General features: G+C 39.3%; 52 protein-coding genes and 13 pseudogenes (2 of these 65 cut by a window edge). 43 read left to right on the top strand and 22 right to left on the bottom strand.

Annotation, left to right across the window (positions count from 1 at the left end; all coding sequences use genetic code 11):
• From AC01GB_RS17725 to sixA, 5 genes and pseudogenes are all read left to right on the top strand, one after another.
• Positions 1 to 31, top strand: partial view of a hypothetical protein gene (locus AC01GB_RS17725; RefSeq protein ID WP_474452897.1) — the end only. 356 nt of this gene lie to the left of the window's left edge; the window shows 31 of its 387 coding nt (coding positions 357-387); its start codon lies off the left edge, out of view; the stop codon is at positions 29 to 31.
• Positions 32 to 39: 8 nt separating this feature from the next.
• A pseudogene (locus AC01GB_RS17720) lies at positions 40 to 552 on the top strand (3-hydroxyacyl-CoA dehydrogenase NAD-binding domain-containing protein); the annotation flags it as partial.
• Between the two features lie 12 nt (positions 553 to 564).
• The gene (locus AC01GB_RS17715) at positions 565 to 837 is read left to right on the top strand and encodes a 3-hydroxyacyl-CoA dehydrogenase family protein (protein WP_474452943.1); all 273 of its coding nucleotides are present in this window, start codon (positions 565 to 567) and stop codon (positions 835 to 837) included.
• 12 nt (positions 838 to 849) lie between these two features.
• Positions 850 to 1,281, top strand: coding sequence for a 3-hydroxyacyl-CoA dehydrogenase family protein (locus AC01GB_RS17710; protein WP_474452896.1), 432 nt, complete (start codon positions 850 to 852; stop codon positions 1,279 to 1,281).
• Between the two features lie 248 nt (positions 1,282 to 1,529).
• Positions 1,530 to 2,033, top strand: a complete 504-nt coding sequence (gene sixA / locus AC01GB_RS17705; RefSeq protein WP_474452895.1) for a phosphohistidine phosphatase SixA — start codon at positions 1,530 to 1,532, stop codon at positions 2,031 to 2,033.
• A gap of 14 nt (positions 2,034 to 2,047) precedes the next feature.
• Here sixA and smrB read toward each other — a convergent pair whose 3' ends face one another.
• Positions 2,048 to 2,596, bottom strand: coding sequence for an endonuclease SmrB (smrB, locus tag AC01GB_RS17700; protein ID WP_474452894.1), 549 nt, complete (start codon positions 2,594 to 2,596; stop codon positions 2,048 to 2,050).
• A gap of 226 nt (positions 2,597 to 2,822) precedes the next feature.
• Here smrB and prmB point away from each other — a divergent pair, with 226 nt between their 5' ends.
• The 6 genes and pseudogenes from prmB (at position 2,823) to AC01GB_RS17670 (ending at position 6,308) form a co-directional block, all read left to right on the top strand.
• Complete coding sequence (prmB, locus tag AC01GB_RS17695) at positions 2,823 to 3,755, top strand: 50S ribosomal protein L3 N(5)-glutamine methyltransferase (protein WP_474452893.1); 933 nt, start codon at positions 2,823 to 2,825, stop codon at positions 3,753 to 3,755.
• An 85-nt stretch (positions 3,756 to 3,840) separates the two neighbouring features.
• Positions 3,841 to 4,923, top strand: a complete 1,083-nt coding sequence (gene aroC, locus AC01GB_RS17690; protein WP_474452892.1) for a chorismate synthase — start codon at positions 3,841 to 3,843, stop codon at positions 4,921 to 4,923.
• A gap of 16 nt (positions 4,924 to 4,939) precedes the next feature.
• Entirely contained in the window at positions 4,940 to 5,473 is a 534-nt protein-coding gene (locus AC01GB_RS17685) for an elongation factor P hydroxylase (RefSeq protein WP_474452942.1), read from the top strand.
• A gap of 30 nt (positions 5,474 to 5,503) precedes the next feature.
• Positions 5,504 to 5,772: pseudogene (locus AC01GB_RS17680) on the top strand (YfcL family protein).
• 59 nt (positions 5,773 to 5,831) lie between these two features.
• Entirely contained in the window at positions 5,832 to 6,014 is a 183-nt protein-coding gene (locus AC01GB_RS17675) for a hypothetical protein (RefSeq protein WP_474452891.1), read from the top strand.
• Positions 6,015 to 6,026: 12 nt separating this feature from the next.
• Positions 6,027 to 6,308 (top strand): GNAT family N-acetyltransferase, encoded by a 282-nt coding sequence (locus AC01GB_RS17670; RefSeq protein WP_474452941.1) that lies wholly within the window; start codon positions 6,027 to 6,029, stop codon positions 6,306 to 6,308.
• A 293-nt stretch (positions 6,309 to 6,601) separates the two neighbouring features.
• Here the strand turns inward: AC01GB_RS17670 and mnmC1 are convergent.
• From mnmC1 to AC01GB_RS17655, 3 genes and pseudogenes are all read right to left on the bottom strand, one after another.
• Positions 6,602 to 7,216 (bottom strand): annotated as a pseudogene (gene mnmC1 / locus AC01GB_RS17665) (FAD-dependent 5-carboxymethylaminomethyl-2-thiouridine(34) oxidoreductase MnmC1); the annotation flags it as partial.
• A 95-nt stretch (positions 7,217 to 7,311) separates the two neighbouring features.
• A pseudogene (locus AC01GB_RS17660) lies at positions 7,312 to 7,790 on the bottom strand (MnmC family methyltransferase).
• Between the two features lie 5 nt (positions 7,791 to 7,795).
• Positions 7,796 to 8,008 carry a hypothetical protein gene (locus tag AC01GB_RS17655; protein ID WP_474452890.1) on the bottom strand — a complete coding sequence of 71 codons (213 nt, stop codon included), beginning with the start codon at positions 8,006 to 8,008 and terminating at the stop codon, positions 7,796 to 7,798.
• A 206-nt stretch (positions 8,009 to 8,214) separates the two neighbouring features.
• Here AC01GB_RS17655 and fabB point away from each other — a divergent pair, with 206 nt between their 5' ends.
• Entirely contained in the window at positions 8,215 to 9,435 is a 1,221-nt protein-coding gene (gene fabB / locus AC01GB_RS17650; protein WP_474452889.1) for a beta-ketoacyl-ACP synthase I, read from the top strand.
• Positions 9,436 to 9,521: 86 nt separating this feature from the next.
• On the opposite strand, the pseudogene AC01GB_RS17645 reads toward fabB, so the two are convergent.
• Positions 9,522 to 10,397, bottom strand: a pseudogene (locus tag AC01GB_RS17645) (DMT family transporter).
• Between the two features lie 159 nt (positions 10,398 to 10,556).
• Here AC01GB_RS17645 and AC01GB_RS17640 point away from each other — a divergent pair.
• The 11 genes from AC01GB_RS17640 to AC01GB_RS17590 all read left to right on the top strand — a co-directional run bounded on the left by AC01GB_RS17640 (position 10,557) and on the right by AC01GB_RS17590 (position 21,049).
• Complete coding sequence (locus AC01GB_RS17640; RefSeq protein WP_474452888.1) at positions 10,557 to 11,342, top strand: AraC family transcriptional regulator; 786 nt, start codon at positions 10,557 to 10,559, stop codon at positions 11,340 to 11,342.
• Positions 11,343 to 11,453: 111 nt separating this feature from the next.
• Entirely contained in the window at positions 11,454 to 12,584 is a 1,131-nt protein-coding gene (gene pdxB, locus AC01GB_RS17635; protein WP_474452887.1) for a 4-phosphoerythronate dehydrogenase PdxB, read from the top strand.
• A 33-nt stretch (positions 12,585 to 12,617) separates the two neighbouring features.
• The gene (locus AC01GB_RS17630) at positions 12,618 to 13,628 is read left to right on the top strand and encodes an aspartate-semialdehyde dehydrogenase (protein ID WP_474452886.1); all 1,011 of its coding nucleotides are present in this window, start codon (positions 12,618 to 12,620) and stop codon (positions 13,626 to 13,628) included.
• A complete protein-coding gene (gene truA, locus AC01GB_RS17625; RefSeq protein WP_474452885.1) occupies positions 13,628 to 14,443 on the top strand; it encodes a tRNA pseudouridine(38-40) synthase TruA in 816 nt (271 codons plus the stop codon). The genes AC01GB_RS17630 and truA overlap by 1 nt, the downstream gene beginning before the upstream one ends.
• A 58-nt stretch (positions 14,444 to 14,501) precedes the next feature.
• Positions 14,502 to 15,167 carry a DedA family protein gene (locus AC01GB_RS17620; RefSeq protein WP_474452884.1) on the top strand — a complete coding sequence of 222 codons (666 nt, stop codon included), beginning with the start codon at positions 14,502 to 14,504 and terminating at the stop codon, positions 15,165 to 15,167.
• A gap of 126 nt (positions 15,168 to 15,293) precedes the next feature.
• Entirely contained in the window at positions 15,294 to 16,247 is a 954-nt protein-coding gene (accD, locus tag AC01GB_RS17615) for an acetyl-CoA carboxylase, carboxyltransferase subunit beta (RefSeq protein WP_474452883.1), read from the top strand.
• A gap of 4 nt (positions 16,248 to 16,251) precedes the next feature.
• Positions 16,252 to 17,553 carry a bifunctional tetrahydrofolate synthase/dihydrofolate synthase gene (folC, locus tag AC01GB_RS17610; protein ID WP_474452940.1) on the top strand — a complete coding sequence of 434 codons (1,302 nt, stop codon included), beginning with the start codon at positions 16,252 to 16,254 and terminating at the stop codon, positions 17,551 to 17,553.
• Entirely contained in the window at positions 17,543 to 18,160 is a 618-nt protein-coding gene (dedD, locus tag AC01GB_RS17605; protein WP_474452882.1) for a cell division protein DedD, read from the top strand. Before folC ends, dedD begins: the two co-directional genes overlap by 11 nt.
• A gap of 191 nt (positions 18,161 to 18,351) precedes the next feature.
• On the top strand, positions 18,352 to 18,855 hold the full coding sequence (gene cvpA / locus AC01GB_RS17600) for a colicin V production protein (RefSeq protein ID WP_474452881.1): 504 nt from the start codon (positions 18,352 to 18,354) through the stop codon (positions 18,853 to 18,855).
• Between the two features lie 14 nt (positions 18,856 to 18,869).
• Entirely contained in the window at positions 18,870 to 20,381 is a 1,512-nt protein-coding gene (purF, locus tag AC01GB_RS17595) for an amidophosphoribosyltransferase (protein ID WP_474452880.1), read from the top strand.
• Positions 20,382 to 20,476: 95 nt separating this feature from the next.
• A complete protein-coding gene (locus tag AC01GB_RS17590; protein WP_474452939.1) occupies positions 20,477 to 21,049 on the top strand; it encodes a UbiX family flavin prenyltransferase in 573 nt (190 codons plus the stop codon).
• Here AC01GB_RS17590 and AC01GB_RS17585 read toward each other — a convergent pair.
• Positions 21,042 to 21,962, bottom strand: a complete 921-nt coding sequence (locus AC01GB_RS17585; RefSeq protein WP_474452879.1) for a TIGR01777 family oxidoreductase — start codon at positions 21,960 to 21,962, stop codon at positions 21,042 to 21,044. The genes AC01GB_RS17590 and AC01GB_RS17585 overlap by 8 nt on opposite strands.
• 852 nt (positions 21,963 to 22,814) lie before the next feature.
• On the opposite strand from AC01GB_RS17585, the gene yfcD reads away from it, so the two are divergent.
• Entirely contained in the window at positions 22,815 to 23,369 is a 555-nt protein-coding gene (gene yfcD, locus AC01GB_RS17580; RefSeq protein WP_474452878.1) for an NUDIX hydrolase YfcD, read from the top strand.
• A 192-nt stretch (positions 23,370 to 23,561) separates the two neighbouring features.
• Here the strand turns inward: yfcD and AC01GB_RS17575 are convergent.
• The 12 genes and pseudogenes from AC01GB_RS17575 to AC01GB_RS17520 form a co-directional block, all read right to left on the bottom strand.
• A pseudogene (locus AC01GB_RS17575) lies at positions 23,562 to 24,578 on the bottom strand (RHS repeat-associated core domain-containing protein); the annotation flags it as partial.
• A gap of 257 nt (positions 24,579 to 24,835) precedes the next feature.
• Positions 24,836 to 25,018: a Tc toxin subunit A-related protein gene (locus AC01GB_RS17570; RefSeq protein WP_474452877.1), complete on the bottom strand. Its 183-nt coding sequence runs from the start codon at positions 25,016 to 25,018 to the stop codon at positions 24,836 to 24,838.
• Between the two features lie 16 nt (positions 25,019 to 25,034).
• A pseudogene (locus AC01GB_RS17565) lies at positions 25,035 to 25,574 on the bottom strand (Tc toxin subunit A-related protein); the annotation flags it as partial.
• Positions 25,575 to 25,607: 33 nt separating this feature from the next.
• Entirely contained in the window at positions 25,608 to 26,570 is a 963-nt protein-coding gene (locus AC01GB_RS17560; RefSeq protein WP_474452876.1) for a hypothetical protein, read from the bottom strand.
• A 13-nt stretch (positions 26,571 to 26,583) separates the two neighbouring features.
• A complete protein-coding gene (locus AC01GB_RS17555; protein ID WP_474452875.1) occupies positions 26,584 to 26,847 on the bottom strand; it encodes a hypothetical protein in 264 nt (87 codons plus the stop codon).
• Between the two features lie 3 nt (positions 26,848 to 26,850).
• Positions 26,851 to 28,530, bottom strand: coding sequence for a hypothetical protein (locus tag AC01GB_RS17550; RefSeq protein ID WP_474452874.1), 1,680 nt, complete (start codon positions 28,528 to 28,530; stop codon positions 26,851 to 26,853).
• Positions 28,531 to 28,621: 91 nt separating this feature from the next.
• Complete coding sequence (locus AC01GB_RS17545) at positions 28,622 to 28,951, bottom strand: neuraminidase-like domain-containing protein (protein WP_474452873.1); 330 nt, start codon at positions 28,949 to 28,951, stop codon at positions 28,622 to 28,624.
• 60 nt (positions 28,952 to 29,011) lie between these two features.
• Entirely contained in the window at positions 29,012 to 29,527 is a 516-nt protein-coding gene (locus AC01GB_RS17540) for a neuraminidase-like domain-containing protein (RefSeq protein ID WP_474452872.1), read from the bottom strand.
• A 161-nt stretch (positions 29,528 to 29,688) separates the two neighbouring features.
• Positions 29,689 to 31,347 carry a hypothetical protein gene (locus tag AC01GB_RS17535; RefSeq protein WP_474452871.1) on the bottom strand — a complete coding sequence of 553 codons (1,659 nt, stop codon included), beginning with the start codon at positions 31,345 to 31,347 and terminating at the stop codon, positions 29,689 to 29,691.
• 43 nt (positions 31,348 to 31,390) lie between these two features.
• Positions 31,391 to 31,765: a hypothetical protein gene (locus AC01GB_RS17530; RefSeq protein ID WP_474452870.1), complete on the bottom strand. Its 375-nt coding sequence runs from the start codon at positions 31,763 to 31,765 to the stop codon at positions 31,391 to 31,393.
• Positions 31,746 to 31,958, bottom strand: a complete 213-nt coding sequence (locus AC01GB_RS17525) for a Tc toxin subunit A (protein ID WP_474452938.1) — start codon at positions 31,956 to 31,958, stop codon at positions 31,746 to 31,748. The genes AC01GB_RS17530 and AC01GB_RS17525 overlap by 20 nt, the downstream gene beginning before the upstream one ends.
• On the bottom strand, positions 31,922 to 32,323 hold the full coding sequence (locus AC01GB_RS17520) for a hypothetical protein (RefSeq protein ID WP_474452869.1): 402 nt from the start codon (positions 32,321 to 32,323) through the stop codon (positions 31,922 to 31,924). Before AC01GB_RS17520 ends, AC01GB_RS17525 begins: the two co-directional genes overlap by 37 nt.
• Before the next feature lie 443 nt (positions 32,324 to 32,766).
• Between AC01GB_RS17520 and AC01GB_RS17515 the strand changes: the two genes are divergently transcribed.
• From AC01GB_RS17515 to AC01GB_RS17505, 3 genes are read left to right on the top strand one after another with little or no spacing between them, the layout of a single operon-like run.
• On the top strand, positions 32,767 to 33,159 hold the full coding sequence (locus tag AC01GB_RS17515; RefSeq protein ID WP_474452868.1) for a DUF4874 domain-containing protein: 393 nt from the start codon (positions 32,767 to 32,769) through the stop codon (positions 33,157 to 33,159).
• The gene (locus AC01GB_RS17510; RefSeq protein WP_474452867.1) at positions 33,153 to 33,599 is read left to right on the top strand and encodes a hypothetical protein; all 447 of its coding nucleotides are present in this window, start codon (positions 33,153 to 33,155) and stop codon (positions 33,597 to 33,599) included. Before AC01GB_RS17515 ends, AC01GB_RS17510 begins: the two co-directional genes overlap by 7 nt.
• Entirely contained in the window at positions 33,589 to 33,966 is a 378-nt protein-coding gene (locus AC01GB_RS17505; protein ID WP_474452866.1) for a DUF4832 domain-containing protein, read from the top strand. Before AC01GB_RS17510 ends, AC01GB_RS17505 begins: the two co-directional genes overlap by 11 nt.
• Positions 33,967 to 34,130: 164 nt before the next feature.
• On the opposite strand, the gene pta is transcribed toward AC01GB_RS17505, so the two are convergent.
• Both pta and AC01GB_RS17495 read right to left on the bottom strand, forming a co-directional pair.
• Complete coding sequence (gene pta / locus AC01GB_RS17500) at positions 34,131 to 36,287, bottom strand: phosphate acetyltransferase (protein WP_474452865.1); 2,157 nt, start codon at positions 36,285 to 36,287, stop codon at positions 34,131 to 34,133.
• 73 nt (positions 36,288 to 36,360) lie between these two features.
• Complete coding sequence (locus tag AC01GB_RS17495; RefSeq protein WP_474452864.1) at positions 36,361 to 37,563, bottom strand: acetate kinase; 1,203 nt, start codon at positions 37,561 to 37,563, stop codon at positions 36,361 to 36,363.
• Between the two features lie 419 nt (positions 37,564 to 37,982).
• Between AC01GB_RS17495 and yfbV the strand changes: the two genes are divergently transcribed.
• The 4 genes and pseudogenes from yfbV (at position 37,983) to AC01GB_RS17475 (ending at position 41,711) form a co-directional block, all read left to right on the top strand.
• A complete protein-coding gene (gene yfbV / locus AC01GB_RS17490) occupies positions 37,983 to 38,438 on the top strand; it encodes a terminus macrodomain insulation protein YfbV (RefSeq protein ID WP_474452863.1) in 456 nt (151 codons plus the stop codon).
• Positions 38,439 to 38,618: 180 nt separating this feature from the next.
• Positions 38,619 to 39,112: pseudogene (locus tag AC01GB_RS17485) on the top strand (YfbU family protein).
• Positions 39,113 to 39,130: 18 nt separating this feature from the next.
• A pseudogene (locus AC01GB_RS17480) lies at positions 39,131 to 39,792 on the top strand (sugar phosphatase).
• Between the two features lie 95 nt (positions 39,793 to 39,887).
• Positions 39,888 to 41,711, top strand: a pseudogene (locus tag AC01GB_RS17475) (SLC13 family permease).
• 65 nt (positions 41,712 to 41,776) lie between these two features.
• Here the strand turns inward: AC01GB_RS17475 and yfbR are convergent.
• Positions 41,777 to 42,358, bottom strand: a complete 582-nt coding sequence (gene yfbR, locus AC01GB_RS17470; protein ID WP_474452862.1) for a 5'-deoxynucleotidase — start codon at positions 42,356 to 42,358, stop codon at positions 41,777 to 41,779.
• A 116-nt stretch (positions 42,359 to 42,474) separates the two neighbouring features.
• Positions 42,475 to 43,689, bottom strand: a complete 1,215-nt coding sequence (locus AC01GB_RS17465; RefSeq protein WP_474452861.1) for a pyridoxal phosphate-dependent aminotransferase — start codon at positions 43,687 to 43,689, stop codon at positions 42,475 to 42,477.
• Positions 43,690 to 44,433: 744 nt separating this feature from the next.
• Between AC01GB_RS17465 and AC01GB_RS17460 the strand changes: the two genes are divergently transcribed.
• From AC01GB_RS17460 to nuoL, 12 genes and pseudogenes are all read left to right on the top strand, one after another.
• A complete protein-coding gene (locus AC01GB_RS17460; RefSeq protein ID WP_474452860.1) occupies positions 44,434 to 45,324 on the top strand; it encodes a LysR substrate-binding domain-containing protein in 891 nt (296 codons plus the stop codon).
• Between the two features lie 399 nt (positions 45,325 to 45,723).
• Positions 45,724 to 46,164, top strand: coding sequence for an NADH-quinone oxidoreductase subunit A (locus AC01GB_RS17455; RefSeq protein ID WP_474452859.1), 441 nt, complete (start codon positions 45,724 to 45,726; stop codon positions 46,162 to 46,164).
• A 20-nt stretch (positions 46,165 to 46,184) separates the two neighbouring features.
• A pseudogene (locus AC01GB_RS17450) lies at positions 46,185 to 46,860 on the top strand (NuoB/complex I 20 kDa subunit family protein).
• Positions 46,861 to 46,942: 82 nt separating this feature from the next.
• Positions 46,943 to 48,741 (top strand): annotated as a pseudogene (gene nuoC / locus AC01GB_RS17445) (NADH-quinone oxidoreductase subunit C/D).
• 56 nt (positions 48,742 to 48,797) lie between these two features.
• The gene (gene nuoE / locus AC01GB_RS17440; protein WP_474452937.1) at positions 48,798 to 49,292 is read left to right on the top strand and encodes an NADH-quinone oxidoreductase subunit NuoE; all 495 of its coding nucleotides are present in this window, start codon (positions 48,798 to 48,800) and stop codon (positions 49,290 to 49,292) included.
• Complete coding sequence (gene nuoF, locus AC01GB_RS17435; protein WP_474452858.1) at positions 49,289 to 50,644, top strand: NADH-quinone oxidoreductase subunit NuoF; 1,356 nt, start codon at positions 49,289 to 49,291, stop codon at positions 50,642 to 50,644. The genes nuoE and nuoF overlap by 4 nt, the downstream gene beginning before the upstream one ends.
• An 86-nt stretch (positions 50,645 to 50,730) precedes the next feature.
• Positions 50,731 to 53,463 (top strand): NADH-quinone oxidoreductase subunit NuoG, encoded by a 2,733-nt coding sequence (gene nuoG, locus AC01GB_RS17430; RefSeq protein ID WP_474452857.1) that lies wholly within the window; start codon positions 50,731 to 50,733, stop codon positions 53,461 to 53,463.
• Positions 53,463 to 54,437 carry an NADH-quinone oxidoreductase subunit NuoH gene (gene nuoH, locus AC01GB_RS17425; protein ID WP_474452856.1) on the top strand — a complete coding sequence of 325 codons (975 nt, stop codon included), beginning with the start codon at positions 53,463 to 53,465 and terminating at the stop codon, positions 54,435 to 54,437. The genes nuoG and nuoH overlap by 1 nt, the downstream gene beginning before the upstream one ends.
• A 17-nt stretch (positions 54,438 to 54,454) precedes the next feature.
• The gene (gene nuoI, locus AC01GB_RS17420) at positions 54,455 to 54,997 is read left to right on the top strand and encodes an NADH-quinone oxidoreductase subunit NuoI (RefSeq protein WP_474452855.1); all 543 of its coding nucleotides are present in this window, start codon (positions 54,455 to 54,457) and stop codon (positions 54,995 to 54,997) included.
• A 12-nt stretch (positions 54,998 to 55,009) separates the two neighbouring features.
• The gene (gene nuoJ / locus AC01GB_RS17415; protein WP_474452854.1) at positions 55,010 to 55,543 is read left to right on the top strand and encodes an NADH-quinone oxidoreductase subunit J; all 534 of its coding nucleotides are present in this window, start codon (positions 55,010 to 55,012) and stop codon (positions 55,541 to 55,543) included.
• Positions 55,540 to 55,842 (top strand): NADH-quinone oxidoreductase subunit NuoK, encoded by a 303-nt coding sequence (nuoK, locus tag AC01GB_RS17410; RefSeq protein ID WP_474452853.1) that lies wholly within the window; start codon positions 55,540 to 55,542, stop codon positions 55,840 to 55,842. Before nuoJ ends, nuoK begins: the two co-directional genes overlap by 4 nt.
• A pseudogene (nuoL, locus tag AC01GB_RS17405) lies at positions 55,839 to 57,671 on the top strand (NADH-quinone oxidoreductase subunit L); it runs 16 nt beyond the window's last position. The gene nuoK and the pseudogene nuoL overlap by 4 nt, the downstream one beginning before the upstream one ends.

Here is a 57,671-nt window from a genome sequence, read left to right as displayed (position 1 = left end):
ACGAGGTCTTTTTTTGGCTCGACTTCGCTAAAAAGTGAAATGGGTAGTTTTGGAAAATCTGCTACAATTCATCAGGTAGGTGTGTTAGGTGGAGGCCTCATGGGAGGTGGGATTGCCTATGTGACAGCGGCTCGAGGTAAATTACCTGTTCGAGTGAAGGACATTAATAATGGAGGACTTAATCAGCCATTAAAATTTAGTTGGCAGCGCTTAACGGAGCAAGTTAAACGTAAACGCATATCTGTACAAGAGCGCGCTCAACAGATGATGTTAATTTCAGGCACATTAGACAATAAAGGGCTTGAAAAAACGCAAATTATCGTAGAAGCAGTTTTTGAAGATTTAGCATTAAAGCGTAAAATGGCACAGGAAGTGGAGGCAATGACATTAAATTAAGTTGTTTTTGCTTCTAATACATCTTCGTTACCTATCCATAAAATTGCAGAGTTTGCAAAATACCCAGAACGTATAATTGGACTTCATTACTTTAGTCCAGTCGATAAAATGCCATTGGTTGAAGTGATCCCTCATAGTAAAACGAGTGATCAGACAATTGCTACTGCTGTGACATTGGCAAAAAAACAGGGTAAAACTGCAATTATTGTTGGTGACAGTGCAGGTTTTTATGTTAATCGGATACTAGCACCTTATATTGCTGAAGCGACACGTTGTCTGTTAGCTGGTGAATCAATTGAGCATATAGATAATGCTTTAGTTAAATTTGGTTTTCCCATTGGTCCATTGAACTTGTTAGACGAAGTCGGAATTGATGTAGGCACTAAAATTATGCCGGTGCTTGTTGAACAATTTGGCGAACGATTGTTTGTCCCTGCATAACTTAATATTATATTGAAAGATGATAGAAAGGGGCGTAAAAATGGCCGAGGTTTTTATCTTTATAAGAAAAATAAGATTAGTTGGCCGTGGGGTAAAAAACAGCGTCAAGTCGACACAAGCATTTATGAGTTACTTAATATTCAACCCAAAACAATTTTATCTGAGCAGGAAATTGTTCAGCGCTGTATTATGCTGATGCTGAACGAAGCTACTCGTTGTCTTGACGAAGGTGTTATTCGGCATGTAAATGATGGTGAGATTGGTGCAGTGTTTGGAATTGGTTTTCCTTCTTTTACTGGTGGACCATTTAGATGTATGGATCAACAAGGTATATCAAATATTGTTGACATAATGCATCGACTAGCACAGAAATATGGTAACAATTTTGTTCCTTGCGAAAGGCTAATGCAAATGGCTAAATCAAATAAAAAATTCCATCAGTAGTTGATTATTATTAGTAGTATCTTAAACCTTACTAATATCATGTTCTTAGGCGTAATTTCTATTTAACTTGATATAAAATAAACTTTTTTTTCGTTTTTTATGAAAATAAAGCGGTTCTTTTTTTGTGATTTTAGTGCAGAATCTCGGGTTGCCTTGCCCTGCATATTTTCCGACAACAACATTAGCGAGTAATGAGAGGGCTCCTATGTAGGGGGTTAGGTGAAAATATTTTACTCAAATGGTGGATTATGCAAGTTTTTATTATGCGTCATGGTGACGCAACGATGAATACAATAAATGATGAAGCAAGAGAACTTACTCTTAAAGGAATTGAAGAATCTAAATTAATGGCCAATTGGCTAGCACAACAGAATCCAGTGTTCAACCGAGTGTTTACCAGTCCATATGTAAGAGCAGTACAAACTTATCAGGCAATGCAGCCATTATTGCCCTATTCAGGCGAACAAGAAGTCTTAGCAGAACTTATTCCTGATGGCGATCCGCAATCTATTGCTAATTATTTGCAATTACTTGCCGAAGGAGGTGTAAGAACAGCATTGATTATTTCTCATTTGCCATTAGTCGGTTATTTAGTATCAGCCTTATGCCCACAAGAAATCCCTCCTATGTTTGCAACTTCTACGATTGCTTATGTAGAGATAAATACGGAAATGCGGCACGGTGAATATAGATGGCAACGGGGACCTTCTCAAATATTGCATAGTGTTAATAAACTAGCGGCACATTTCTAGTTTTATTTTACGTGTTATCTGCGCTGAATTTCATCAGTTTCGACCAAGATAAGCAACGAGGCGCTACCACCCCAAGCTTTGGGGGCTTGATGAAAAGCAGTGATATTAGGGTGTTGAGCAAGCCAAAGGGGAATCTGTTGTTTTAAAATGTGTTTTCCGTGGCCATGCATAATACAGGCACAATGGATATTATCTCTATAGCAAGCAGCGATTAGAGCTCCAATTTCTTGTTTAGCTTGTCGTTGGGATAAGCCATGTAAATCGAGAAATAGTTCGGGAATATAATCATTCTGACGTAACTTTTTTAATTCATAGGGATTAATATCGGGTCGTAAATATCGAATCGGTCCATCCGCTTCTATCACCGGTTGATACTCATCTGAAAAGTAATAACTAGCATTGACTTGTTCTTGGAGCAAACGTTTTGTCACAAGTTGTGATTTTATTCGATGATGTCGTAGTGGTGGATGACTAACAATGTCATGTAATAAAGGTTTAGTCCCTGCATTCGCCTCTTTAAATAGTTTAATTTCCTCAGCACTCAATTTGAACTTATTTCTCATTGTGATTCTATCAATCAGTTAGTCAACAATTATTCTGTTAAGTTTATCTTAATTTTCCTGCTATTACCTTCCTTATAAGCAGCAAACTTTATAAGCTATTGTTAGTATTCTAATGTCAATTAATGAGATTGCTATAAAATTCCTTAACAATAAGCTGATTTGTTAAGTAGTTCGTGGCAGACTATCGGGATTAAATATATGAACTTTGTATTGGCTAGGAGGCGTTTTGGACAAGATTTTTGTTGATGAAGCGGTTGCGGAACTACATACCATCCAAGATATGTTGCGTTGGGTAATTAGTCGGTTTAATGCAGCAAATATTTATTACGGTCATGGAACAGATAATTGTTGGGATGAAGCTTTACAACTTGTTTTGCCATCACTTTTTTTGCCCTTAGATATCCCTCAACAATTATGGGCTTCTCGTCTGACTTTAAGTGAATGTCATCGTATCGTTGAGCGGGTGTTACGCCGTGTTAATGAACATATCCCTGTTGCTTATTTAACCAATAAAGCCTGGTTTTGCGGACATGAATTTTATGTTGATGAACGCGTTTTGATCCCACGTTCTCCTATAGGAGAACTGATTAATAAGCATTTTGCCGGCATCATTGATTATGAACCTGTAACTATTTTAGATATGTGCACGGGTAGTGGATGTATTGCTATTGCCTGTGCCTATCAATTTCCGCAAGCGCAAATTGATGCGGTTGATATTTCTGCTGATGCATTGGCGGTAGCTGAACAAAATATTGCCGTTCATGGGTTCTCTGAACTGATAGTACCTATTCGTTCAGACTTGTTTTTGAATATGCCTATGATTAAATATGATTTAATGGTTACTAATCCACCGTATGTGGATGCTGAAGATATGTCTGATTTACCAGCTGAATATCTGGTAGAGCCTAAATTAGCCCTTGCAGCGGGCTCTGATGGTTTAAAACTTGTCAGAAGAATTCTAGCTAATGCTCCACGTTTCCTAACGGACAATGGGGTGCTTATTTGTGAAGTTGGTAATAGTATGTTACACCTTATTGAGCAATATCCAGATATTCCTTTTACTTGGTTGAAGTTCGAACAGCGGGGCGATGGTGTATTCATGCTAACGCAGAAACAACTTATTGAACATCAAGAAAAATTTAAATTATTTATCGATTAACGGGTAATGACATTTTTTCATACAATAAAATAATTTATTTATTTATTAATTATTGTAATGAATGAGAAAAAGAGGAAACAAAGGGATGGCAGGAAATTCGATTGGACAGCTTTTTCGTGTTACCACTTTTGGTGAATCGCATTGTCTGGCGTTAGGCTGCATTGTTGATGGCGTTCCGCCTGGTATGGCATTATCAGAAAAAGATCTGCAAACCGACTTAGATCGTCGTCGGCCTGGCACTTCTCGTTATACAACTCAACGGCGTGAACTTGATCAGGTTAAAATTTTATCCGGCGTTTTTAATGGCATAACGACAGGAACACCCATTGGTTTGTTGATTGAAAATCAGGATCAACGGCCGCAGGATTATAGTGAGATCAAAGATATTTTTCGTCCTGGGCATGCAGATTATACCTATCAACAAAAATATGGTTTACGTGACTATCGTGGTGGTGGGCGATCTTCAGCGCGTGAAACGGCGATGAGTGTTGCTGCCGGCGCGATCGCAAAAAAATATTTGCAACAAAAACTAGGTATAACCGTTCGGGCTTACTTAAGTCAAATGGGAGATATTTGTTGTGAATTAAAGGATTGGGATTTGGTTGAACAGAATCCTTTCTTTTGTCCTGATGCAACAAAATTGGAGGCAATTGACGCTTTATTACGTTCATTGAAAAAAGAAGGTAATTCTATTGGTACTAAAGTAACCGTCATTGCTGAACATGTCCCGGCTGGATTAGGTGAACCTGTTTTTGATCGATTGGATGCGGATATTGCCCATGCAATGATGAGTATTAATGCAGTTAAAGGGGTTGAAATTGGTGCAGGTTTTAAGGTGGTTACATTAAAAGGGAGTGAAAATCGGGATGAAATAACCCGTGATGGATTTGTCAGTAATCATGCCGGTGGCATCTTAGGTGGCATAAGTAGTAGTCAACCGATTATAGCCCATTTAGCCTTAAAACCAACTTCGAGTATTAGCATACCGGGTAGAACGATTAATTGGCAAGGTGATGAGGTCGAAGTAGTTACAAAAGGACGTCATGATCCCTGTGTTGGTATCCGAGCGGTACCGATAGCAGAAGCGATGATGGCAATCGTGCTTATCGATCATTTTTTACGTCATCGGGCTCAATGTGGTGAATTAGCTTTTAATCGTATGATATAAATATTAATGAAAGAACATAAATTATAATCATCTAATTAACATTTTTAGTATTTGTTTTGAGAAAGAGTATCGCACACGTTTAATTAAAGGAGATGATGAACCTATCTATCTACCTGCAGATGATAAGATACCGTATCATCGGATTATTTTTGCTCGCGGCTTTTATGCTAGTGCTTTACACGAAATTTCCCACTGGTGTATTGCCGAAGAAACTAGACGTCAACAAATAGATTTTGGTTATTGGTATTATCCAGATGGGCGAAATGAGCAAACACAAAGCGCTTTTGAGAATGTTGAAGTCAAACCGCAAGCACTTGAATGGATGTTTTGTGTGGCGTCAGACTTTCCCTTTAATGTTAGTTGCGATAATTTGGCCGCTAATTTTGAGCCAGGCCGGCATGCTTTTCAGCGTAAAGTCTATCGGCAGGTGCTGAACTACCTTACAAATGGTATTCCAGCCAGAGCTGAGAGATTTATTCAAGCTCTACAGTTGTTTTATAATATGCCTCCCTTGGTGAAGAAAAATTTTATTTACCCCGAAGAGCCGTAAAAAATTTAGTTAGTATAAAGGCACAAAAGCATGCTTGCGGAATTGGAAACACGTATTTTAACGCAAATTGATAATAATGTTGATGATGCTAGTTAAGATGAACTTTTTGCTGGCGGTTATTTACGTGGACATTAGCCATTGCTGAATTAGAAACTGAAAATAAAAATAATATTGAAGCGCTTTCTGAGCGTGTCGAAGCGAGTGTTGACAAAGCAATTAAGGCGGGTGAATTAAGTCCCCCTGATCAACGATTGATATTAAATACTTGGAGGATGTTGTTAGAAAATGCCGCTCGATAAGCAAAAAAGCAAATAAATTTAAACAACGTATTGTTGCACTTTTTTAAAATGGGGTAACGATGTTGATAAGATTGGCAGTATCCGATGAAGCAGAAAAGTTAGTCAATATTGAACGTTCTGCAGCAGCCATATTCCGTCAAATTCCAGCGCTTGCTTGGGTTGCTGATGCACAAAGCAAATCTGTTAACCAACATTTAGAATTTATTGTTGATGATGATTGTTGGGTGGCAGTTGAGCAGTAGCTTCTTGGTTTCATTGAGGTTGAAGTAATGGAACAAGCTTTGCATATTTGGGAATTATCTGTTGATAGCCGATGGCAGAGAAAAGGAATTGGTAAGGCTTTACTGCAAAAAGTTATTATACAAGCAAAACAACTAAACTGTGATCATGTTACTTTAACCACTTTTTGTGATGTTTCTTGGAATGGTGTTTATTATCAGAAATTGGGCTTCACAATTATTTCGGTTGAAAAGTTAACTCTGTCACTACAAGCTATCTTAAAAAAAGAGGTGGCTTATGGATTTACTGCATCCTAACGTTGTGCAATTCAGTACATCCTTTAATGGAGATTAAATTTTTTTTTTTTTTTTTGCTAGAAAGCTAATTATCCAGTTTAACCGCCCGGCCTTGTAATAATTTTCTGATCCAAAAACGGTTAGGATTGAGATTTGCCAATATATCATCGTCAAAAGGCAATGGTTCAGCAAAAATTTGACTGCAAAGTAGCTCTGCGCAAATTGGCGCACTACATAATCCTCTTGCGCCTAATGCGCCAATAACAAATAGATTGGGGCTTGCAAAATATGCTGTTGCTCACTGAGCTGTTTATCTAGCTGTGCATATTGAAGAATAAGTTGATCAACATCGGTAGATGATCAGGTGTAACACAGCGGATGCTTTGGCGTGATGCATTTTGGCTGATATCAATTTCTTTTGTCCATCCAACATCAGGCAAACAGGTTAATAAACGAGCATGGTTTTCTTGTTGCTCCAATTTGGAATATTTTATCGTGAGTTGATGACGTTTATAGCTATCGCCTAAACAATGATATTGATGATGAGTGGGTGTTATATATCCGGCATAACAGAGTGTTGTTTGCAGTTGCTTGAGTATCGGTGTGGTCGGAATATGACTCATTTGCCCGCGAACAGCACTAACGGGTAATTTTTCCGTTTGAGAAAATAAAGGCAGTTGATGACCATTAGCGATAATGACGGTTTTATGGGTTATTTGTCGTTGCATATCTCCTTGTTTAAATAGCAACTTCCAGCCAGCGGCACTATTTTCAAGCTGAATAAGACGATGATTAAAATGACTTATTAAACCTTGTTGTTGCCCATATTGCCAACTATTGGATGTTAGCTCAGCTGGACATAACCAGCCAACAGCTGGATAGTAGATGCCATCATGGTTAACATCAACACCATAAATGGTTTGTAATGTTTGTCGAGTTTCATGGTGTGGAAAATCAGCTGGTCAATTTTTTGTTAATATTTGATTGATTTTTTGTCGGCTTTTTACGTCATAAGCTAACTGTACTAAACCGTTGATTTTTTTACTTGAAAACCGGCTTTTTCTAATCCAGGGCGAACGATACCGGCAGAAGTAAAGGTAGCAAAAGTACAACCATCACGTCCCCAATTTGCCATTGTAGTGAACAGTTGTTCACTACACATTTGAGTTTTTTATCTGGAGCAAAACCGTCTAAAAACCAACTATCTATTTTGTTGAAAAAATTAGATTTTAATTGAGGTAATTGTATATTTATATCGCCAAAATAGAGATCGAGAATAATTGCCCCATTTTCCATAACTATTCTATGACAACCTGGTAACGACTGAGGCCATTGTTGACAAATTTGTTTAGAAAAAATGGCGAGTTCAGGCCAACATTGATGAACTCTTAGCAAATCAGTAATGGACAAAGGATATTTTTCAAAACTGATATAGTGTAAAAGTTGTAACTGGTTGTTAGGCGCTTGTTGGCGAAACTGAGTAAATAACTGACAGACTGCCATAAAGTTTAGCCCAGTACCAAAACCAGTCTCTGCAATAACATATTGTTTTGCTGAGTGAGAAAAAAGCGATTTGGTAACTGATTACCGGCTAAGAACACATAACGCGATTCTTCTAAACCATTTTGATTAGAATAATAGACATCACCAAAATGTTCAGAGATAGGGATATATTGCTCGTTCCAGCTTAATTTAGCTTGTCTGATCTCATTTGTATTCATAAAATTATCTGCAATATTATTAAATAATCAGCCAATTTTAACGAATTTAACCTGAGTGCGCTAGCTATCGCAAAATATAAAAGTTAGCCAAGATAATATTTTCTACAAAATTTTACCTGATCGGGCTTGTTCAGCTTACAAGTGTAAGCTAAAGTAACAGACTAAGCTCTCAGTAAATGAATTTCGACTATGAGGTAATATAAGCAATGAAACGTGCAGTCATCACTGGTCTGGGCATTGTCTCCAGCATAGGTAACAACCAGCAAGAGGTACTGGCTTCCCTGAAAGCGGGTCGTTCTGGCATCAGGTTTTCAGAAGAATTTAAAGAAATGGGTTTACGCAGCCATGTCTGGGGTAATATTCAGCTGACGGAAGATGATATTAAACAAAAGATTGACCGCAAAATTCTTCGTTTTATGAGTGATTGTTCTATTTATGCCTACTTGGCGATGGAAGAGGCAATTCAAGACGCTAAACTGACAGAAGAGCAGATCTCAAATATTCGTACCGGTTTAGTTGCTGGTTCTGGTGGCGGTTCGCCCCGTAATCAAGTGGCTGGTTCTGATGGTATGCGTGCCAAAGGATTGCGTGGTGTTGGTCCTTATATGGTGACCAAAGCAATGGCTTCTGGTGTTTCAGCTTGTTTAGCCACACCGTTTAAAATTAAGGGCGTTAATTATTCTATTAGCTCTGCTTGCTCAACTTCAGCCCACTGTATTGGCCATGCAGTTGAATTGATCCAATTAGGTAAACAGGATGTTGTTTTTGCTGGTGGAGGTGAAGAACTAAGCTGGGAATTAACCTGTGAATTTGATGCAATGAGAGGATTATCTACCAAATATAATGCAACCCCAGAAAAAGCTTCTCGTACCTATGATCAGGATCGGGATGGTTTTGTGATCGCTGGTGGTGGCGGTATCGTTGTTGTGGAAGAGTTAGAGCATGCTTTGGCACGTGGCGCACATATTTACGCTGAAATTGTTGGTTATGGAGCGACTTCAGACGGTTATGATATGGTTGTTCCTTCAGGTGAGGGTGCGGTGCGGTGTATGAAAATGGCATTGGCAGATGTCGAACAGGTTGATTATATCAATACTCATGGAACTTCAACGCCAGTTGGCGATACAAAAGAGCTAGAAGCAATTACTGAAGTGTTTGGTACTAATACGCCAGCGATTTCAGCGACTAAAGCAATGACTGGTCATTCTCTGGGCGCGGCAGGGGTACATGAAGCTATTTATAGTTTGTTAATGTTAGAGCATGGATTTATTGCTCCAAGCATCAATATTGATAATTTGGATGAAAAAGCGCAAGCAATGAATATTATTACGCAACCCACTGATAAGAAATTAAATACTGTAATGTCAAATAGCTTTGGTTTTGGTGGAACTAATGCGTCGTTGGTAATGAGTAAATACCATTCATAATTATTTTACCAAGAAAAACAACAATCTACTGATAATCTATCAGTAGGTTTTTTTATTTTTTTGGTATAATTAATTGATTTAATAAGTTATTGTTCTTTTTTATTAATGTTACAACGGAGATGGTTAAAAAGCTGCGTCAATGGCGCGCGTAATTGCTGCGCTAAAATAACACCGAGTAGCACTCACTATACCACCACCAATTAAATGGTAGCTGTGCATTTTTTCATTTAAAAATAGGCAGCGATAATGGCTGTAAATACCGGTGCCAGATTCATAAATATTGTAGTTGTATTAGCGCCAAGTCGAAATACACCCTGGATCCATAAGTAGGGTGCAATCAGCGAGGCGGCAATGCCGGCAAACAAGATCAAATTAATATTTGCTGCGGTAATTTCTACTGTTTTAGCCAGTAAAAAATTAGGCAATAGTAGGATCACCGCAAAGCTAATTTGGATATAAAGTGATTGCCAATTGGGTAATGGGGTTGCCCAATGCTTGGTTAATACACCATATAGAGAATAAGAGAGAGCAGCGATAAACATGAGTAATTGCCCGCTATTCATTTCCTGCATAAAAAATATCATTGGATCACCTTGACTGATAAGCCAGATAAGCCCAATTAAGGATAAGAGGGTACCGATTACAATACCAATAGTAGGAATAGTGCGTAGCACAAGAATACTGAGTATCACCGTTAACAAAGGAATAACCGAATTTAATACTCCCATAAAGGTTGCGCTGACCGTGTGTGAAGCATAATAAGCCAAACTTTGGTAAAGCACCATGCCAAGTGCCCTTAAAATAAAAAGTTTCCAGCCATATTGCATCACTACTGCGCGATTTTTAACTATCCCTTTGATCATAAAAGGGGTAAGTAATAAAAACGCCAATAACCAGCGATAAAAGGAAATAGCCGCAGGGTCAATGACATTTGCAGCTGCTTTACTTACGACTGCATTAATTGATCATAATAAAACTGCAAAAAGGGGGAAAAAGAAAATTTTTCATTATTTAGTCATATCTATCATTTGGTAATAATTTTGCTATTTTAGCATTGTCTGATTTATTACATATATTTATAATAAGACAAACGATCCGTTCTTTCTGCCAATATTACTGTGATGGAAAAAATCAAATATATACTTGAACCAAATATTATTGAGCCAGAATCCATAGTTTTTCGTAATAATGAATTGTTAGGTGATACTGAGTGTAAATTACATCGCCATAACTTTGGCCAATTAATTGATGTGGTTAAAGGTATTATAGAGATGCAAGTTGCTGCTCAACATTATATTGCTCCGCCGGAATTTTGTATCTGGATCCCAAGCGGTGTTGAACATGCCACTTACAACAAAAAAAGTGTTAAGTTTAATATATTAGATATTTCTCAGACACTTAGTCATGTTCTGTGTAAAAAACCGTGTATTATTCGTCAAACAGCTATTTTTCATACCATATTATTAGATTTTTATACACGTCAGATAAGCCAACCTAACACCGTAGAAGATATGCGCTTAGCCAATATTTTGATTGATCAATTAAAACGTTCACCTATTCAAAAAACCTATTTACCTGCCAGTAAGGATAAATTTTTAGCACTTATTTTAGCGCAATTACAGCAAAATCCAGCCGATAATACCGCTTTAGCTATATGGGCCAAGCGGGTATATACCTCAGAACGTACCTTGTCACGCCGTTGTCAGCAGGAGCTGGGGATGTCATTTAGTGAATGGCGCCAGCGATTACGTTTTTTACATGCCATAATGAAATTAGAACAAGGTAATAGTGTCCATCAGGTGGCTTTTGATGTCGGTTATAGTTCTTCCTCGGCTTTTATTACCATGTTTCAGCAGATTTCAGGCACAACACCAGAACGTTTTCGACAAAAAAGTGACGGTGACTAAACCGGCTGTTAGGATTTATTTCATTAACATGGCAAAATAGCAACTTGTTACCTTATCGAATAGTAAAAAAAGATGGGCTAATTTTGATAAATATAATTGGGCATTAAATAAGTGAAAATATTGGTTGATGAAAATATGCCTTACGCAACACAATTGTTTCAAACAATGGGTGAAGTCAAGGCAGTTTCTGGGCGTTCAATCTCATCGTCAGAGCTAGCAACAGCGGATGCTTTAATGGTGCGTTCTGTTACTCAAGTCAATGAAGCATTACTTAAAGAGAGTAAGGTAAAATTTGTTGGTACTGCAACGGCCGGATTTGATCATGTTGATAGGCAATGGTTAGCGCAAGCGGGCATCGCTTTTTCTGCCTCTCCTGGTTGTAATGCGACAGCGGTGGTAGAGTATGTTTTTTCCGCTTTATTGGTACTGGCTGAACGTGATTGCTTTGATTTGCGAGAAAAAACGGTCGGTATTGTTGGGGTTGGTAATGTTGGCAGTCGTCTTAATGCGCGTTTAAAGGTTTGGGGCGTGAATACGTTACTTTGTGATCCACCTCGTGCAGACGCTGCCAATAATAATGAGCAACTTTGGCCGCTGGAAAAATTAGTTAGTCAGGCGGATATTTTAACTTTTCATACCCCGTTAAATAAATCTGGCCGTTATTCATCTTATCATTTATTAAATGAAGAGTTGCTTGCAGCTATGCCGGCAGGACGTATTTTACTAAATACTAGCCGCGGATCAGTTGTTGATAATCAGGCATTGTTAGCAGCCTTAGAAAATGGTAAGAAAATCGACGTTATATTAGATGTTTGGCAATATGAACCCTCTATTTCCCTACCTTTGTTAGCTAAAACTAGAATTGGCACGCCACATATTGCTGGCTATTCTCTGGAAGGTAAAGCACGCGGTACCAGCCAGATTTTTACCGCATTTAGCCAGTTTTTAGGCCAAGAACAGCAAATTAAACTAGCTGATTTATTACCTAGTGCAGAGTTTAATGAAATTACTTTTAGCGGTGAATTAACGCAGGCAAGTTTAAAACGTTTAGTGCATTTAGTTTATGATGTCCGTCGTGATGATGCGTCATTAAGAAAAATTGCCCAGCTTGCTGGCCAGTTTGATCATCTGCGTAAATATTATCCAGAACGCCGTGAATGGTCATCTCTTAGAGTGAGTTGTAATGATGTTGATGCCGCGAATGCACTAAAAATGCTAGGCTTCAATACCAAATTAATTTGATTAAACATGCTAATGAAATTGGAGAAAACCAACATGACAGAAGGTTGGAATATTGCACTATTAGGTGCTACTGGTGCGGTCGGAGAGGCCGTATTGAGTTTATTACAAGAACGTCAGTTTCCTGTTGGTGAGTTATTTCTATTGGCCAGTGAAAATAATGCGGGAGAAAGCATTCGTTTTAATGGCAAGCAATATACGGTTATTGATGCTCAATTATTTGACTGGACACAGGTGCAATTAGCTTTTTTTGTTGCTGGTAAGGAAGCGTCCGCTCGTTATGCAGAGCAAGCAGCGCAAGATGGTTGTATTGTCATTGATAGTAGTGGTTTATTTGCGCTGGAACCAGATATTCCATTAGTGGTACCGAGTGTTAATCCCCATTTCTTGGCTAATTATCGTAACCGTAATATTATTGCCGTTGCTGATAGCTATGTCAGTCAGTTGTTAGTCGCCGTTAAACCGCTAATTAATGTTGCCGGCATTCATCGTTTAATTTTAACCAATCTGTTTTCAGTTTCGGTGCATGGCAAAAGTGCAGTGGATGAATTTGCGGGTCAAAGTGCCCGATTATTAAACGGTTTACCCGTTGATAATGAACGTTTTATTAAGCAGCTAGCATTTAATCTATTACCATTATTAAGTGATGATGAAGGCTCTGCACCACAGGATCGCAGTCTAGTTGATCAAGTGCGTAAAATTTTACAAAATGATGGGTTATCCATTATTGTCAGTTGCTTACAAGCACCGGTTTTTTATGGCAATGCACAAGTGGTTCATGTGGAAACATTACGTCCAATGACTGTACAAGATGCCTGGCAAGAAATTGCTCAATTTGATGATATTGAGCTAGTTTGCGAAGATGATTTTCCAACTCAAGTAACCGATGCTTCAGGTAGTGATCGATTAAGTATTGGTTGTATGCGTAATGATTATGGTGCACCTGAGATATTACAGTTTTGGTCGGTTGCCGATAATACCCGATTTGGTGGTGCTCGAATGTTAATAGAAACTGCGGAGCGATTAGTGCAGGAGCAATATTATTAATGTTGGAGAAGCAACCCCCTTTGTCGATGGCCAAAATTGCGTTAGGCATTGAGTATGATGGTAGCCATTATTATGGTTGGCAGCGTCAGCAACAGGTAAAAAGTATTCAAGCTTGTTTGGAGTTCGCGCTAACAAAAGTTGCCAATGAATCTATCCATGTTTATTGCGCCGGGCGCACTGATGCAGGTGTGCATGCGACTGGTCAGGTTATCCATTTTGAAACATCTGTCATGCGTAAAGATTCTGCCTGGACGATGGGGCTTAATAGTTACTTACCATCCGACATTGCAGTACAGTGGTGCAAAATTGTTGAGCCAGATTTTCATGCTCGTTTTTCTGCCACTGCGCGTCGATATCGTTATATTATTTGCAATCATCGACTTAGACCTGCGATATTAGCCGCAGGCGTAACGCATTACCATGCCCCCTTAGATGCGCAAAAAATGCATCTTGCCGCTCAGGCATTGGTTGGGGAGCAGGATTTTACTTCATTCAGGGCTATTCAGTGTCAATCTAAATCACCTTGGCGTAATATAAAGCATGTTCATGTCAACCGTTATGGTGACTATATTGTGGTTGATATTAAAGCTAATGCCTTTGTTCATCATATGGTACGCAATATTGTTGGTAGTTTGCTGGCAGTAGGGTGTGGTGATCAGGATATTAGTTGGGTAGCAGAGCTTTTAGCATTGAAAGATAGAACAAAAGCGGCGGCGACTGCAAAAGCAGAGGGGCTCTATTTAGTTGCTGTCGATTATCCGGCAAAATATAAATTACCTACAACGATCGTAGGACCGCTTTTTTTACCAGAATAATGAATTTAATTTTGCGTTTAATTACACAGCGCTGAAGCTGTCAACTGTTGGATTTTTTATGGAATTTATTACTTTTATTATTGATTTTATTATACACATCGATCTTCATTTAGCTGAGCTGGTTGCTGAATATGGAATTTGGCTATATGCCATTCTATTTTTGATAGTATTTTGTGAAACTGGATTAATTTTTACGCCTTTTTTACCGGGTGACTCCCTATTATTTGTTGCTGGGGCATTAACGGCACTGGAGAGCAATGATCTTAATGTTCATTTAATAGTAGTATTAATAATTATTGCAGCAATTATTGGTGATGCGGTTAATTATATTATTGGTCGTTTATTCGGCGAGCGTCTATTTAGCAATCCTAATTCAAAAATTTTTCGACGGGTTTATTTGGAAAAAACACACCAATTTTATGAAAAACATGGTGTTAAAGCGATTATTTTAACTAGATTTATACCTATCATTAGAACGTTTGCTCCATTTGTCGCAGGGATAGGAAAAATGTCATATCGGCATTTTGCTTTTTATAATGTGGCCGGGGCTTTAATATGGGTTCTATTATTTACTTACGCGGGTTACTTTTTTGGTGATTTGCCAATTGTTCAGCAGAATTTAAAATTATTAATTGTGGCAATTATTTTAATTTCTATTCTGCCGGGTATTATTGAGATTTGGCGTTATCGTCGATCATCAATAAAGAAAAAAACAGGTTGTTAAACCAAAAAAATAGATAGTCATTAGCAGGTTTGATCAGTTTTTTATCCACTATGCTTTGTCATTGTGGTTTAATGATTAACATAATAATGAGACTGATAATGTAATTTCAGACAGAAAGGTCTATTAATGAGCTGGATTGAAAAGATTCTTAATAAAAGCAATATTAGCCAGACCCGTAAAGCGAGTATCCCTGAAGGGGTTTGGACAAAATGTGATAGTTGCGGGCAAGTACTCTATCGCGCTGAATTAGAAAGTAATTTAGCCGTATGTCCAAAATGTGATCATCATATGCGTATTTCGGCCCGTCAACGTCTGGCCTCTTTTCTTGATGAAGGAACCACGGCTGAATTAGGTAGTGAATTAGAGCCGAAAGATATTTTAAAATTTCGTGATTCCAAGAAATATAAAGATCGCATATCAGCAGCACAAAAAGCGACACATGAAAAAGATGCTTTAATAGTGATGAAAGGCTCGCTTAAAGGTATGCCGGTCATTGTAGCCGCTTTTGAATTTGCTTTTATGGGCGGTTCAATGGCTTCAGTTGTTGGTGCACGTTTTGTGCGTGCGGTAGATCAAGCACTGGAAGATAATTGTCCGTTAGTTTGTTTTTCTGCCAGTGGCGGTGCTCGCATGCAAGAAGCATTAATGTCCTTAATGCAAATGGCAAAGACCAGTGCGGCACTGGCGAAGATGCAGGAACGAGGGCTTCCCTATATCTCAGTACTTACCGATCCAACTATGGGCGGTGTATCAGCAAGTTTAGCCATGTTAGGCGATATTAATGTTGCCGAACCTAAAGCGTTAATCGGCTTTGCTGGTCCTCGGGTTATTGAGCAAACGGTACGTGAAAAATTGCCACCAGGTTTTCAGCGCAGTGAATTTCTGATTGAAAAAGGTGCGATTGATATGATTGTCAGACGGCCTGAAATGAGGGATAAATTAGCCGAAATACTGGCAATGCTCACTCATCAAACCGTTCAAGATGCAAGTCAAACTGATGTGATTACCTTAGTTGAGGATGATCTGGATCCACCCTATCGTGAGAAACCCGAAATTGACAACAAATCAGATCAAAAATGAGAAGATATCTGAACCCTTGATGATACCAGGGGTAACCTCTTCTTTAGCTGCCTGGTTAACTTATTTAACCCAGCAACATAGCAAAATTATCGATATGGGGCTTGAGCGGGTTGGTGTCGTTGCTCGACAGCTGGATCTTTCATATCCCGCCCCGAAAGTCGTTACGGTTGCTGGCACTAATGGTAAAGGAACGACTTGCCATACATTGGAATCTATTTTAATCGAAGCAGGATTAAAAGTCGGCGTTTATAGTTCTCCTCACCTGTTAGATTATACTGAGCGCGTTAGGATCCAGGGTAAAATGTTACCTGAAGCTGAGTTTTGTCGGGTTTTTGCCGATATTGAATCGAAACGCGGCACAACAACGCTGACCTATTTTGAATATGGCACCTTAGCTGCTTTACAGTTATTTAAACAAGCTAAACTTGATGTGGTTATTTTAGAAGTTGGTTTGGGTGGACGGTTAGATGCAACCAATATCGTCGATGCGGATATTGCTGCCATCACTAGTATTGCATTGGATCACATTGACTGGCTTGGTGGTGATCGTGAACAGATTGGCTACGAAAAAGCCGGTATTTTTCGCTCAGGGCGCTATGCGGTTGTGGGTGAACCGGATATGCCGCAGTCTATTAATCAAGTGGCTCAAACCTTAGGGGCAAAGTTATTTCGTTGTGGGGTAGATTGGCAATTTGAGCTACAAAATGATCATTGGCATTGGCGATCCCATGATCACGATTTTAAACAGTTACCTGTGCCAAATGTCCCACTGGCCAATGCTGCAACCGCATTGGCAATTATTGATTGTTTAATCAAACAGGGTGATGCCATTGGGCAGGCGATATCATTGTCTGCCATTCGGCAGGGATTGATTAAGGCGAAATTACCAGGTCGTTTTCAAATTATCTGCGAGCAACCTTGTATAATTTTAGATGTTGCGCATAATCCCCATGCGGCAGCTTATTTAGCCGATAGACTAGCTCGCTTACCCAGGCAGAAAAATACTAAAGTTCATGCTGTTGTAGCGATGTTAGCCGATAAAGATATAAAAAGTACTTTATCTTATTTGGCTGCGCAGGTTGATAAATGGTATCTCGCTTCATTAAGTGGGATACGCGGTGCCGATGCAGCGCAATTAGCGCAGTATGTTGAATCGCCATACCAATTTGCGACGGTCAAAGATGCCTGGTTGCAGGCTATGGCCGAGGCTGACAAACAGGACATTGTGTTGGTTTGTGGCTCATTTCATACTGTTGCAGAGGTTATGGAATTGCAGACAAAAGAGGAAAGTTTAAGTGGCCAGTAAGTTTCAAAACCGTTTGGTGGGAACGATTGTTATTGTTGCAGTTGGTGTTATTGTATTACCCATATTATTGGATGGTAATAAGAAATATAATGAGACTGAATTTGCCGCGATCCCTTTGGTGCCTAAAGCCAGCGATGAATATGAAATTGAACCTATTGCGCCGATTAATCCGAAGCCACTAGCGACATCTTCAGCGAGCGCTGCAGAAGCCATGATTTCTGAGGCCACTTTTGATTCGAAGGCCAAATCAGCAGATAGTCTGTCCGCTCAACAACAAGCAAAGTCTAAACCAGCTGTCAAAGTTGAAAAACCCGCGTTAGTGCCAGAACATATCACTAAGTCAAATGAGAAAATTCAAGCACCGCAGGCGCGGGCTTATGTTATTCAGTTGGCAGTACTGAAAAATGCAGCAAAAGTGGAAGAGATTATTGCCAAATTACGTTTATCTGGCTACCAGGTTTATACCGAGCCATCATTACCAATTAATGGTCAATTAACTCGAATTTTTGTTGGCCCAAATGCTTCGAGAGATAAATTGCAATCCAGTTTGTCGGAATTGAAAGATTTAACCGGCTTACAGGGGCAAATACGCGGTTATAACCCGTAAAATGGGTATGTACTAATAGATAAAACATATTGATACTAAACAGTTATATTAATCATTCCTGCGGCGATCATGATTTATCTTTTCGCCGCAATTTATTGCTACTTTTCAGCAAAATATCTAACGCAAACGTTTTCGTTTTCTGCTAGAATGCGTTCGACCATGCTGAATGTTTAATTTTTTGGATTAAAATTATGGTTTGGATTGATTACGCTATTATTGCCATTATTTGCTTTTCGGCCTTGGTTAGTTTAATTCGTGGTTTTGTACGAGAAGCTTTGTCACTTATTACTTGGGGTTGTGCTTTTTTTGTTGCCAGCCAATTTTATCCTTATCTGGCGACTTATCTCACCCGCTTCGATGACACGCTGATTAGAAATGGTATCGCAATTGCCATTTTATTTATCGCCACTTTGATTGTGGGTGCGGTAGTCAATTATGTGATTAGCTCGTTAGTTGAGCGAACAGGATTATCAGGTACTGATCGCGTGCTAGGCGTCTGTTTTGGTGTATTACGCGGTATATTAATTGTGTCGGCAATCCTGTTTTTCCTGGATACTTTTACACCCTTGCCAAAAAATGAAGATTGGCAACGTTCTGAATTGATACCCCAATTTAGTCATATTATTAGATGGTTTTTTGATTATTTAAAAAATGCGTCAAGTTTTTTACCTGAAAATATCACTCCGTTTGGTTGATGAGGAAGAAGTAGATGTGCGGTATTGTCGGTATTGCTGGTTTTACACCAGTTAACCAATCAATTTATGATGCGCTAACAGTGCTTCAACATCGTGGGCAAGATGCTGCAGGTATTGCAACAATTGATGAAAATAAACAATTTCGCCTACGTAAATCGAATGGCTTAGTAAAAGATGTATTTGCTGCCCGCCATATGCTGTGTTTGCGGGGTAAAATGGGCATTGGTCATGTTCGTTATCCAACAGCGGGTAGCTCCAGCGCTTCCGAAGCGCAACCTTTTTATGTTAATTCTCCTTTTGGTATTACATTGACCCATAATGGTAATTTGACCAATGCACATGAATTAAGAAAAACGTTATTTGAAACGGCCCGTCGGCATGTAAATACTTCTTCAGATTCAGAAATCTTGCTCAATGTGCTTGCCCATGAATTGGATCAATTTGATCATTTTCCGCTGACTGCAGAAGATATTTTTACCGCTATTGCTGCGATGCATAACAAAGTTCGTGGCGCTTATGCTTGTGTTGCAATGATTATTGGCCATGGTTTAGTGGCGTTTCGTGACCCATTTGGTATCCGCCCTCTGGTGCTGGGTAAGCGCACATTGGAAGACGGTCAAAATGAGTACATGGTTGCTTCGGAAAGTGTCGCTTTAGATACCGTTGGTTTTGAGTTCTTGCGTGATGTCGCGCCTGGTGAAGCGATTTATATTACTGAACAGGGAGAGCGTTATAGTCGGCAATGTGCAGAAAATCCACAATTAACCCCTTGTCTGTTTGAGTTTGTATATTTAGCCAGACCAGATTCTTTTATCGATAAAATATCGGTTAATAAAGCTCGGTTGCGGATGGGGCAAAAATTGGGCGCCAAAATTGCCCGTCAATGGCAGGATTTAGAGATTGATGTTGTGATCCCGATCCCTGAAACATCTTGTGATAGCGCACTGGAAATAGCTTATATTTTGGGTAAACCCTATCGCCAAGGTTTTGTTAAAAATCGTTATGTGGGACGCACTTTTATCATGCCGGGACAGCAGGAGAGACGCAAGTCGGTACGTCGTAAACTGAATGTCAATCGAGCCGAATTCCGTGGTAAAAATGTTTTATTAGTCGATGACTCTATTGTGCGCGGAACAACCTCTGAACAAATTGTTGAGTTAGCACGCGAAGCTGGGGCCAAAAAGGTCTATTTTGCTTCGGCATCACCAGAAGTTCGTTTTCCGAATGTTTATGGTATTGATATGCCGTCCGCTAATGAATTGATTGCCCATGGGCGTGAAGTGGATGAAATTCGTCAACTTATCGGTGCTGATGATTTAATTTTTCAGGATCTTACTGATCTGATTGCCGCAGTCAGGGAGGAAAATCCCGATATCACCACTTTCGAGTGTTCGGTTTTTAATGGGGTTTATGTTACCAAGGATATTGATCAAGCTTACTTGGATTATCTGGAAAATCTGCGTAAGGACGATCAGTTAAAAGAACATAATGAAATTGAAAATTTGGAAATTTACAACGAAGGTTAACTTTTTGTTATCGTTTGAATTAAGTTAGACTTTAACGGATATCGTTAAGCTGACAATACTGAAATCTATTTTATCGTTATTATTGAGCAAAAATGATGCAGAGAATAATTATCGGATTGACAGGCGCTAGTGGTGCAATTTACGGTATTCGTTTACTTGAAGTTTTACGTTCTGTTGCTGAGGTTGAAACACATTTAATTGTCAGTGCAGCAGCTAAGCAGACTATAGCGCTGGAGACCTCTTATCGCCTACGCGATATTCAAGCATTGGCTGATGTTGTCTATGAAGATAGATACATTGATGCGGCGATTTCTTCTGGTTCATTTATTACTTCCGGTATGATTATTATGCCGTGTTCAATAAAAACGTTATCTGGTATTGCCAATAGTTATAACGATACATTAATTACGCGGGCGGCTGATGTGGTTTTAAAAGAGAAGCGTAAATTAATCTTGGGTGTCAGGGAAACACCTTTGCACCTAGGCCATTTGAGATTAATGATGAATGTCATAGATATTGGCGCGATAATTTTTCCACCGATGCCGGCCTTTTATCATCAGCCAGAAACCGTACAGGACATTGTCGATCAAACTGTCAATCGAATATTAGATCAATATGGTATCACCTTACCACAAACCTTATTTACTCGTTGGCAAGGTGTTAAGTAATGGTCTCTTGCGACGTAGTTAACAGTAATGACTCTAATGCTTCTTTTAATTCAATATAGTGAAATTTAAATCCAGCTTCTTCAAGACGCTTTGGAATCGCTTGTTGCCCACCTAACATTAATGCTGCAGATTCGCCCATAATCGATTTAATAACAAATTCTGGCGTTCTAATCACTGCCGGACGATTAAGTACTTCGGCGAGTATTGCACTGAACTGATCATTATGCACAGGGTAGGGTGAAGTAATATTAAACGCACCGGATAATGAAGGTGACTCAAGCAGGTAATTAATCGCATTGACGACGTCATCAATATGGATCCAGGGAATATATTGTTTGCCTTTGCCGATTGGCCCGCCTAATCCGGCTTTAAATATCGGTAATAATTTCTTCAGTACACCGCCTTCTTTCGCCAGTACCACTCCGTTTCGTAGCAAACAAACGTGTGTTTTATCACTTTCTGCTTCTAATGCCAATGATTCCCATTTTTGGCATAGTTGGTGAGTGAATTCGGTATGTGGCATATCGGATTCAGTGACAACGCTTTGTCCCTGATCACCATAATAGCCAACGGCTGAACCAGAAATAAATGTTTTTGGTGGTTTTTTACTGTCTTTGATTAGTTGGCTTAAGCGTTCTGTCATTTTCCAGCGGCTTTCACACAGAATTATTTTTTGTTCCTTAGTCCATGGTTTATTTGCAATAGGTTCACCGGCAAGATTAATAATGGCATCGAAACCATCAAGATTATTAATCTCATTTAAGCTTGTCAGACAATCAACATGTCGACCAAATAGGGTGTAAACTTTTTGGCATGATCGACTCAATACGGTGATAGTATGGGAATGTATAACCAGTTGTTGAACAAGTTTTGAGCCAATTAAGCCGGTACTGCCAGTAATAAAAATCCGCATTCTCACTCCGTGGTTTTCAATAATGATATAAGTAATTATAGTATTGATATTTAAAGAAACAGCAGATCATTAGACTGTGAGTAGAATCAATAAACTGGCCAGTAAAATTGTCGCCGATTTGTTGTTTAAAAAATTTCATTAAATATGGCTAATTGATGTTATTTAACACTTTAAATGTTAATGTTTGGTTAGCTTATTGATTAATTAAAACTAAAAAATGAAATAGTGAGTTATATAATAATCATGTATTCATATTTCTTGTAAGGCTGTTAAATCAATGCTAAAAATCATATTAGCTAAGCTTATTTATTTTAATTTTTTATGAAAAGAGATTTATATTCATCAATAAATTAATTGTAACAATAAGTTGTTATTTTACAGATTGTTAATATATTAAAATTAAAGGTAGGATAATAGCAATATTTTATTAATTATTGTTGATATTAGTTGTTATTTATAAAAAAACCAGACGCTAGATAAAAGTAATTAATATGAAAATGGCTAATATATATCAGTAAATTTTTATCGTTTTATTTAGCTGCTAAAATTAGTATATCTTGTTTTTATATTTTGCTAACTTGATACTTATTATCATTTTTGCTTTATATTATAAAAAGAATTGATGTGATTTTATGAGTAATTTAACTGTTAATTTCAACTATCCCTAGGTTCGGCGTAAAGCCTTTTGTATCTGCTAATAACAGGCTATGCTTATTTAAGCTGTAGTAAAAAACAGGGTGTAAAAAGTGCGCCAATGGCTATCTAATTAAGACTTAATTTGCATCAGCAAGTAACTGAGTTTAGACTCAAGTAAACAGATTGATGACCGCTTAAAAATGAGAAAGGTTCAAGATGGGACGAGTAATAAGCGAAGTAGTCAATGCAGAATGGGTTGATATTGTTGACGATAAAAATAAAGTGATTGTTCAGGCGACACGCCAGCAGATGAGAGCAGAGAATTTGTGTCATCGTGCAGCTTATATTATTGTGCATGATGGTATGGGTAAAATTTTGATCCAATGTCGTACTGAAATGAAGGATATTTATCCTGGTTTACTTGATGCAACCGCTGGCGGTGTTGTTACCAGTGGTGAAGGTATGCTGGCAGCAGCCAGGCGAGAGGCAGAAGAAGAGTTGGGGATTGCCGATGTACCTTTTGCAGAGCATGGGCTTTTTTATTATGAAACAACACAATGTCGGGTGTGGGGTGGTTTGTTTAGCTGTGTCAGTCATGGCCCGTTTGCATTACAGGAAGCGGAAGTGGAATCGGTTTTTTGGTTGACGCCAGACGAGATTAATGCCCGTCGTCATGAATTTACCCCTGATTCACTGAAAGCCTTGTCACTTTGGTTAACCCGCAATAATAATGAATCGCAAAAAACCAAGTTATGCCAGAAAGTTGATTAGCTATTTTATTAGCAAATCATTATTGTTGGTTACAAGCTAAAATACATAAAATTTTGTCATTTAAGGCTAGTATTAGCATAATATTTATTTAGATGTGACTGATAAAGCCGATATTAATAAAATATCCTTTGATGCAATGAAATTGCACCAAGGGTTTTAATTGATTAGTTAAATTTTTTAACTACGTCAAGCTCAAGGAATAATCTCACCATAAATATATTTTTTAATATAATGATCTATTTTATGTGCTCTGTATAACGTCTGATATTGACGAGAATTTTCTATTTTTTGTGATACATGAAACTTACTGTCAAAATTTGAACTAATAAATCTGGCTTTGTCAAATTCATCACTGGCCACTACATCTTTAATGACGAATTTCGTATTGGGTGCAAAAAGCACTTCATCTTCGCCTGGAAAGCTGGCTGATGGCGCAATCCAGCGACCATCAGCCACATCGTGAGCTTGCAAAATTAAAAGATAGGTGTTCAAAAATGGTCTGCCAACGGTTGTGCTGGTATAACTTTTCTGTTCAATAACACTACCAATGGTGGTATATTGGGTTTCATCCTGTGCACCGACTGGGTAATCAAAATCTACTCCGCGAAAAACCACGTTGCCAAAATTTTCATTTGATGGATGTTTTTTTCGGGAAGATTCGAGAGTGGTATTAAATTTTGCTACTCCGGTTTCCAGTGACTCTTTGCCGATAAAACCGATTTTTAAGAATTTATTTTTGTTAAGTACTTTTTGTAGCTTTTTACTTTCGCCTGACTCTAAAATTCCTCTGGCATACTGATTGATGAGGGTATAACTATGAGTTGTATATAGTTTTACGGCTGATACTTCTTGAGCTGTTAATCCCAGTTCCTCAGATGACGGCAGTGGTGGTAATATTCTATTTTGCTTATTATTAGGTAAAGAGAAGATCCGTGCAGCTTCCTGATGTCCATGTTCACGAAAGATAGATACAGTTTTTTCTAGCTGCATTTGATAAGTAGGCGCCATGCCCTCAATATCATGCAGTGTCACTGGATTATTTCTGACCATCCGGTATAGATTTAAGCCATCTACTGTTTCTGTTGGATCAGCACTTAACCATCGGCCCGCCCATGGTTGGTAATAGCGATAACCATAGTAGTATAATCCTGTTGCATCACGTTCCTTGCCTGAGTAGCGAATAATTTTGTAGTCTGCCTCAATTTGATTAAAGGGGCGCAATGGATAATTTATCTTGATTATTTGGATTATCAGGCATTTTAAACTCCCATAAGGCCCTAAACAGGGCCTAACGAAATTAATTAAACGATACAAAATAGTGATTAACCGTTATCACGGATGGTGTAGCGAATATGCAAGATGATATCGGTTAAACTACTTAATAAGGCTTTTTGTTTTTCGGGCGCATTCGGGAATTGTAAAGTTAATCCTCCTTGATCTTCGATTGGGATCCCCTCAAAAGGCAGCTATTTACTGCCGTTAAAATCAAGTTGGAATTGGCCACTATCATTAACACCGCGAGAAATAGCGATGGCTTTACAGCCATTAGTCAGTTGTAAATTACCTGTGTATTCCAGCACGGCTTGAATATCTTGATAGGGGCCAAACAGAGCGGGTAACGACACACTAATTTGTTTGATGCGTCGCACGTTGCCAAGCTTGAGATTAGTGGGGTAATCTTCCGGCAGTTTTAATGGTGGCAGGTAAGGTTTTTTGCTCCAGACTGACTTTATTATCGTCATTGCCGATAGGGCCGCTACTTTCGCCATTGATCAGTTTTCGAATGGTGTCTCGTAAATCAAACCCGTTGGGCATATGCTGATAGAATTCAGCCAAAGACACGGTACGATCAACATCGAGTGCTCTGGCTTCCCATTTCAGGTAAGCTTCTTCCATGGTAACCAAATTGAGCATTAAGGCTTCACCACACAATAAGCCGGCGTAAGTACTTTGCCAGGCGCCGGGTTTAATAAATTGGGTTGATTTATTGGTTTCCGAATGGAATGAGCTTTCGGTGCGTAGACAGCGAGCAATAACTAAATCATAGAATTGGAAATAGATGACAGATAAGCGACCACGTAGCCAGTTATATAAGGCCTCATTAGTGAATTTGTTTTTCAACAAATTAAATTGATCTAGGGTGTTGGTTTGCTGAGTTTCTAGATAACTATATTGTTGATTAGCTGCGGTGATGCGTTTTCCTAGAGCGGCTAACTGGGCGGTTAGCTGTTGTTCTTCTTAGTCAGCAGTTTGATACATCTGCTGCCAATCTTCACGAGGGCGACGGTATATCTCTGATTGCGAGGTTTTATCGGCACTGGTTATGATGCCACTGATGGCAGTTTCAATGCCTAATGCGATAGCGCTAGGAACAGCACCATATTGCATGCTGCCAACGGCTAAGCCAAAGATATTAGGCGCCAGATTAGCTAACGTCGCGGCCATATATAGAGAGAGAGGTTTGGTGGTGGTCATTAAAGTATCGGCCGCTATGTGTAAATCGATAACTTTTTGTTCACCCTCATTGAGATTCTGATCATACAGCGCTTTATAGTGTTCTTTGCGCTGTTTTGCTGAGGTAATTGAAATTTGCAGGGCCTTTTGTTCCTCGCTTAACTCCTCTTGGGTGGTTTTTTGCATTACTAGGCTGTGCTTAGACAAGGCTAAGCCTTGAGTATGTAGCAGCATCGCCATTTTTTCTGCATCTTGCCGTTCAATGATACCGAGGAAGGTATTACCGTACTGGGTAAGTTGTGCCACCACCCCTTTGGCATTTTCTAGTGTTTGTGGGAAACGATATAAGCCCAAGGTAATATCAGTCGGCAGTGGGATACCACCTTGAGCATTAGCCACTGCAGCACTTAATAAATCTGCTGGATTAGCTGGTGTGGAAAATAAGGGTAAAGAGAGTGGTTTACCATCAATGGTGAGATTATGACGTAAGTTATACAGCTTTTGTGTTAGATCTAGGCGTTGCTCTTGCCACTTACTATTTTTTTCTGGTTTAAATATTTTGTGTTCTTCTGATTTGGCGGCATCTTTCAAGGTTGGATTTTGCCAGCTTGTTGGTAAAGAAAGTTCATCTTCACCCATTAGTTCCAGCGCTTGTAGATACCACATTTTTGCTTCCGCTAAGGTATCCCGCTCTAATTGACGATAATCCTGATCACCGCGGGCAATCAGTAACTCTATCATATTCATCAAAGTCGATAACTTATAATGGATCGGCTTGCGCAATCGCGTCGGGATCGGTGAGATCTTCAGGCACCTCATTCCAGCTAGTACCCTCTAGCAATGGACGTGTATTCCAGTACTGATTTTGCCGCCCGTTACTATAACCGGCTGAGCTAAAAATAAATTTTAACCAGCTGGCTGAATCAGCAAAATTTTGCTCTTGCAACAGACGCTTCATCACCAGCATCGGCGCATAGTAGAATAGTTTCCAAAAATAGAGTGCATTAGCGCCGGCAAAATCCATTGGTTAGGTCTTATTGTCCACTTTATAAAAGAAGCTTTCGACGTTATCAATACTTTCTAGACCAGGGAAAGTTCCATTATGGTAATTTTTGTCTAATTGCCACTCTCTCATACCGTTTATTTTGCGAAATAAAATATCCGGTTGTTTGCCACTTTGATATTCAGCTTCTAAATAGAGATTATCTTTATCGCCGTGAGCATCATTATAGCGATTAAGGAAGCAGGTTACGGTAGTGGGCTGATCACTGAGTTCACCGATATAGAGCAGTAACGAATCATTATTTTGCCAAATATTTGTTTCTTTAAGTTTAAAGATTTTATTACTGCCATGAATAATTTCATTATAGGGTTTTAGCGTTAAGGTTACTTGCACACCGTTACGTGGCAGGGCGGGTTCTGGCATATATTGGATATCAAGGTTTAATAAGGTATCTAGTCCACGATCTGCACGAGCAGTCAATTCCTTAGCAAACAGGGTATTGAGCCGGACTTGATAAATACCGCTATGCTTTTGCGGTTGGTCAGACTGATAAATATCACTGAGTCCACCTTCCATATATTTTGTTTTGTTAATTGCCGTTTTTAGTAATAGAGGTTGGGTGTCATCACCAACTTTGCTTTGGATAGGAATTAGGTGGCTGACGGAACCCATATCACCACCATCTCGATCACTCACACTTACCATAAACTCTATAGAGGATGTTGATGATAATTTATTTAATTGAAGATTCCAGGCTTTATTAGGTAAGACTAATTGCCAATAAAAACCTTCTTCAATGATTTCTTGGGTCGCTTGAATAGCACCATCGAATCTTGCTGTCAGAGTATATCTATAAGGCCTTTGGATAAGCATTGATGATACGGGATTGCCGTTAACTTTGAACACCTGACCAAAATTTTTCGCATAAATATCAAAGGTAGATTGTTCATCGGTTGGTGTGACATAGTCTATTTGCAAATTGGCGTTGTTAGCCCGGAAGGGTGGCAGCTCAATTCCCACGAAGCTACGTGAAATTGTGGGTGCTGCTTGGGGTGAATTGGTATAACTGGTCACCTGGTATTTACCTGCATGTTCACCCTGGGTTTGCTTAAATATGGCGGTCAGAAGATTGGTGGAGGTTGATGGCAGGGTGTAGTATTGAATTATTATCTGGCCAAATGGGGTTAATGAAAATTGGGTATCTAACGCGTCGGGCAGGGCGTCCAGATCGGGATCACCCGTATTTAAGTAGTTGTTATCTTGTCCTTTGGCTTCAATACGGACAATCACACAATTTAAGCGATATTGATTATTAACTGCATCTTTTATCAGTGATAACTGGCTTAAACCCTGCGATAACGGAGCAAGACCGCTGGGTATCTTTGGTGCAACGAAATGGGAAGTGGCGACAATATTAGTAGGAACCTGGGCAGTATAGCTTAATGGAGCTGGTACACTTAAAGCTATCGTCGTATCTAACTCACGCCAAATAACTGATAGACTAAGGAAAAATTCTGTCTGTTTAACATCGTTATTGATTAGAGTAAAATTTTGGGTAATTGTCCATGACTGCCCGGTAGGCATAGCGTCTTTATCATATTTTGGCTGTTTATGGTACAATATGACCAACATATTTTTTTGAGTAAGGTCGTAGGTAACAAATAAACCTACCTGCTCATTAATAGTTGGCTTATCTTTATTCAAAAGAGCAAGAAGTTCATCATTAATATCTAATGTGGTGTAGGTAAATGGCGTGCTCCAGTTGCCATCGTAAGGGATATGCGAATGTTTTAGATCATAAGTGTATTCGGGAATAGATGGCTGTTTGGCCAGTATCTTTTTTTTCTATATTTACCTGCCGTTGTTCTAACCAAAACAGATACAAACGTGATTTAAAAATAACTGGCCGGATGAGGTTTCGATACGGTTTAGCAGAGGCGGTAATGGCCTGCCATTCTGTCCAGGCATCAGCCGGAACCCCTTGGTTGATAAACATATCATGATTAACTTTACGCCAGGAATAGTTGGGCGAAGCTTCTTGGCTGGCACCGATAAGATAGGTGAAACCTTTTTGCACATCTAATTGGTCATGGTAGCCACTGATTATGGTTAAATGGGCAACCAACTCAAAATCGGTCAGGTAGCTATGGAAAGCCTGTTCAACAATATCGCTGGTTAACTGACTTTAATTAATTGCTTGCAGCAACTTATTCATCATCTGGGTTTGGCCGATCCGTTGAATCGGATTAATATAGTTTTCTGGATAGTAGTCCAGTTCCCTAATGCCAGCCCAGCTACTGTAACGGCGATTGTATTGTTCCCACTGTTGGAAGAATGGCCGTTGCAGGGCAGAATAATTTACCCCAACCTCATACTCGGGCTGTTGAATGCAGCGATTAATGTAGAGTTGCACACTCGCCATGGCTGCAGCTATCTGGCTGGTTGTGACTTGATAACTGTCTTGGTTATCAATTAATAGATAGCCATATAATTGATCTCGGTTAGTGAGCACTAGGTTGTTGTCAGCGACATAAGCCAGATAATAGTAAGATTGCGCACGACTGAGATTTTCAGCTAAAATACCATTCACGGTTTTGAGTTGTGACTTGTTAAGGGCATTTAACAGGCTGGTGGCTAAGAATAACAAAAAGGGGGCCAAATCTGGCTGAATTGGGATGTTAATATTGAGTTCTTGAGACAAAATTGGTCAATAAAGGTTGTTGTTGGATATAGGTCGCTTCTTTGTTGATATGAATATTTTTGATTAACAATCGGTTGCTGATTTTCACAATTGTAAATTGTAATTTCATTAGGTATTTTTAATGTTGCCAGTCTATCAATGTGGTAAGTTCATATTCATTTTCACTGAATCTTTTTCGCATCCCCTAAATATTGGATGCCCGATGTTGTTTCATAAGCCCAACCATCTTGTTTATCTTGATTCCAATCAAAAATCTTGGCCTTGATTTTAAATTGATTATTCCCTAGAGGATAAAGTAACAGTATATAGCCAGGATTTCTTTCTTCAATATCCAAATACCATAATGCAATATTCCCATTATTGTTAATGATAGCAGCTTGATAACTATAATCTCCCGATGCTGGATCATAACCTCTTGCCAATGCAGCAATAGCATTTGTTAATCTATCAATTGGAACTTGGGTTTGTAGTTGTAACGAAGACAGTGTTAATGGGTAATTATTAGAGGGATCGTATAAGCTGCCAACCACTGTGGCATCAACCGCTAACGTTTGCCCTGCCTGATACCACTGCTGAATGAATAAGCATTGTTGGACATCGGTAACAATGGTATCGCTAGTGGCGAGTTTATCAACTTGCTGAGCAGCGGCGGTGTATTCGTCAACTGGAATATTAATCGCTTTTGCCAGCATGCTGACAGTGAGTTGATTTTTACCCAATGAAGTAATGGCGACGGGTGCTTGTGTCGCCAATAGGATGGTCCAATCATGGAATTGAGTGATAAATTGTAAATTGTTTACCGTTAGATAAACTTTGGTTAACGCTTTTTTCAAATGCTCTGGTTGTTTTACAATTAGCATGACTTCAGCCAGTGGTAGCTTAAACAGGTTGGTTATAAGCGCTAATTGGGCAATGCGGTGGCAATAACGGATGGCGGTTGGACTGAGAGTAAAAGGTTTATCAATGTTAATGTTACCGACTTGCTGCCAAAATTGATTGGTGTCTAGGTCTTCAGGACGAATTTTAATATTATCCAGCCAAATCAGTAATTGGTAGGCGATATCTGCTGACGAAAGCGCTAACTGGGAAGCAAAATAGGGTGCTAGCGCCTTTTTAAGCGCATTATCTGATAAATTCGGATCATCTAAATTACTTCTTAGCGTAATAATCAAATTTTCAATTTCAGGTGACTGATTGGTATCAAAATTATCTGTCGTTAATGCGGCTAACCTTGCGACATTAAGATTCTGTTTATTTAACCATTCGACGGTGGTATTTAGTTTGTTAATTAATACGCCAAATGGAATATTTTTATAGTCGAGTAGAGTAAATAAGATAGTTAATTCAGCAACCGTTAGATGAAAAGCAGAAGTTAGTAGATAGAATGAATAAAAACCGCTAGTTGTTGTTATGTCATTTTTACAATAGTTATCGTCTTTAAAAGTCCGTAACATCTGATATAACTCTTGGTCATTAACACCAAACGCTTGCTTCAGGTTAGATTTAAAGACATTTTGGGCGCTGGGCGCGATATCATAATCTTTATCGTCCGGGGCAAACTTTTGACCATATAAAGGTGGATTATTAAACATTTGATCGTATTGACTAAGTTCCCCATTAACGAAGGTTTGACTAATGGGTTGGCCGGCTAATACCCGTGCTTGTGGTTCTTTAATGGTATCGTATTGTTCATATAGTTTTATTTGCAAAATTTCAGTTAAAATGTCATCTGTGACGTAACCATTCCTTTCGTCCACTAAATTAAGTAGCGTAAGTGGCATAAGCTGAGTGGTTTTGTGTAATAAAACAATTTTATGCACTTTTAGTAAATGTTCTTTAAGCTACTTTTCCGCCGCATCTTTATTAGGTAGTAATAGTTGAAAAAATCAGGTGGTAATCGTAATTTTCTGCCAGCGCAACCGCTGTGGTCAGGGTTTGTGGTGGAATGGTGCCAAACACTTTTTGGTATTCAGCGTCAAGATTATCTGGAGTAATTTCCGTGGTTAATAGTGTATAAATCGGCGGTGATATTTTTAAATCGGTACATAAGATAAAGGTTTCATCGGTATTGGCCGGACGATTTTCCGGCTGAATCAATTGCGCCAGCATGACATTACGGTTTTGTAAAACCTGCTGAATAACATCGGTGTAATAATAGGGGCCATCGGGATTTAACGTATCTTTAGCTAACGCGTCGAGAATTTTTTGTTTATCGTTATCACCGATTTTTTTTGCCAATTTGGGCCGCTAGTATTTGATTGGATAAGGTTAGCGTGCTTACTGGTGTATCTATATTGTCCTGACTCAAAACCAGATCTGCTAAGTCAGGGCGACGATTGTCGATAAAATAGGGCGAATTTACCGGATGCAGTTTTTGTGCTTCGCGATAAAGTTTTACCAGATAAGCGGCTGGTGAAAACATGGATGCGATATTACCTTGATTGACAAAATCGCTCTCACGATTGGGAATAAAATCGTTACTGTAAACATGGCTTCGTCATACTGCAGTTGTTGCGCTTTTGTGTTGCTAAAATTTGTCTGTAATTGAGTCGCGACCAGATGTGTTGATTGTTTTGGAATGGCTTGGCGGGTGATTTGTTGCTGGTATTGAGTATTATTTTTTGCCTGGATCTTTTTGGCTTGGGCTAACAGTTGGTCACAATCCTGCAAGCTTAATTGATTATCGGCAACTTGATAAAGTTCTTCTTTAGCGTAATCAGCTAGTTCACTGAATGATTTAATATTTAATTTATTAATAATATTCTTAATGGAATTTTTGTTAATTTGGTATGACATAAAACCCTCACTTATATTAGATGGCTCTATCGTTGTTTTAAAGAAAAGGTATATCTTTTGATGTAATATAAAAATCAGACGCGATTATTTATATTCATATTTTTTAATTTTATTTTATTTTAAAATTTATAAATTAAACGCTTAATTTTATCTATTGGAATTAAATAATAATTATAAAAATATATCATATAATTTTTTAATAATTAATTTTATTTCTTATATGTAATTATGATTTTTAATTTGAAATAAATCCGTTAATTAATATCTAATGTAGGATTAGAAAGGAATAATAATGAAAAACACTATACAATATAAGCAGAAAAGCTATCGAGGATGCTATCCATCAGACGAGAATGGCAAAGTAATAATAATGAATCCGGAGCGAGGTTTTAGACATGAAAATATAATTTTATTAAATGAAGATTTAATAAATCCCTTTTCCGGTGAATGTTATCAAATTTTTCAGCAATATATATCTAACAGAATATATAAATAAAGATCTTGATGATAAAGCTATTGAGCTGATTAATTATGTCTTTCGCCAAGCGACATTAGCCGGTGTTAAGTTGCTGGTTAGATTTGTCTATAAATATGCTAACCATATTCTGGAGCCTGAAGTAGAAAAAGTAAAACAACATATGCGGCAATTAAAGCCACTATTGGCCAATGGCGTAATATATGCCTTTCAATTTGGTTGGATTGGTACTTGTGGCGAGCAACACGGTAGTTGTTATAAAGATGAGGAAAAGCGTCAAATCTACCGTACATTTTATACCGATTTTATGCCGGCAAATAGAAAAGTAACCATGCGTTATAAGCCTAATGAGATATGTTGATTAACTCACTTGGCCCGCTACAGTTTGATGACCAATTTCGTATTGGTTTGAATAATGATTACTATACCTTAGATGCGCATAAATATGCTACTGGTAATAACTTTACTTGGCAAAGTGCGGTATATAACGATCTGAAAAAAATTGGTGTAAATTCTATCTATGACGTTGAAATGCCTTATCACGATGATGGCCGTGATGCCTGGTGTCTTAATGCTATTCCTGCTGATTTTGGTTGGGGAACGATTTGGAGCTTTACTGAATTAGGCGCTTCAACTTTTAGTATTATACATAATTTAAATTTATGTATAGCCGCTTTACGCAAAGCAGTTATAAATTTAAAACGGTTTGAAAATACAGGATTTATTTGTGACCGGGATTATTTTTGGGATCAAACAAAGGAAAGTTATACCACAAGAAGCGCCTTACCCATTGTTTGTTAGAGTCGGTGATTATTTTGATTTAAAGTTTAGCCTAAAAAATTATGGTTTTGCCCGACCAGTAAACGTTAGGCCAATTGCGATTGTGTTACTCGATGAGCAACATGAGATCAAATGGCAGTTTTTTTTGCCAGCTGGTGCTGAGATGTGTGCTGCGGGTAGGGGATATACATTTAGTATTTCCTGTCAGGTTATTAATATAAAAAGCGGAAAACATTTGCTAGCGTTATGGTTACCCGATGAAAGTCCTATGTTAAGAGATGATGTCAAATATGATATACAATTGGCAAATGGGGGAAGTAATTTCAGTTTAATCGTTACCGATAAACATCGTTTTAATGTTTTCGCTAACATACCAGTTATTGAATAAAACTCAGCTAGTAAATTGAGGGCGTTAGCCAGTTTTTAGCTATTAATGTGTTTTTTTCATTCAGTTAGCGGCTAGTAAAATTTAATTTCATCGATTAAAGTTAGTTATTAATTAAGTGTTTAATAAATAAAAAAGCTGAAACACATTGTGTTTCAGCTTTTTCACTAGTGAGAAAAATCCATTATTTTTTGATTTTGTGTTGCCTGAATAGAGGTGAGCGCAATGGTATAAACGATATCATCAACTAGCGCGCCACGGGACAAGTCATTAACCGGTTTACGCATCCCTTGTAGCATTGGGCCGATAGAAACCAGATTAGCTGAGCGTTGTACCGCTTTATAAGTGGTATTGCCAGTATTGAGATCAGGGAAAATAAACACCGTGGCTTGACCCGCTACCGGTGAATTTGGTGCTTTAGATTTAGCTACATCGGCCATAATGGCGGCATCATATTGTAGTGGACCGTCGATCACCAGATCTGGCCGTTTCGCTTGTGCCAAACTGGTTGCTTCACGTACCTTGTCTACGTCACTGCCGGCACCGGAGTTACCGGTAGAGTAAGAGATCATCGCCACGCGTGGTTCAATACCAAATGCTTTGGCAGAGTCGGCTGACTGAATGGCAATTTCCGATAATTGTTCTGCCGTTGGGTCTGGATTTATTGCGCAGTCGCCATAAACTAATACTTGCTCAGGTAACAGCATAAAGAATATCGAGGAGACGATTGAACTACCTGGCGCAGTTTTGATTAGTTGCAACGGTGGGCGAATAGTATTGGCGGTGGTATGAATTGCGCCGGAAACTAAACCATCAACCTCATTTTTTTCCAGCATCATGGTGCCTAACACCACATTATCTTCTAACTGTCCGCGCGCAACAATTTCAGTCATGCCTTTATTTTTACGCAGCTCAACCAAACGCTCAACATAATTTTTCCGTACTGATTTAGGCGCCACAATTTCGATCCCCGCGCCTAATTCAATTCCTTGCGCAGCGGCAACCCGTTTTATTTCATCAGGTTCACCTAGCAGAATACAGGTGGCAATACCTCTTTCAGCGCAAATAGCCGCCGCTTTTACCGTACGCGGTTCATTACCTTCCGGTAGCACGATACGTTTGTTAGCTTTACGTGCGAGCTCGGTTAATTGATAACGGAAAGTCGGCGGTGATAGCCGTTTGGGTTGTTCAGAATCAGCAGTCAGTGAATTGATCCATTTTTGGTTGATATGTAAAGCAACATAATTTTGTATTTTTTCAATTCGCTCATGATCATCTGCATGCACTTCTAAGCTGAAACTTTGTAGACTTAATGAAGTTTGCCAGGTATTGGTATCTACCATCAGCACCGGTAAGCCCGTTTCGAAAGCACGGTGACAGAGATCGTGTATCGGCTTGGCAATAGGGTAACCGCCAGTTAACAGTAACGCGCCAATTTCGATACGATTCATGGCAGCTAGACAGGCAGATACGATAACATCTGGGCGATCAGAAGAGGTCACCAGCAATGTGCCGGGACGAAACAGCTCGACCATATTGGGCACACTCCGGGCACAGAAAATAACCGATTTTATGCGCCGGGTTTGTAATGCACCTTCATTGATGATGGTGGCACTCAGATGATTCGCAATATCTATACCACGGGTGGCTATCAGGTCAAAATTCCACGGAATACAACCCAAAATTGGTAGCGGACAATTGTCAGCTAACGTTTTACTGTCAATTTTTGCGATTGTGGCTTTCGTTGATTCATCAAATATTTCTGATAAATCAGGACGGGTACGGCCATGTTCATCAACTGGTGCATTGAGTTTATTAATAATTACCCCAGTGATATTTTTATTTTGTCCACCACCAAACTCTGCGCGGGCTAACTCAATGCGCTCTTTTAACTGTTCTGGTGTATTATTACCCAGAGCGGTGACAAAAATAACGTCAGCCCCCAGTGTTTTAGCGATATCGTAATTCAGCGATTGGGCAAAAGGGTGCTTACGGGTAGGCATTAAACCTTCGATCAGAATAACTTCAGCCTGCTGCTTATTGTCATGGTATCGCGCAACAATCTCTTCCATTAAAACATCTTTTTGATCATTAGCGAGTAGGGATTCAACATAACTCATTTTTAGTGGTTCAGCGACCTGAACACTAGAGTGGGAGCGTAATACTTCAGTTGTCTGATCTTTATTACCAAAACGGGGTTGAGCAATGGGTTTAAAAACCGTTAGACTAACCCCTTTTTGCTCCATTGAACGAACGACCCCTAAACTGACACTGGTTAAGCCAACACTAATGTCAGTCGGTATTAACATTATTGTACGGGACACAAGTACCTCTTTAACAATTGCAAGATGTTCAACTTAGTACTGCCAATCAGTAGACTGACAGTTTCTAATCTATTTATGCCGTTAGACGGCTCGCGTCCTGAGCAATAACTAACTCTTCATTTGTTGGAATAACCAGAGCAGGAATGCTATCGTCAGTTGTGATCTTGCCTGATTTGCCAAAACGGGCGGCTAAGTTGCGCTCGTGTTCATATTTAATACCAATTAAAGATAGCTTCTTAAGGGTTAATTCACGTACTAAAGCTGAATTTTCGCCAATACCACCGGTGAAGATAATAGCGTCTAGGCGTCCTTCCATTAATGCACAATAAGCGGCGATATATTTGGCTAAACGATGACAATAGACATCCATCGCTCGTTTTGCATCTGCTTTAGTGTCATAATTGTCTTCGACATAACGACAGTCGTTGGTAACTTCAGTTAATCCAAGTATGCCAGACTCTTTGGTTAATAATGTATTGATCTGATCAACACTCATACCCAAGGTGTCGTGAAGGTGGAACACAATAGCTGGATCGATATCACCACTGCGGGTTCCCATTACTAAGCCTTCTAGCGGTGTGAGACCCATTGAAGTATCTACAGATTGACCATTAACGACCGCGGTAACTGATCCACCATTGCCCAAATGACAGGTGATTACATTCAGTTTATCGATCGATTTATTCAATTCTTTGGCAGCTTGCTGGGAAACATAGTAATGACTGGTACCGTGCGCCCCGTAACGACGAATACCATGCTTTTTGTAAAGATTATAAGGTAGAGCATATAAATAAGCTTCAACCGGCATGGTTTGATGGAAGGCGGTGTCAAATACAGCGACATGCTTGTCATTTAAATGTGGAAATGCTTTTTTAGCTTCTTCAAGTCCAATAATACCAGCAGGATTATGTAATGATGCAAATGGAATAGAGGCTTTAATGCCTTCAACGACTTCATCATTGATAATAACCGATTTGGTAAATTTTTCACCACCATGAACAATACGATGGCCAATAGCCGAAATGGCTTGCGCTAATTCTGGTTTTGCGGTGAGAATTTGATTGACAATGAAAGCCATCGCTTCACTGTGAGCAGCGCCTGAACCTAAAGCAGCTTCGTTTTTAGTGCTATCTATTTTCCACTTAATACGGGCTTCTGGTAGATGAAAACATTCTGCTAAACCAGATAGTTGTTCTTCGCCGTTAATCGGATCAATGATAGCAAATTTAAGGGAAGAGCTACCGCAGTTGAGGACAAGTACCAGCTTACTTGACATGGAATCACCTACTATATCGTTATCATGGAGTCTTCTTTGTCAGATTAACCAGGAAGACTAGGGTTAATAAACATCAATCCAATAGAATGCTAGTAGCCTAGCTTATCCCTGGGATCATACTGAATGATTAATATCATATTTATGCGATATTATGATATTTTAATTGTATTTATTGACATAAATAACTATGTTTGCAATGTTAATATTAAAGATGCAATATAATATTAACATTATGAATTGAAAGCATAGTAATAGACCAAATATAAACTTTATATGATATAAGTTTTTTCTATAGATTATAGAAGTCGTGGCCTCAGGCAACCAAAGTTGCCCTATAAATTCTACTAAAAAGATTTTGTGCTTTATATATTTTTTTTAAATTTTGCATGAGAAATTGATTGAAGTCATGTGAGGTATTGATGAATACGACACCAGAAACGACCCCAGGTTTCTTACAAAAGTTGAAATTAGGCCGGCAGTATGCCAAGACATTTCCGTTAGAAAAATGTTTGATGCCTATTTTTCCTGAACATCGGGTGATCACAGTTAGTCGCTTTGCGATTCGTTATATGCCTGCTGTTGCAGTTTTTCCCCTTACCTGGCAGATAGCATTAGGTGGTCAGCTGGGACCGGCTGTGGCGATAGGGCTTTTTGCTTGTAGCTTACTTTTGCAGGGATTATGGTGGTTAGGTAAGCGTTCAGTTACGCCACTACCGTCGGCATTACTAACTTGGTTTTATGAAATTCGTGAAAAATTTAATCAAGCTGGAATTGCCATCACACCCGTCAAAGGAACACCGACTTATCAGGCATTAGCAGAATTGTTAAAACGTGCTTTTAAACAATTAGATCGCTCTTTTATTGATGGTATTTAACATAATTTGAATAGTTATGGGTTAGCTAGTCAGTAATAGAGATAACATGCATTACAAAATAGGTTATTAATGGTTAAAGTTTGAAAATCCTTTTTAGATCAATAAAAGGTAAGTTATCACTATAAAAAGAAGGGCGGTAATGCGATGATTTAGCAAATTTCCAAGTATAGGACAACCATAATGGAAATGACTAATGCACAACGCTTAATTCTGTCTAACCAGTATAAAATGCTGATCAAGCTTGATCCGGATAATGCCAAACACTATCAACGCTGTCAAACTATCATTGAAAATGATTTTGGCTTGAAAATGAAGGAGTTAGAGAAAAATTTTACTGAGTTGTCAGAAGAAAATTGCCAGACTATCATTGATATTATGGAAATGTATCATGCCTTACAAGTTTTTTGGGAAAATTTGTCATCTAAAACCGATATTACAGACAGAAGAGTTATCTTTTTAGGCTTTGATGCTGTTACCGAAGCACATTATCTCAATTATGTTCGTTTTTTTGTGAATAATGAGAGTCGCTACCGTAATTTTGTCAGTGGTAGTGATGATTTTAATGCTTAGACACCTATGTGGGATAAATATCTAAGAATGTTAAAGGTTGGACATCTTGTCCGCGTCAGTATCATCTTTGTGCAGTAGAAATTAAGCAAATCATTAATGCATGACTTATCTAAGGAGCATCAATGGTATTAAAATGTAAGGGATTTTTATTTGATTTGGATGGCACGCTGGTTGATTCGTTACCTAATGTTGAACATTGTTGGTGAGAATTTAGCCGTCGAATTGGTGTATCACAAAGCGACGTGTTGGACTATATTCATGGCAAACCGGCGATCAGTTCTATCCGTCATTTTATGTCAAATGCCTCAGAAACTGAAATTGATGAAATTTTTATTGGCTGGAAAACCTAGAAGCAGCAATACTTCGGGTATTGTAGCGCTACCTGGTGCAATTGCTTTATTAGAACAACTCAATACATTTGCTATTCCCTGGGCAATCGTGACTTCTGGAACAGTTCCAATTTTTTAATCGTAGTAAAGCGGCAGGTTTGCCGGAACCGAAACACTGGGTCACGATTGAACGAGTTGAACAAGGTAAACCACAGCCAGATCCTTTTTTGCTTGGTGCACAACTACTAAATTTACCGCCTGAAGCCTGTATTGCGGTTGAAGATGTGCAGGCAGGGATCTATTCTGCTTTAGATGCGGATAGCCAGGTTATCGCTGTTCATGCGCCAGCAGTTATGGCACGGCGAGAAGAAATTTCATTAATTATCAAATCATTTACTGAATTAAATATTTCAAAACCAGATAACCAAGGTATTGTTACGGTGACTCAGCGATAAAAATATGTCAGTTTCATAAATTAGACCGACAAATCTGCGCTACTTATGGCAAATGAGTCCTATGAATAGATGAATAGACTTAATTTGAGGTCATTTTGAATAGCCAGCTGGTATGGGTATTAATTTTACTGCTAATAGTCGTCACTCTTTTTATGACTAATAAGATCCGTATGGATGTTGTTGCATTATTAGTCATTGTGGCTTTAGTGTTGAGTGGAACTCTGGCGCTTAAACAAGCAACAATCGGCTTTAGTGATCCTAATGTGCTGCTAATTGCGGCACTTTTTGTTTTTAGTGAGGGATTAGTCCGAACTGGTATTGCCTATCAAGTTGGCGACTGGTTAGTTGGTGCAGCCGGTAATAATGAAAATAAGATGCTGATTTTTTTGATGATCACAGTCGCAGGTCTAGGCGCTTTTATGAGTTCAACCGGTATTGTTGCCATCTTCATTCCCGTTGTTCTTAATGTTGCTAAACAGATGAAAATCCTACCAGGACGTTTGATGATGCGATTAGGCTTTGCTGGACTTATCAGTGGTATGATGACGTTAGTAGCGACCCCACCAAATATGATAGTTAATAGTGACCTGGTTAGAGAAGGTTATGCGGGATTCAAATTTTTTGCCATTACGCCGATTGGAATTGTGGTGCTGTTGCTGGCAATTATTTATATGTGGCTGGTTCGTCGTAGGTTAGGCAACCGCGCAATTGCAGCGGGTTCTGCTCCTCATTGGCGCACATTTCACGACTTATTCGTGATTATAAGCTAACAGGTCGCGCTCGTTGTTTAGCCATTTGTCCAGGTTCCCCCTTGATAGGTTATTCACTCGATAAGTTATATCTACGCACACGTTATGGTGCGAATATTATTGGTATTGAGCGTTGGCATCGTTTTCGTCTACTTATGCTAAGTGTAACAGCTGCAATAGAGTTACATGAACGTAATGTGTTATTAGTTGATATGTCGGATAGTGAGGTAGATCTTAATGAATTTTGTCATGAACAAAAATTGGCCCCAATGATTTTGAGAGGTGAATATTTCTCCGCACGTGCGCGTGAAGTCGGAATGGCTGAGTTCTCCTTAGCGCCGCAACCTGACTTATTAGGCAGTACATTGCGAGAAATTAAATTTCGTATGCGTTATGGCCTTAATGTTGTTGGCATTTACCGTGAAGGAAAAACTATCAATGATAAATTAATTGATCAGCCCATGCGTTTAGGTGATGTTTTACTGATCGTGGGTGATTGGAAATTAATTCGCTTATTGTCAACTGATAGATGTAATTTTATTGTGTTAAATTTGGCCGCTGAGGTAGAGGCAGTTGCTCCTGCTGCATAGCAAGCACCACATGCAATTTTTTGTTTGATATTAATGGTTACTTATGATGGCAATAGATGAAATTCCCAATTTTATTGCTGTACTGATTGCGTGTTTATTAATGGGAAAATTTCGCTATATTGATATGGAAAGCGCTTATCGTGCAATAGACTGGCCGAGTATTATGTTGATTGTTGGTATGATGCCCTTTGCATTGGCATTACAAAAAACTGGTGGTATTGATTTGATTGTTAATTTACTAATAGATATTGCAGGTGGCATGGGACCAAGGATAATGTTGCTTTGCTTATTTATTGTTTGTGCAGTAACTGGATTATTTATTTCTAATACAGCAACAGCAATGGCACCGGTTGCCATTGCTGTTGCTAATCATATGAGTGTTTCGCTAATACCTTTTGCTATGGTGATAAGTGTTGCAGCTTCCGCGGCTTTTATGACCCCAGTTTCTTCACCGGTTAATACTCTAATTTTGGCACCTGGTGGCTATAAATTCAGTGATTTTGTTAAATTTGGGGTTCCTTTTACTGTTTTAGTTATGGTTATCACTGTTGTTATTGTTCCTCAATTGTTTCCATTTTGAAGTTATCGCCTATTTTTTGTAACAAAAAGTAAGATAATAATACTATTTATATGTTATATAACTTACTAGCTACTAATTTCATCTAAAGATAGGCAGAATCCGGGTACAAAAACTTCAATAAAGTATTGCATTTCATCGCTATAACGTTCAGAAAGTGTTTTTTCAAGTCGCATTTTAGCTAGATTAAACTCGGTATTGCCTGCAGATAACTCTTCTAAGCATTTTAAATAGGCACAAAGTGCATCCGCTTGTTTAACGATAGCGCGTTCTTCCTCAGTATGATATTCATCATCCAAAATCGGCTGAAAATCTTGTTGCAATTCTTCTGGTAGCATAGCAATAAGTTTTTGCTGAGCGTATTTTTCAATTTTTTTGTATTCGTTAGCAATTTGTGGGTTATGATATTTTATTGGTGTTGGCAGATCACCGGTGATCACTTCACTGGCGTCATGATACATAGCGAGCAGTGTAATACGTTCAGGATTTAGTTGGCCATTAAATTTTCGATTTTTAATGCAAGCAAGGGCATGAGCGACAAAGGCAACTTGTAAACTATGCTCTGAAATATTTTCGGTACGTACATTGCGCATTAATGGCCAACGATTAATTAATTTCATCCGAGAAAGATGGGCAAAAAAATAACTCATAGACTGTCCTCCTGGGATTGTTATAGTCATAAGCATTGTGGATTGATTAGATTAACAAGTAAATAACAAAATAGAACATCCTTAATCTAGATTAAGGATGTTCTATTATTGGACAACTATTGGCGATAGTTTAGCAGGAATTGGCTAAATTTATTAATTGCAGCTTCAAGCTCGCCAACATAAGGTAGCGTAACAATTCTGACGTGATCGGGTTCAGGCCAATTAAAAGCTGTTCCCTGGACCAATAAAACTTTTTCCTGTAAGAGTAAATCAAGTACCATTTTTTGGTCGTTTGAGATATTGAACTTTTTAATATTAATTTTGGGAAACATATATAAAGCACCTTGCGGTTTAACACATGATACCCCAGGAATTTCATTAATCAGTTCCCAAGCGCGATTACGTTGATCATATAATCGCCCACCAGGACAGATAAATTCGTTAATACTTTGATAACCGCCTAATGCGGTTTGGATTGCATGTTGCATAGGAACGTTAGCACAAAGCCGCATGGAGGCTAATATTTCTAAGCCTTCAATATAGCTTTTGGCATTTTCTTTCGGGCCATTAAGCACCATCCAGCCTTGACGAAAACCAGCAACTCGATAAGTTTTTGATAAACCATTAAAAGTAACGGTTAATAGATCCGGTGCTAACGCGGCAATTGAATGATGCTCAGCATCATCGTAAAGAATTTTATCGTAGATCTCATCGGCAAAAATAATCAACTGATGCTGACGAGCGATTTCGACAATCTCCATTAATAATGTTTTGCTGTAAACAGAACCAGTAGGATTATTGGGATTAATGATGACGATGCCACATGTTCGAGGGGTAATTTTTTTGCGAATATCCTCTAGATCAGGAAACCAATTTTGTTCTTCATCACATCTATAGTGTACAGCTTTGCCACCGGAAAGAGATACCGCAGCAGTCCATAGCGGATAGTCAGGAACTGGGACTAACATTTCATCGTTATTATTCAATAAGGCTTGCATCGATTGCACGATGAGTTCAGAAACACCATTACCAATAAAGATATCCTCGATATTAATGTCAAGCATTCCTCTAGCTTGATAGTGTTGCATGATTGCTTTTCGGGCGGAGTAAATTCCTTTTGAATCACTATAACCTTGTGAGTGAGTAAGATTGCGTAGAACATCAAATAAAATTTCATCCGGCGCTTCAAAACCAAAAGGCGCTGGATTACCAATATGAAGTTTAAGAACTTTATGGCCTTCTTCTTCAAGACGTTTGACCTCTTTAAGAACAGGCCCTCTTATGTCGTAGCATACGTTATCCAATTTATTGGATTTAGTTATTGTATTCATTTACTCTGTTTGAACCTCAACGTTAATAGAATATGAGGGAAATTTTGCTGCATATTTATATTCACACTCTACTCTTAGTTGGAAAAATTTTGAAGATATAGGCTTATTTTTGGTAGAAAAGGTTGGTTTAAATAATTAAATTAGGTCAAATAAACTTTTTATCTAACTTAATTAGATAAATAAATTCAAAAATATCGTATAAGTTAGTTTTATATTTTAGATGTGAGATAATTTTTAGTATACAAAGAATAAATTACTTAGTGAATAGATTTGGCAGTGCATTTTTTGTTACAAACCATTGGTGGTTTCATGATAGAAATATTGTTTTTATAACATATAATTAAAGTTAATATGTTATTGTCGTATCTGGGCAAATAGAGTTTTGTTGCTGATTATCAATTAATAGTTTTTTCCTAGCTGCATTATCTTTGACAGTTATTTTGTTGAGAATAACCTATTTTTTTGCTGTTTGAAAAATCGTTATTTTCGCATAGGACTGGAATTAAAAATTATTCTAATAAAAACGAGAAGAAGAACATTCTCATTGGCATTTTGTTTATCAATATGTAAAACATGCTTATTATTAAACAATTTAAGTTAATAAAAGTGTATACACAGTAATAAATACTGCATTAATAGAAATAAATTTTAATATGTAAGGTTTTATCTTTATTTCTTTAACTATCAATGATTTTAATATCTATTGAATTCGTAAAAACACCAGGAATGATATAAGAGAATAAAATGATAAATTCAAATCGCCCAATTATGAATCTCGATCTTGATTTACTTAGGACTTTTGTTGCTGTTGCCGATCTTAATACATTTGCGGCAGCTGCTGCAGCTGTTTGTCGTACTCAATCAGCCGTTAGCCAACAAATGCAGCGTTTAGAACAGTTAGTGGGCCGTGAGCTTTTTGAACGCCATGGCCGTAATAAATTATTAACGGATCATGGTTTGCAGTTATTAGGTTATGCGCGGCAAATATTACGGGCTAATGATGATGCTTCAGCTTCACTAACATATAATGATGCTGAAGGTGAGTTGCGAGTTGGTGTTTCTGATGACACTACCAATACTTTATTACCATTTCTACTGAATCGTATCGCATCAGTATATCCGCGTATGGCCGTTGATATTTATATAAAGCGCGCCCATCTTATTAAAAAAATGCTGGATAATGGTGAAATTGATTTAGCACTAATACCCACAGAATTGAGTCAATATCCAAGTACGTTGTTACGTTCTGCGCCGATCCTTTGGCATTGTGCACCTGATTTTCAGCATCAATTAAATGAGCCAATTCCTTTGGTTGTCATGGATGAAACCAATCCATTTCGTGAAATAGCGATAAGCACCCTTAATCCTGCGGGTATCAAATGGCGTATTGCGTATGAAGCAGCTTCGTTATCGGCAGTGCTTGCTGCGGTTAATGCTGAAGTCGGTATCACTGCGCGTCCGCTAGAAATGCAGACTGGTGGTTTAAGAATACTAAGCGAAAGTGATGGTTTACCCCGTTTACCCGAAATTCGTTATTGGTTATACCGTAATATTAATGAGCAAAACGAGGCTATTTTAACTGTATTTGGTGCAATTAAAAATAAGAAAACACCTTATTATAGTACAGCCGATTAGCGAGACAATTAATAAAGAAATATTATAAATCTGACGATTAGTAAATTACGCTTTAGTTATAGCGGAAGTGAAGCGGTTTTAAAACAGGTTTTTCCTGAGATAATGGTGTAGTAAAAACGAAATATCAGTTACACTAGTTACTAACTATTAGTATTAATTGAATGAGCTGTCACGTTTTAGCTGGCGAGATTTTTTGATTTACAGTTGTAAGGTAAAAGGTGTGAAGAGAGCGTTATTCTATAAACAAAATAGTGGTGAGAAGAATTAAGTTGAAGAAAATTGATGTATTTCTGTCTATTGTAATTTTTTCTTCTCATCTAATTATGGTTAGTGTGGTGTAATATTGCGCTAATTCAAGAGCAAAGCAATGACACCGTTTTTATTTATTAAGCAGCGAATATGTCTACATCTATTGAAGTATTTGCTCATCATTGGGCTTTTGCAATATATCTTATCAGTGCTCTTGGTCTGTGTTCCTTAATGTTACTTGGTGCTTATTACCTCGGTGGTAGATCCCAAGCCAGAGCAAAGCATATCCCTTATGAATCGGGCATTAATTCTGTTGGTAGTGCCTGTTTGCGTATATCAGCCAAATTTTATTTGGTTGCAATGTTTTTTGTTATTTTCGATGTTGAAGCGTTATTCCTTTATGCGTGGGCAGTCTCTATTAAAGAAAGTGGTTGGTTAGGCTTTATTGAGGCAAGTATTTTTATTTTGGTGCTATTGGTGGGTTTATTCTACTTAATTCGTATTGGGGCACTTAATTGGACGCCAGAGCGTTCACGTCGCCATGTTGCAAAACCGAGTGAAATAATTAAAACCAACAATAGTCACCCCTAGTAAAATTGAGGCATTCAAAGATGGATTATACGCTCACTCGCATTGATTTAAATGGTGAAAATGACCGTTATCCCTTGCAAACACAGCAAGTTGTCGGGGATCCATTAGAGCAGCATGTTCATCGTAGTGTTTATATGGGTAAATTAGAGCATGCTTTACATAATATGGTGAATTGGGGCAGAAAGAATTCTCTCTGGCCGTACAATTTTGGCCTTTCTTGTTGCTATGTTGAAATGGTGACTTCTTTCACTGCGGTGCATGATGTCGCCCGATTTGGTGCTGAGGTACTAAGGGCATCACCGCGACAGGCTGATTTTATGGTTGTTGCCGGAACCTGTTTTACTGAAGATGGCACCTGTTATTCAACGACTTTATGATCAAATGTTAGCGCCTAAATGGGTAATTTCTATGGGGGCATGTGCTAACTCTGGTGGTATGTACGATATTTATTCTGTTGTACAGGGGGTTGATAAATTTCTTCCTGTTGATGTCTATATACCAGGTTGTCCACCACGCCCTGAAGCTTATATGCAAGCTTTATTATTATTACAAGAATCGATTGGTAAAGAACGTCGTCCATTATCGTGGGTGGTCGGTGATCAGGGTGTTTATCGCGCCAATATGCAATCTGAAAAAGAGCGTAAGCGTGGTGAAAGAATAGCGGTCAAAACGCTACGAACACCCGATGAAATATAAGGCTTAAAAATATAAGCTATTCAGCGTAACAGAAGCAATGTGTTGCGGTCGTAATAAACCTGATCAAGCGTTGTGGTGCATAATGATAACAGATCAGATAACGCAAGAGAGTGTCAGGCCGGCATGGCAAACTTATGATCATTGTGATGATCCAATAATTTTGACACTGCGTAATCAATTCAGTCCAGATGCTTTCACTATTCAATTAACTCGTACCGGAATGTTGGTTATATGGATCAAACGTGAACAACTTCTTGCCGTAATAGAGTTTTTGAAAAACAGCATAAACCTTATGTAATGCTGTTTGACCTACATGGGATTGATGAGCGGCAACGAGTATATCGGCAAGGTTTGCCTGAAGCGGATTTTTCCGTTTTTTACCATCTTATTTCTATTGAGCGTAACCGCGATATTATGTTGAAAGTGGCGCTTAGTGAGAAAGATCTTAATATTCCCTCTATCGTTTCTTTATTTCCCAATGCTAATTGGTATGAACGTGAAGTATGGGATATGTTTGGCATAACATTTAATGGCCATCCGAATTTGCGACGGTTATTAATGCCAATGACCTGGGAAGGACATCCGTTATGTAAAGATTATCCGGCCAGGGCCACTGAATTTGATCCTTTTGTTTTAACTAAACAAAAGCTTGATTTAGAGATGGAGTCACTGACCTTTAAACCCGAAGAATGGGGAATGGCTAGAGGCAATAAAGATGAAGATTTTATGTTCTTGAATCTGGGCCCTAATCATCCCTCATCTCACGGTGCCTTTCGCATTGTACTGCAACTAGATGGTGAAGAGATTATCGACTGTGTACCGGATATTGGTTACCACCATCGCGGTGCAGAGAAAATGGGCGAGCGCCAATCCTGGCACAGTTATATTCCTTATACTGACCGCATTGAGTATTTAGGTGGCTGTGCTAATGAAATGCCTTATGTATTAGCGGTAGAAAAACTAGCAGGAATTGACGTTCCTGATCGGGTTAAGACTATCCGTGTTATGTTGTCAGAGTTATTTCGTATTAACAGCCATTTACTCTATATCAGTACCTTTATTCAGGATGTCGGTGCCATGACACCGGTTTTCTTTGCGTTTACCGATCGTCAGAAAATTTATGACATTGTTGAAGCGATCACCGGTTTCCGTATGCATCCAGCTTGGTTTCGCATCGGGGGTGTTGCTCATGACTTACCGAAAGGTTGGCAAAAACTATTGCAGGAGTTCCTTGACTGGATGCCAAAGCGATTGGATTCATATGTCAAGGCAGCATTGCACAATAGTATTCTTAAAGGGCGTTCAGTTGGTGTCGCTGCTTACACGACTAAAGAAGCATTAGATTGGGGGGTCACTGGCGCCGGATTACGCGCGACGGGCCTTAATTTCGATATTCGTAAATGGCGACCCTATTCAGGTTATGAAAACTTTGAATTTGAAGTTCCTATCGGCAACAATGGCGATTGTTATGATCGAGTGATGTTAAAAGTGGAAGAACTGCAGCAAAGCCTGCGTATTCTTAAGCAATGCTTAAATAATATGCCTGCAGGACCATTTAAAGCCGATCATCCCCTAACTACTCCACCACCGAAGGAACGCACTTTACAGCATATTGAAACCATGATTAATCATTTTTTACAAGTTTCATGGGGGCCAGTTATGCCTGCAAATGAGGCTTTTCAGATGATTGAAGCAACAAAAGGGATCAATAGTTACTATCTGACCAGTGATGGTAATACTATGAGTTATCGCACCCGCGTTCGTACACCAAGTTTTGCCCATTTACAGCAAATTCCTGCGGTGATCAGAGGCAGCCTGGTGTCTGATCTTATTGTCTACCTTGGTAGCATTGATTTTGTCATGTCAGATGTGGATCGTTAATGATGCAAGATGAATTTAATCCCAATCAACAGCAAAAGCGGCTCGATGTCGCTAACATGGTAGAATCTCACACCAAACATGATTTTTCCTTGACGACAGAAGAGCGAGAAGAGATCGAGCAAGAAAAACATCACTATGAAGATGCCAGAGCCGCTTCAATTGAAGCATTAAAAATTGTACAAAAAAAACGCGGTTGGGTGGAAGACGGTGCTATTTATGCAATTGCCGATCTGTTAGATATTCCTGCTAGTGATGTAGAAGGAGTGGCCACCTTCTACAGTCAAATTTATCGCCAACCTGTTGGTCGCCATATTATTCGTTATTGTGACAGTGTGGTTTGTCATATTACCGGTTATCAAGGTATTGAGGCTGAAATTATCAAATTATTAAAGATTGCGCCCGGCCAAACAACTACTGATGGCCGGTTTACCTTATTACCAACTTGTTGTCTGGGTAACTGTGATAAAGGTCCGACTATGATGATTGATGAGGATACCCATAGTCATGTAAAGCCATCTGATATTCAACGGCTATTGGAGCAGTATCCATGACAACACATCGACAAATTACCCGTAGTGCGCAGACACATCCATTAACCTGGCGGTTACGTGAAGATCAGCAGCCGGTCTGGTTAGAGGAATACTTAAGTAAAAGTGGTTACCAAGGTGCTAAAAACGCCCTAAAAAGTATGTCGCCAGATCAAGTTGTTAGCTTAGTTAAAGATGCTGGTCTTAAAGGTCGCGGTGGCGCTGGTTTTTCTACCGGCCTCAAATGGAGCTTGATGCCGAAAGATGACAGCATGAATATCCGTTATTTACTTTGCAATGCGGATGAAATGGAGCCTGGAACCTATAAAGATCGTCTTTTAATGGAACAGCTACCGCATTTGTTGATCGAGGGAATGTTAATTAGCGCCTTTGCATTAAAAGCGTACCGTGGATATATCTTCCTGCGTGGTGAATATATCGAAGCTGCCAAACATTTGCGGAAAGCGATTGAGGAAGCGAAAGCAGCGGGTTTATTAGGTAAGAATATTCTTGGTACGGATTTTAACTTTGAGCTTTTTGTACATACCGGTGCTGGGCGCTATATTTGTGGTGAAGAAACAGCTCTGATTAACTCCCTTGAAGGGCGCCGGGCAAATCCGCGCTCAAAACCGCCTTTTCCGGCAACATCCGGTGCCTGGGGTAAGCCGACTTGTGTCAATAATGTGGAAACACTTTGTAACGTGCCTGCGATTATTGAAAATGGTAAAGAGTGGTATCTCGGCCTTAGCGAAGGTAAAAGCAAAGATGCCGGAACTAAGCTGATGGGATTTTCCGGGCGGGTTAATAATCCAGGGTTGTGGGAATTACCTTTTGGTATTACTGCTCGCGAGATCCTGGAAGATTATGCCGGTGGAATGTGCAAAGGTTTAACGCTTAAAGCCTGGCAACCAGGAGGGGCTGGTACCGACTTTCTAACCGAAGCACATCTCGATTTAGCAATGGATTTCGACAGCATCGCTAAAGCAGGTAGCCGTCTGGGTACCGCGCTTGCCATGGCGGTTGATAATGAAATTAATATGGTTTCTTTGACCCGTAATTTAGAGCAATTTTTTGCTCGCGAATCCTGTGGCTGGTGTACACCGTGTCGGGATGGCTTACCTTGGAGTGTGAAAATTCTACAGGCGTTAGAGCGTGGTGAAGGACAACCAGGCGATATTGAAACATTAGAGCAACTTTGTCGCTTTCTTGGGCCAGGTAAAACTTTTTGTGCTCATGCACCCGGTGCGGTAGAACCTTTGCAGAGTGCTATCAAATATTTTCGTGCTGAATTTGAAGCGGGCATCAGCCAACAGAATTTTACCAACTTGAGTCCAATTGCTGGCATTCAACCAAATTTGTTAAAGCAGCGTTGGTGATAACTTACGCTAAGCTGAATAAAAACATATTTAAGTCGACTGAATTTTTGATTAACGCCTGCTGAAAAAGCAGGCCATTAGGAAGCATGCTGACTATGGCTACAATATATGTAGACGGCAAACGATATGATGTAAATGGGGATGAAAACCTATTGCAGGTTTGTCTCTCTCTGGGTCTGGATATCCCTTACTTTTGCTGGCACCCAGCGTTAGGAAGTGTTGGTGCTTGCCGTCAATGCGCAGTTAAGCAATATCAAAATGCTGACGACACACGTGGTCGTCTGGTAATGTCTTGCATGACACCGGCTTCTGATGGGACCTATATTTCCATCGATGATGATGAAGCCAAACAGTTTCGTGCAAGTGTTGTTGAGTGGTTGATGACAAATCATCCACATGATTGCCCAGTTTGTGAAGAAGGCGGCAATTGCCATTTACAAGATATGACGGTGATGACTAGTCATACAATGTGTAAATATCGTTTTACCAAAAGAACACATCATAATCAGGATCTAGGTCCATTCATTGGTCACGAAATGAATCGTTGTATCGCTTGCTATCGTTGTGTTCGTTATTACAAAGATTATGCTGATGGCACCGATCTGGGAGTTTATAGCGCCCATAATCATGTCTATTTTGGTCGGGTGGAAGACGGTACGCTAGAGAGTGAATTTGCGGGCAATTTAGTTGAGATCTGCCCAACGGGGGTTTTTACTGATAAAACCCATTCTGAACGTTACAATCGCAAGTGGGATATGCAATTTGCGCCAGGAATATGTCAACAGTGTAGTGTTGGTTGTAATACAAGCCCTGGTGAACGTTATGGTGAATTACGCCGGATTGAAAACCGTTATAATGGGGTGGTAAATCACTATTTTTTATGTGATCGTGGCCGCTTTGGTTACGGTTATGTTAATCGCAAAGATCGACCTCGTCAGCCTCAATTAGTTAACAAAGCAAAACGACACACTATTTCGGTGATGGAGGCGATGCAAACGGGTGCCAAAATTTTACGCCAAGCAACAAAGACTATTGGTATTGGGTCACCAAGAGCTAGTATCGAGAGCAATTATGCATTACGGGCACTGGTTGGCGAAGAAAATTTTTATTCAGGTATATCGACAGCAGAACAACGTCATCTCGAACTGATGGTTAATATTCTGCAAAAAGGAGGCGTCTATACGCCGACATTGCGTGAAATTGAAAATTATGACGCGGTGCTGGTTTTGGGGGAGGATTTAACCCAAACTGGAGCTCGTATAGCATTAGCGGTTCGTCAGGCGGTTAAAGGTAAAGCAAGGGCAATGGCTGAAGCACAAAAAGTGGCAGATTGGCAAATCACCGCCGTGTTAAATATTGGCCAACGAGCTAAATACCCATTATTTATCACTAATATTGATGATAGCCGTTTAGATGATATTGCTGCATTAAATTATCGCGCACCAGTTGATGATCAAGCTCGCTTTGGCTTTGCTATTGCCCATGCTTTGGACAGAAAGGCGCCAGCTGTGGATGATTTGCCAGCGGGTATTAAAGCAAACGTTGAATTAGTTGCTGCAGCCTTATTGCAGGCCAAAAAGCCACTTATTATTAGTGGTAGCAATTCTGGTAGTGAAGCACTTATCCAGGCCGCAGCTAATATTGCTTTTTCATTAAAAGCGAAAAATGTCGAAGTTGGAATTAGCTATATTGCAGCTGAAGCTAATAGCTTTGGCTTGGCTTTAATGAATGCTCAATCGTTAGATATCGCAATGGAGTGTATTTCATCCGGTGAAGTTGATACTGCGGTGGTAATGGAGAATGATCTTTATCGGCATAGTAATGTTGATAGTGTTAATAATGCTCTGAAAAGGCTGAATAAATTGATTGTTGCGGATCATCAACATACTACTATTATGGATCAGGCGGATCTGATTTTACCCGCTGCCAGCTTTGCTGAAAGCACTGGAACATTAATTAATAATGAAGGTCGGGCGCAACGTTATTTTCAGGTGTTTGATCCGACTTATTACCAACCTAATATTGCCATTAATGAAAGTTGGCGTTGGTTACATTCATTGCAGGCAGAGCTCGAAACACGTCAAATCGATTGGTCACAATTAGATCATGTTATCCAGGCCTGTATAACCGCTATGCCGCAGTTTGCGGCTATTGTCGATGCGGCACCTAATGCCACATTCCGTATCCATGGACAAAAATTAGCCCGTTCGCCCCAGCGTTATAGTGGACGTACCTCAATATTGGCTGATATAGAGGTCAGTGAACCTGGTCAACCATGCGACATTGATACGCCATTTGCTTTTTCGATGGAAGGTAATAATAGCCCCACCGCGATTCGCCAGCAAATTCCGTTTGCATGGTCGCCAGGCTGGAATTCACCTCAAGCTTGGAATAAGTTTCAAGCTGAAGTCGGTGGCCATTTACGTTTTGGCGATCCGGGGATCCGATTATTTGATTCAACTGATAGTCGCTTAGATTATTTTACTGCTATTCCGCTTGCCTGGCAGCGGCAGGATAACCAATGGACGATTGCACCTTACTATCATTTATTTGGTAGCGATGAAACCTCACAGCGAGCTGAAGCAATACAACAACGTATGCCAGAAGCTTACATTATGCTCAATACTCAGGATGCTGAAAACCTGGTTGTTAAAGCTGGGACAGTGCTTGAATTCAGTTATGGTGGACAAATTTATCGATTGCCAGTTCGTCTCAGTTATCATTTGGCGCCAGGACAGATTGGTTTACCTTTAGGTATGCCTGGGATTGCACCAACGATGGCAGGTATGGCGGTGAAAAATTTACGGAGGGCGACATAATGACCCTATTTTCTGCTGAAGCCCCCGCAGCGATTATTGCTGTTCTACAAGCAATAGTTATTTTGCTGGTGGTGATTATTTGCGGCGCTTTAATGAGTTTTGGCGAACGTCGTTTATTGGCACTGTTCCAGAATCGTTATGGACCTAATCGGGTAGGTTGGGGAGGCTCATTACAGATTGCTGCTGATATGATTAAAATGTTATTTAAAGAAGATTGGATTCCACAATTTTCAGATAAGCGCATTTTTATGTTGGCACCAGTAATTGCCTTTTGTTCCATGTTATTGGTATTTGCCATTATTCCGGTTAGCGCAACTTGGTATGTTGCCGATCTTAATATAGGTCTGCTGTTTTTTTTCATGATGGCTGGCTTAGCGGTTTATTCGGTACTGTTTGCAGGTTGGTCAAGTAATAATAAATACTCTTTATTAGGCGCGATGCGCGCCTCAGCTCAGACGTTAAGTTATGAAGTTTTTCTCGGCCTTTCATTAATGGGGGTCGTTGCCCGAGCTGGCTCCTTTAACTTAATTGATATTGTCAATTCGCAAGCTGGATTATGGAATATTATTCCACAATTTTTCGGCTTTTTAACCTTTGTCATCGCGGGTGTTGCTGTTTGTCACCGGCATCCATTTGATCAACCTGAATCAGAACAAGAACTGGCCGATGGCTATCATATTGAATATTCCGGTATGAAATTTGGTCTGTTTTTCGTCGGCGAATATATCAGTATTCTCACCGTTTCTGCATTAATTGTGACCTTATTTTTCGGCGGCTGCCTTGGCCCATTTTTACCTGGCTTTATTTGGTTTGCATTAAAAACAGCTTTCTTCATGGTGATGTTTATTCTTGTTCGCGCCTCATTACCACGTCCGCGTTATGATCAAGTGATGGCTTTTGGTTGGAAAGTGTGTTTGCCATTGACGTTGATCAATCTGTTAGCAACCGCAGCAGTTATTCGATGCAACGCTTAATAAGGGAGGATTGAGCCATGACATTAAAAGAGTTAGCGGTTGGTTTGGCCACCCAGATACGTAGTATTTGTATGATCGGGCTACATGCTTTTCATAAACGTGAAACGAAAATGTACCCGGAGGAGCCGGTTTATGTACCTCCTCGTTATCGCGGGCGTATTGTATTGACCCGAGATCCTGATGGTAAAGAACGTTGTGTAGCTTGTAATTTATGTGCGGTAGTTTGTCCGGTTGGCTGCATTTCATTACAAAAAGGGGAACAGCCAGATGGCCGTTGGTATCCAGAATTTTTCCAGATCAATTTTTCCCGTTGTATTTTCTGCGGTTTATGTGAAGAGGCTTGTCCGACTACCGCTATTCAACTAACGCCTGATTTTGAAATGGGGGAATATAAACGCCAAGATCTGGTCTATGAAAAACAAGATTTGTTGATTTCAGGGCCAGGTAAATATCCAGATTATAATTTTTATCACAAAACGGGTATGGCGATTAGTGGTAAAGATAAAGGTGAAGCGGATAATGAAGCTAAGCCTATTAATGTTAAAGATTTGTTGCCATAAGGAGCGATGTTTATGGAATTTGCATTTTATGTCGCTGGATTGGTGGCTATTTTGGCGACGCTTAGGGTAATAACACATACCAATCCAGTACATGCGCTGTTGTATCTGATCGTTTCTCTGTTAGCTTTATCGATCGTTTTCTTCTCGGTTGGTTCTTATTTTGCCGGTGCCTTAGAGATTATCATCTATGCCGGGGCTATTATGGTGCTGTTTGTGTTTGTGGTCATGATGCTTAATTTAGGTAAATCAGTCGTTGATCAGGAGCGTGCCTGGCTACAACCAAAAGCATGGATTGGCCCAGCTATCCTTTCAGCAGTTTTACTTAGCGTGATTATCTATGCCATTGTTTCAATAAAACATAGCCAGATAAAAGGTCAGATGATTAGTGCTAAGGAGGTTGGTATGAGCTTATTTGGTCCTTACGTATTGGCCGTTGAACTGATTTCTTTACTGTTATTGGCGGGTCTTGTCGTGGCATTTCATATTGGGCGTGAAAAGCGGCTTAACTCTCTGGATAGTCATTCGGATGTGGAGGAACAAGTATGATCCTTCTGCAACACGGTTTAATTTTAGCGGCAATTTTATTCGTTTTAGGTTTAAGTTGTCTGCTGATCCGGCGCAATCTTCTCTTTATGTTAATTGGATTAGAAATAATGATTAACTCAGCCGCATTGGCTTTTGTGGTGGCGGGTAGTTATTGGGGACAAGCTGGTGGCCAAGTCATGTATATTTTAACGATTAGCTTGGCTGCCGCGGAAGCAAGTATAGGATTGGCTTTGTTATTGAAACTTCATCGTCATCGCCAGAACCTTAATATTGATGAAGTTAGTGAGATGCGCGGATGAATTTACTCTATTTACCTATTCTGCTGCCACTATTGGGATTTCTACTACTCGCATTCTCTCGTGGACGTTGGTCGGAAAATGTGTCTGCTATCATCGGGGTTGGTTCGGTAGGGTTGGCAGCACTGGTAACATTTTGGCTAGCGATTGATTTTTGCGCTAATAATGCTGACGGTGGTTATGCTTATCGTCAAACATTGTGGCACTGGATAGCAGTAGGCGACTTTAATATCCCAATTACACTGGTACTTGACGGTTTATCGTTAACCATGTTGGCAGTTGTGACAGGCGTCGGCTTTTTAATTCATCTATACGCTTCTTGGTATATGCGTGGTGAAGAAGGTTATTCTCGTTTTTTTGCTTATACCAATTTGTTTATTGCCAGTATGGTTGTTTTAGTTTTGGCTGATAACATGATGCTAATGTACCTGGGTTGGGAAGGCGTCGGGTTGTGTAGTTACTTGCTAATCGGTTTTTATTACACCAATCCAGAAAATGGCAAAGCAGCCATGAAGGCTTTTTTTGTCACGCGGATTGGTGATGTATTTTTAGCTATTGGCATGTTTATTATCTATAATCAATTTGGCACCCTTAATTTCCATCAATTGAGCATACTGGTACCACAACAAATTAGTGCAGGCTCTTCGCTGATTAATTGGGCTACGCTAATGATCCTTGGCGGCGCAGTCGGTAAATCTGCTCAATTGCCTTTGCAGACCTGGTTAGCCGATGCAATGGCGGGGCCAACTCCAGTATCTGCGCTTATTCATGCAGCAACAATGGTAACTGCTGGAGTTTATTTAATCGCTCGCACGCATAGCCTATTTTTGATGGAGCCGGAAATATTGCACTTAGTGGCCATTATTGGTGCAGTCACCCTAATATTGGCTGGATTTGCGGCCTTAGTACAAACAGATATCAAGCGCGTATTGGCTTATTCGACGATGAGTCAAATAGGTTATATGTTTTTAGCTCTAGGTGTTCAGGCTTGGGATGCGGCTATTTTTCATTTAATGACCCACGCTTTCTTTAAAGCTTTACTCTTTTTTATCCGCTGGCTCAGTGATTATTGCCTGTGACCATGAACAAAATATATTCAAGATGGGTGGTTTACGTAAAAAGTTACCTTTTGTTTATGGTTGTTTTTTAATCGGCGGTGGTGCGCTAGCGGCAATACCACTAGTTACTGCAGGTTTTTATAGCAAAGACGATATCTTATGGGGAGCAGCCCTTCAAGGAGAAACAGTTTTACTCTGGGCTGGTATAGTTGGCGCATTTATGACCGCACTTTATACCTTCCGTATGATTTTTATTGTCTTCCATGGCAAAATACAGACCTCAGCTCAAACTGTCGGCGGTATTAGTCATACTCTGCCGTTATCGGTATTAGCAGTTTTATCTACGGTTATTGGTACACAGATTGTTCAACCGTTAGCGGGCATATTTCCTGTCAATGAAACAATCAATGAGTCGGGCAAAGTTAGGCTGGAAATAATTTCAGCAATTGTTGCATTATTGGGGTTGGCACTGGCGGTATTCCTCTATATAGGCAAACGTAAGATTGTTAAATCAATTGCTAAAAGCGCAGCAGGGCGTTTTTTTACTGTTTGGTGGTATCAGGCTTGGGGATTTGACCAACTTTATAACCTTATTTTTGTAAAACCATTTAAAGCAATTGCTCAATTATTGGCAAATGATCCTGTCAATTTATTAATGAATATTCCCGCTGTGATGTTACGTTGGGGCAATAAAGGCTTAACGTTAAGCCAGAATGGGCAGATCCGTTGGTATTTGGCTTCTATGGGTTTAGGGGCAGTGTTGATGTTAGCACT

The organism is Candidatus Arsenophonus phytopathogenicus (assembly GCF_056113345.1).
This window is presented reverse-complemented; position numbering and strand designations above follow the sequence as displayed.

Coding starts and splice junctions, on each gene's coding strand:
- sixA (WP_474452895.1), top strand. CDS start 1,530: ATGCAAGTTTTTATTATGCGTCATGGTGACGCAACGATGAATACAATA.
- smrB (WP_474452894.1), bottom strand. CDS start 2,596: ATGAGAAATAAGTTCAAATTGAGTGCTGAGGAAATTAAACTATTTAAA.
- aroC (WP_474452892.1), top strand. CDS start 3,841: ATGGCAGGAAATTCGATTGGACAGCTTTTTCGTGTTACCACTTTTGGT.
- AC01GB_RS17675 (WP_474452891.1), top strand. CDS start 5,832: ATGTTGATAAGATTGGCAGTATCCGATGAAGCAGAAAAGTTAGTCAAT.
- AC01GB_RS17655 (WP_474452890.1), bottom strand. CDS start 8,008: ATGAATACAAATGAGATCAGACAAGCTAAATTAAGCTGGAACGAGCAA.
- fabB (WP_474452889.1), top strand. CDS start 8,215: ATGAAACGTGCAGTCATCACTGGTCTGGGCATTGTCTCCAGCATAGGT.
- AC01GB_RS17640 (WP_474452888.1), top strand. CDS start 10,557: ATGGAAAAAATCAAATATATACTTGAACCAAATATTATTGAGCCAGAA.
- AC01GB_RS17630 (WP_474452886.1), top strand. CDS start 12,618: ATGACAGAAGGTTGGAATATTGCACTATTAGGTGCTACTGGTGCGGTC.
- truA (WP_474452885.1), top strand. CDS start 13,628: ATGTTGGAGAAGCAACCCCCTTTGTCGATGGCCAAAATTGCGTTAGGC.
- AC01GB_RS17620 (WP_474452884.1), top strand. CDS start 14,502: ATGGAATTTATTACTTTTATTATTGATTTTATTATACACATCGATCTT.
- accD (WP_474452883.1), top strand. CDS start 15,294: ATGAGCTGGATTGAAAAGATTCTTAATAAAAGCAATATTAGCCAGACC.
- cvpA (WP_474452881.1), top strand. CDS start 18,352: ATGGTTTGGATTGATTACGCTATTATTGCCATTATTTGCTTTTCGGCC.
- purF (WP_474452880.1), top strand. CDS start 18,870: ATGTGCGGTATTGTCGGTATTGCTGGTTTTACACCAGTTAACCAATCA.
- AC01GB_RS17590 (WP_474452939.1), top strand. CDS start 20,477: ATGCAGAGAATAATTATCGGATTGACAGGCGCTAGTGGTGCAATTTAC.
- AC01GB_RS17585 (WP_474452879.1), bottom strand. CDS start 21,962: ATGCGGATTTTTATTACTGGCAGTACCGGCTTAATTGGCTCAAAACTT.
- yfcD (WP_474452878.1), top strand. CDS start 22,815: ATGGGACGAGTAATAAGCGAAGTAGTCAATGCAGAATGGGTTGATATT.
- AC01GB_RS17560 (WP_474452876.1), bottom strand. CDS start 26,570: ATGAATATGATAGAGTTACTGATTGCCCGCGGTGATCAGGATTATCGT.
- AC01GB_RS17555 (WP_474452875.1), bottom strand. CDS start 26,847: ATGGATTTTGCCGGCGCTAATGCACTCTATTTTTGGAAACTATTCTAC.
- AC01GB_RS17520 (WP_474452869.1), bottom strand. CDS start 32,323: ATGTCATACCAAATTAACAAAAATTCCATTAAGAATATTATTAATAAA.
- AC01GB_RS17510 (WP_474452867.1), top strand. CDS start 33,153: ATGTTGATTAACTCACTTGGCCCGCTACAGTTTGATGACCAATTTCGT.
- AC01GB_RS17495 (WP_474452864.1), bottom strand. CDS start 37,563: ATGTCAAGTAAGCTGGTACTTGTCCTCAACTGCGGTAGCTCTTCCCTT.
- yfbV (WP_474452863.1), top strand. CDS start 37,983: ATGAATACGACACCAGAAACGACCCCAGGTTTCTTACAAAAGTTGAAA.
- yfbR (WP_474452862.1), bottom strand. CDS start 42,358: ATGAGTTATTTTTTTGCCCATCTTTCTCGGATGAAATTAATTAATCGT.
- AC01GB_RS17465 (WP_474452861.1), bottom strand. CDS start 43,689: ATGAATACAATAACTAAATCCAATAAATTGGATAACGTATGCTACGAC.
- AC01GB_RS17460 (WP_474452860.1), top strand. CDS start 44,434: ATGATAAATTCAAATCGCCCAATTATGAATCTCGATCTTGATTTACTT.
- AC01GB_RS17455 (WP_474452859.1), top strand. CDS start 45,724: ATGTCTACATCTATTGAAGTATTTGCTCATCATTGGGCTTTTGCAATA.
- nuoE (WP_474452937.1), top strand. CDS start 48,798: ATGGTAGAATCTCACACCAAACATGATTTTTCCTTGACGACAGAAGAG.
- nuoF (WP_474452858.1), top strand. CDS start 49,289: ATGACAACACATCGACAAATTACCCGTAGTGCGCAGACACATCCATTA.
- nuoG (WP_474452857.1), top strand. CDS start 50,731: ATGCTGACTATGGCTACAATATATGTAGACGGCAAACGATATGATGTA.
- nuoH (WP_474452856.1), top strand. CDS start 53,463: ATGACCCTATTTTCTGCTGAAGCCCCCGCAGCGATTATTGCTGTTCTA.
- nuoI (WP_474452855.1), top strand. CDS start 54,455: ATGACATTAAAAGAGTTAGCGGTTGGTTTGGCCACCCAGATACGTAGT.
- nuoJ (WP_474452854.1), top strand. CDS start 55,010: ATGGAATTTGCATTTTATGTCGCTGGATTGGTGGCTATTTTGGCGACG.
- nuoK (WP_474452853.1), top strand. CDS start 55,540: ATGATCCTTCTGCAACACGGTTTAATTTTAGCGGCAATTTTATTCGTT.